Annotated in this window: 53 protein-coding genes (2 of these 53 cut by a window edge); 23 read left to right on the forward strand and 30 right to left on the reverse strand. The window is 61.6% G+C overall.

Annotated features, from left to right (window positions below):
• Window positions 1-880 carry the 5' portion of a Gfo/Idh/MocA family protein gene (locus HX855_RS01065; RefSeq protein WP_177089640.1) on the reverse strand. The gene continues 236 nt to the left of window position 1, outside the view, so only the first 880 of its 1116 coding nucleotides appear in the window; its start codon is at window positions 878-880; its stop codon lies beyond the left edge, outside the window.
• A gap of 428 nt (window positions 881-1308) precedes the next feature.
• Here HX855_RS01065 and HX855_RS01070 point away from each other — a divergent pair, with 428 nt between their 5' ends.
• The 5 genes from HX855_RS01070 to HX855_RS01090 all read left to right on the forward strand — a co-directional run bounded on the left by HX855_RS01070 (window position 1309) and on the right by HX855_RS01090 (window position 6653).
• A complete protein-coding gene (locus HX855_RS01070) occupies window positions 1309-2349 on the forward strand; it encodes a YCF48-related protein (RefSeq protein WP_177089699.1) in 1041 nt (346 codons plus the stop codon).
• Between the two features lie 15 nt (window positions 2350-2364).
• The gene (locus HX855_RS01075; RefSeq protein ID WP_177089639.1) at window positions 2365-4740 is read left to right on the forward strand and encodes an RND family transporter; all 2376 of its coding nucleotides are present in this window, start codon (window positions 2365-2367) and stop codon (window positions 4738-4740) included.
• Between the two features lie 118 nt (window positions 4741-4858).
• Complete coding sequence (locus HX855_RS01080; RefSeq protein ID WP_177089638.1) at window positions 4859-5155, forward strand: DUF5629 family protein; 297 nt, start codon at window positions 4859-4861, stop codon at window positions 5153-5155.
• Window positions 5142-6317, forward strand: coding sequence for a lactonase family protein (locus HX855_RS01085; protein WP_177089637.1), 1176 nt, complete (start codon window positions 5142-5144; stop codon window positions 6315-6317). The genes HX855_RS01080 and HX855_RS01085 overlap by 14 nt, the downstream gene beginning before the upstream one ends.
• Window positions 6318-6473: 156 nt before the next feature.
• Entirely contained in the window at window positions 6474-6653 is a 180-nt protein-coding gene (locus HX855_RS01090) for a hypothetical protein (RefSeq protein ID WP_003211212.1), read from the forward strand.
• A 129-nt stretch (window positions 6654-6782) separates the two neighbouring features.
• Here HX855_RS01090 and HX855_RS01095 read toward each other — a convergent pair whose 3' ends face one another.
• The 4 genes from HX855_RS01095 to HX855_RS01110 form a co-directional block, all read right to left on the reverse strand.
• Window positions 6783-7382: a glutathione S-transferase gene (locus HX855_RS01095; protein WP_177089636.1), complete on the reverse strand. Its 600-nt coding sequence runs from the start codon at window positions 7380-7382 to the stop codon at window positions 6783-6785.
• Window positions 7379-11017, reverse strand: a complete 3639-nt coding sequence (locus tag HX855_RS01100; RefSeq protein WP_177089635.1) for an AAA family ATPase — start codon at window positions 11015-11017, stop codon at window positions 7379-7381. The genes HX855_RS01095 and HX855_RS01100 overlap by 4 nt, the downstream gene beginning before the upstream one ends.
• Complete coding sequence (locus HX855_RS01105) at window positions 11014-12255, reverse strand: exonuclease SbcCD subunit D C-terminal domain-containing protein (protein WP_177089634.1); 1242 nt, start codon at window positions 12253-12255, stop codon at window positions 11014-11016. The genes HX855_RS01100 and HX855_RS01105 overlap by 4 nt, the downstream gene beginning before the upstream one ends.
• A gap of 485 nt (window positions 12256-12740) precedes the next feature.
• Complete coding sequence (locus tag HX855_RS01110; protein WP_177089633.1) at window positions 12741-13673, reverse strand: choline ABC transporter substrate-binding protein; 933 nt, start codon at window positions 13671-13673, stop codon at window positions 12741-12743.
• A gap of 260 nt (window positions 13674-13933) precedes the next feature.
• Between HX855_RS01110 and HX855_RS01115 the strand changes: the two genes are divergently transcribed.
• The gene (locus HX855_RS01115; protein WP_177089632.1) at window positions 13934-14662 is read left to right on the forward strand and encodes a class II aldolase and adducin N-terminal domain-containing protein; all 729 of its coding nucleotides are present in this window, start codon (window positions 13934-13936) and stop codon (window positions 14660-14662) included.
• A 2-nt stretch (window positions 14663-14664) separates the two neighbouring features.
• On the opposite strand, the gene HX855_RS01120 is transcribed toward HX855_RS01115, so the two are convergent.
• From HX855_RS01120 to HX855_RS01130, 3 genes are read right to left on the reverse strand one after another with little or no spacing between them, the layout of a single operon-like run.
• Window positions 14665-15729 (reverse strand): GlxA family transcriptional regulator, encoded by a 1065-nt coding sequence (locus HX855_RS01120; protein ID WP_177089631.1) that lies wholly within the window; start codon window positions 15727-15729, stop codon window positions 14665-14667.
• A gap of 9 nt (window positions 15730-15738) precedes the next feature.
• Window positions 15739-17400: a choline dehydrogenase gene (locus HX855_RS01125; protein ID WP_177089630.1), complete on the reverse strand. Its 1662-nt coding sequence runs from the start codon at window positions 17398-17400 to the stop codon at window positions 15739-15741.
• 28 nt (window positions 17401-17428) lie between these two features.
• The gene (locus HX855_RS01130) at window positions 17429-18598 is read right to left on the reverse strand and encodes an aromatic ring-hydroxylating dioxygenase subunit alpha (RefSeq protein ID WP_177089629.1); all 1170 of its coding nucleotides are present in this window, start codon (window positions 18596-18598) and stop codon (window positions 17429-17431) included.
• A gap of 201 nt (window positions 18599-18799) precedes the next feature.
• Here HX855_RS01130 and HX855_RS01135 point away from each other — a divergent pair, with 201 nt between their 5' ends.
• On the forward strand, window positions 18800-19861 hold the full coding sequence (locus HX855_RS01135) for an AI-2E family transporter (protein ID WP_177089628.1): 1062 nt from the start codon (window positions 18800-18802) through the stop codon (window positions 19859-19861).
• Here HX855_RS01135 and HX855_RS01140 read toward each other — a convergent pair.
• The 3 genes from HX855_RS01140 to HX855_RS01150 all read right to left on the reverse strand — a co-directional run bounded on the left by HX855_RS01140 (window position 19858) and on the right by HX855_RS01150 (window position 20922).
• Window positions 19858-20037 (reverse strand): hypothetical protein, encoded by a 180-nt coding sequence (locus HX855_RS01140; protein WP_177089627.1) that lies wholly within the window; start codon window positions 20035-20037, stop codon window positions 19858-19860. The two genes, HX855_RS01135 and HX855_RS01140, sit on opposite strands and share 4 nt — an antisense overlap.
• 103 nt (window positions 20038-20140) lie before the next feature.
• Window positions 20141-20335, reverse strand: a complete 195-nt coding sequence (locus HX855_RS01145; RefSeq protein ID WP_010172323.1) for a hypothetical protein — start codon at window positions 20333-20335, stop codon at window positions 20141-20143.
• 233 nt (window positions 20336-20568) lie between these two features.
• Window positions 20569-20922, reverse strand: coding sequence for a hypothetical protein (locus HX855_RS01150; protein WP_177089698.1), 354 nt, complete (start codon window positions 20920-20922; stop codon window positions 20569-20571).
• A gap of 241 nt (window positions 20923-21163) precedes the next feature.
• Between HX855_RS01150 and HX855_RS01155 the strand changes: the two genes are divergently transcribed.
• Window positions 21164-21982 carry a shikimate 5-dehydrogenase gene (locus HX855_RS01155; protein WP_177089626.1) on the forward strand — a complete coding sequence of 273 codons (819 nt, stop codon included), beginning with the start codon at window positions 21164-21166 and terminating at the stop codon, window positions 21980-21982.
• A gap of 202 nt (window positions 21983-22184) precedes the next feature.
• Here HX855_RS01155 and HX855_RS01160 read toward each other — a convergent pair whose 3' ends face one another.
• Entirely contained in the window at window positions 22185-22832 is a 648-nt protein-coding gene (locus HX855_RS01160) for a YceH family protein (RefSeq protein ID WP_177089625.1), read from the reverse strand.
• A gap of 126 nt (window positions 22833-22958) precedes the next feature.
• Between HX855_RS01160 and HX855_RS01165 the strand changes: the two genes are divergently transcribed.
• A complete protein-coding gene (locus HX855_RS01165; protein ID WP_003211233.1) occupies window positions 22959-23468 on the forward strand; it encodes a DUF1993 family protein in 510 nt (169 codons plus the stop codon).
• Between the two features lie 68 nt (window positions 23469-23536).
• On the opposite strand, the gene sstT is transcribed toward HX855_RS01165, so the two are convergent.
• The gene (gene sstT, locus HX855_RS01170) at window positions 23537-24757 is read right to left on the reverse strand and encodes a serine/threonine transporter SstT (protein ID WP_177089624.1); all 1221 of its coding nucleotides are present in this window, start codon (window positions 24755-24757) and stop codon (window positions 23537-23539) included.
• A 215-nt stretch (window positions 24758-24972) separates the two neighbouring features.
• Here sstT and HX855_RS01175 point away from each other — a divergent pair, with 215 nt between their 5' ends.
• Window positions 24973-26127: an MFS transporter gene (locus HX855_RS01175; RefSeq protein ID WP_177089623.1), complete on the forward strand. Its 1155-nt coding sequence runs from the start codon at window positions 24973-24975 to the stop codon at window positions 26125-26127.
• Between the two features lie 4 nt (window positions 26128-26131).
• Here HX855_RS01175 and nhaR read toward each other — a convergent pair whose 3' ends face one another.
• Window positions 26132-27034 (reverse strand): transcriptional activator NhaR, encoded by a 903-nt coding sequence (gene nhaR / locus HX855_RS01180; protein WP_017475497.1) that lies wholly within the window; start codon window positions 27032-27034, stop codon window positions 26132-26134.
• A gap of 134 nt (window positions 27035-27168) precedes the next feature.
• Between nhaR and HX855_RS01185 the strand changes: the two genes are divergently transcribed.
• The 4 genes from HX855_RS01185 (at window position 27169) to mnmH (ending at window position 30480) form a co-directional block, all read left to right on the forward strand.
• On the forward strand, window positions 27169-27432 hold the full coding sequence (locus HX855_RS01185; RefSeq protein ID WP_177089622.1) for a hypothetical protein: 264 nt from the start codon (window positions 27169-27171) through the stop codon (window positions 27430-27432).
• Window positions 27433-27460: 28 nt separating this feature from the next.
• The gene (locus HX855_RS01190; protein WP_177089621.1) at window positions 27461-28207 is read left to right on the forward strand and encodes a TerC family protein; all 747 of its coding nucleotides are present in this window, start codon (window positions 27461-27463) and stop codon (window positions 28205-28207) included.
• Between the two features lie 135 nt (window positions 28208-28342).
• The gene (selD, locus tag HX855_RS01195) at window positions 28343-29377 is read left to right on the forward strand and encodes a selenide, water dikinase SelD (protein ID WP_177089620.1); all 1035 of its coding nucleotides are present in this window, start codon (window positions 28343-28345) and stop codon (window positions 29375-29377) included.
• On the forward strand, window positions 29377-30480 hold the full coding sequence (mnmH, locus tag HX855_RS01200) for a tRNA 2-selenouridine(34) synthase MnmH (protein ID WP_177089619.1): 1104 nt from the start codon (window positions 29377-29379) through the stop codon (window positions 30478-30480). The genes selD and mnmH overlap by 1 nt, the downstream gene beginning before the upstream one ends.
• Before the next feature lie 130 nt (window positions 30481-30610).
• Here the strand turns inward: mnmH and HX855_RS01205 are convergent, their stop codons facing one another.
• Window positions 30611-31666, reverse strand: coding sequence for a permease (locus HX855_RS01205; protein WP_177089618.1), 1056 nt, complete (start codon window positions 31664-31666; stop codon window positions 30611-30613).
• 75 nt (window positions 31667-31741) lie between these two features.
• The gene (locus HX855_RS01210) at window positions 31742-32443 is read right to left on the reverse strand and encodes a histidine phosphatase family protein (protein ID WP_177089617.1); all 702 of its coding nucleotides are present in this window, start codon (window positions 32441-32443) and stop codon (window positions 31742-31744) included.
• Between the two features lie 266 nt (window positions 32444-32709).
• Here HX855_RS01210 and HX855_RS01215 point away from each other — a divergent pair, with 266 nt between their 5' ends.
• The 3 genes from HX855_RS01215 to hemB all read left to right on the forward strand — a co-directional run bounded on the left by HX855_RS01215 (window position 32710) and on the right by hemB (window position 35356).
• A complete protein-coding gene (locus HX855_RS01215) occupies window positions 32710-33408 on the forward strand; it encodes a glutathione S-transferase N-terminal domain-containing protein (RefSeq protein WP_177089616.1) in 699 nt (232 codons plus the stop codon).
• Window positions 33409-33416: 8 nt separating this feature from the next.
• Window positions 33417-34259, forward strand: a complete 843-nt coding sequence (locus tag HX855_RS01220; RefSeq protein WP_177089615.1) for a PhzF family phenazine biosynthesis protein — start codon at window positions 33417-33419, stop codon at window positions 34257-34259.
• Window positions 34260-34381: 122 nt separating this feature from the next.
• Window positions 34382-35356: a porphobilinogen synthase gene (gene hemB / locus HX855_RS01225; RefSeq protein ID WP_177089614.1), complete on the forward strand. Its 975-nt coding sequence runs from the start codon at window positions 34382-34384 to the stop codon at window positions 35354-35356.
• A 73-nt stretch (window positions 35357-35429) separates the two neighbouring features.
• Here the strand turns inward: hemB and HX855_RS01230 are convergent, their stop codons facing one another.
• Window positions 35430-36923 carry a hypothetical protein gene (locus HX855_RS01230; RefSeq protein WP_177089613.1) on the reverse strand — a complete coding sequence of 498 codons (1494 nt, stop codon included), beginning with the start codon at window positions 36921-36923 and terminating at the stop codon, window positions 35430-35432.
• Window positions 36924-37252: 329 nt separating this feature from the next.
• On the opposite strand from HX855_RS01230, the gene HX855_RS01235 reads away from it, so the two are divergent.
• Window positions 37253-38338 (forward strand): DUF1615 domain-containing protein, encoded by a 1086-nt coding sequence (locus tag HX855_RS01235; RefSeq protein ID WP_177089612.1) that lies wholly within the window; start codon window positions 37253-37255, stop codon window positions 38336-38338.
• Here the strand turns inward: HX855_RS01235 and HX855_RS01240 are convergent.
• Window positions 38335-39192: a LysR family transcriptional regulator gene (locus tag HX855_RS01240; RefSeq protein WP_177089611.1), complete on the reverse strand. Its 858-nt coding sequence runs from the start codon at window positions 39190-39192 to the stop codon at window positions 38335-38337. The genes HX855_RS01235 and HX855_RS01240 overlap by 4 nt on opposite strands.
• A gap of 130 nt (window positions 39193-39322) precedes the next feature.
• On the opposite strand from HX855_RS01240, the gene HX855_RS01245 reads away from it, so the two are divergent.
• Both HX855_RS01245 and HX855_RS01250 read left to right on the forward strand, forming a co-directional pair.
• Window positions 39323-39931, forward strand: a complete 609-nt coding sequence (locus HX855_RS01245) for a short chain dehydrogenase (RefSeq protein WP_177089610.1) — start codon at window positions 39323-39325, stop codon at window positions 39929-39931.
• 114 nt (window positions 39932-40045) lie between these two features.
• Window positions 40046-40465, forward strand: coding sequence for a PaaI family thioesterase (locus HX855_RS01250; protein WP_177089609.1), 420 nt, complete (start codon window positions 40046-40048; stop codon window positions 40463-40465).
• Between the two features lie 178 nt (window positions 40466-40643).
• Here HX855_RS01250 and HX855_RS01255 read toward each other — a convergent pair whose 3' ends face one another.
• Genes HX855_RS01255 through HX855_RS01265 form a run of 3 tightly spaced genes read right to left on the reverse strand, consistent with a single transcriptional unit; the run spans window position 40644 to window position 43226 of the window.
• The gene (locus HX855_RS01255) at window positions 40644-41825 is read right to left on the reverse strand and encodes an acetyl-CoA C-acetyltransferase (RefSeq protein ID WP_177089608.1); all 1182 of its coding nucleotides are present in this window, start codon (window positions 41823-41825) and stop codon (window positions 40644-40646) included.
• A gap of 11 nt (window positions 41826-41836) precedes the next feature.
• Window positions 41837-42496, reverse strand: coding sequence for a CoA transferase subunit B (locus HX855_RS01260; protein WP_177089607.1), 660 nt, complete (start codon window positions 42494-42496; stop codon window positions 41837-41839).
• A gap of 31 nt (window positions 42497-42527) precedes the next feature.
• Window positions 42528-43226 (reverse strand): CoA transferase subunit A, encoded by a 699-nt coding sequence (locus tag HX855_RS01265; RefSeq protein ID WP_177089606.1) that lies wholly within the window; start codon window positions 43224-43226, stop codon window positions 42528-42530.
• Window positions 43227-43359: 133 nt separating this feature from the next.
• On the opposite strand from HX855_RS01265, the gene HX855_RS01270 reads away from it, so the two are divergent.
• A complete protein-coding gene (locus HX855_RS01270; RefSeq protein WP_177089605.1) occupies window positions 43360-44268 on the forward strand; it encodes a LysR family transcriptional regulator in 909 nt (302 codons plus the stop codon).
• A 63-nt stretch (window positions 44269-44331) separates the two neighbouring features.
• On the opposite strand, the gene HX855_RS01275 is transcribed toward HX855_RS01270, so the two are convergent.
• Window positions 44332-44661, reverse strand: coding sequence for a hypothetical protein (locus tag HX855_RS01275; RefSeq protein WP_177089604.1), 330 nt, complete (start codon window positions 44659-44661; stop codon window positions 44332-44334).
• A gap of 333 nt (window positions 44662-44994) precedes the next feature.
• Between HX855_RS01275 and HX855_RS01280 the strand changes: the two genes are divergently transcribed.
• On the forward strand, window positions 44995-45204 hold the full coding sequence (locus HX855_RS01280) for a hypothetical protein (RefSeq protein ID WP_177089603.1): 210 nt from the start codon (window positions 44995-44997) through the stop codon (window positions 45202-45204).
• Window positions 45205-45402: 198 nt separating this feature from the next.
• Here HX855_RS01280 and HX855_RS01285 read toward each other — a convergent pair whose 3' ends face one another.
• The 5 genes from HX855_RS01285 to HX855_RS01305 form a co-directional block, all read right to left on the reverse strand.
• Entirely contained in the window at window positions 45403-46251 is an 849-nt protein-coding gene (locus tag HX855_RS01285; protein WP_177089602.1) for an NAD-dependent protein deacetylase, read from the reverse strand.
• A 14-nt stretch (window positions 46252-46265) separates the two neighbouring features.
• Window positions 46266-46706 carry a CBS domain-containing protein gene (locus HX855_RS01290; RefSeq protein WP_177042548.1) on the reverse strand — a complete coding sequence of 147 codons (441 nt, stop codon included), beginning with the start codon at window positions 46704-46706 and terminating at the stop codon, window positions 46266-46268.
• Between the two features lie 134 nt (window positions 46707-46840).
• Window positions 46841-48790, reverse strand: a complete 1950-nt coding sequence (locus HX855_RS01295) for a DNA topoisomerase III (RefSeq protein ID WP_177089601.1) — start codon at window positions 48788-48790, stop codon at window positions 46841-46843.
• A gap of 187 nt (window positions 48791-48977) precedes the next feature.
• On the reverse strand, window positions 48978-50600 hold the full coding sequence (locus HX855_RS01300) for an MFS transporter (protein WP_177089600.1): 1623 nt from the start codon (window positions 50598-50600) through the stop codon (window positions 48978-48980).
• 173 nt (window positions 50601-50773) lie between these two features.
• Complete coding sequence (locus tag HX855_RS01305; RefSeq protein WP_177089599.1) at window positions 50774-52417, reverse strand: GMC family oxidoreductase; 1644 nt, start codon at window positions 52415-52417, stop codon at window positions 50774-50776.
• Between the two features lie 130 nt (window positions 52418-52547).
• Here HX855_RS01305 and HX855_RS01310 point away from each other — a divergent pair, with 130 nt between their 5' ends.
• The gene (locus tag HX855_RS01310) at window positions 52548-53438 is read left to right on the forward strand and encodes a LysR family transcriptional regulator (protein ID WP_177089598.1); all 891 of its coding nucleotides are present in this window, start codon (window positions 52548-52550) and stop codon (window positions 53436-53438) included.
• A 378-nt stretch (window positions 53439-53816) separates the two neighbouring features.
• Here HX855_RS01310 and HX855_RS01315 read toward each other — a convergent pair whose 3' ends face one another.
• The 3 genes in view from HX855_RS01315 to HX855_RS01325 are tightly spaced (at most 50 nt apart) and all read right to left on the reverse strand, a layout consistent with a single transcriptional unit that may run on beyond the window.
• Window positions 53817-54914, reverse strand: coding sequence for a DNA alkylation repair protein (locus HX855_RS01315; RefSeq protein WP_177089597.1), 1098 nt, complete (start codon window positions 54912-54914; stop codon window positions 53817-53819).
• Window positions 54915-54964: 50 nt separating this feature from the next.
• Window positions 54965-56311 (reverse strand): glutamine synthetase family protein, encoded by a 1347-nt coding sequence (locus HX855_RS01320; RefSeq protein WP_177089596.1) that lies wholly within the window; start codon window positions 56309-56311, stop codon window positions 54965-54967.
• A gap of 11 nt (window positions 56312-56322) precedes the next feature.
• On the reverse strand, window positions 56323-56445 hold the 3' end of the coding sequence (locus HX855_RS01325) for a helix-turn-helix domain-containing protein (RefSeq protein ID WP_177089595.1). Its footprint extends 435 nt past the window's final position; 123 of the gene's 558 nt are visible here — the last part of the coding sequence; its start codon lies off the right edge, out of view — the gene reads right to left on this strand; the stop codon is at window positions 56323-56325.

The following is a 56445-nucleotide window of genomic DNA, read 5'->3' on the forward strand; positions in this document are numbered from 1 at the left end:
GAAACCCCTCCTGCCCAACCCGAAACAGCTGCAACTCATTCAACCGCTCCTGATCAAACAACAGCGTGCCCCGGGTGCCACTGATCTCAAAGCTCAGGTGGTTCTTGTACCCATGCTTCAGCCAGCTACTGCTCACCGTGCCCCGCGCGCCATTGGCAAACCGCAGCAGCGCATGCACCTGATCATCCACTTCAATCTCCCGCAGCGTCTCACTCCCGGCCGTGGCCGGCCGCTGCCCATGCACCGTCTGCGTGTCGGCACACACACTCAGCACATCCCCCACCAAATAGCGCGCCATGGACAGCAAGTGACTGCCCAAGTCCGCCAAGGCACCGCCGGCATGCCCCACCTCGCAGCGCCATGACCAGGGCGACGCCGCATCTGCCATGAAATCCTCGCTGAACTCCCCCTGAAAACTGACGATCTCTCCCAACTCGCCGCTGGCGATCAACTGCCGGGCCAGGCCAATCATCGGGTTGTGCTGGTAGTTGTAACCCACCCGCGTCACCACCCCGGCCTTGCTTGCCGCCTCGCGCATGGCCGCCGCCTGCTCCAGGCTCACCGCCAGCGGCTTCTCGCAATACACCGCCTTGCCCGCCGCCAACGCGGCCATGGCCATGGGGTAGTGCAAATGGTTGGGTGTGGTGATGGCAACGACGTCGACCTTGGGGTCGTCAATCAGCTGCTGCCAGTCGCCATGGGCCTGGGCAAACCCCCAGGCGCTGGCGCAGCGGGTGGCGCGCTCGGTATCGGCGTCGGCCAGGGCGGCCAGTGTGAGCTTCACCGGCAGCTCAAACACCGCCCGTGCGTTATTGAACGCCAGAGCGTGGGCACGCCCCATAAAGCCTGTGCCAATCAGGCCGATTCCGAGTTCGCGCATAGCCGGGTTCCTTCGAATTATTGTTGTGAGGAGGCTATTAATGGAATAAATATTCCCAATATTCAATAGATAGAATAAAAATTCATTCCCGATGATCGCAATGTACCCCGTGGCGAGGGAGCTTGCTCCCGCTGGAGTGCGAAGCACTCCCAAGATATTGGGGCCGCTGCGCAGCCCAGCGGGAGCAAGCTCCCTCGCCACAACAGCCCCCCTCCACGATCACCGCGGATGATGGCGTAACATTCAGCACCGGCTCAAACCCCCTCCAGTTAACAAAACATAACGTAGCGCCGATTGTCAGACGATTCCAAAGCCCGCTAGGATGGCCCAGCTTCCCCAAGGCGCTCTAGATTGCAGGTTTCAGGGCTCCAAACGGCAAGACGACCTAACAATAATAAATGGGAGAAAGGTCTATGAGTGAGCCTGTCATGGGTGTGGTGTTTTTCCGCCCGAAGGCCACGCGCAGGGTCGCATTGCTGGCCACAGCGCTCTCGTTGCTGGGGGCTGTCGCGTTGTCGACAGCGGCCCACGCCGCTACCGAAACCACCGCCGCCGCGGTGTTTGCCATTGATTCCCCCAAGGCTGCCAAAAGCCTGATGATCGACGTCGTGCACGCAGGCAAACGCCTGGTGGCGGTCGGTGATCGCGGGCACATCCTCTATTCCGACGACCAGGGCGCCACCTGGACCCAAGCCAAAGTGCCCACCCGGCAACTGCTGACGGCGGTGTTTTTCGCCGACGACCAACACGGCTGGGCGGTGGGCCATGACGCACAGATCCTCGCCACCACCGATGGCGGCCTGACCTGGACCCAGCAATTCCAGGACCTCAAACGCGAAGCGCCGCTGCTGGACGTCTGGTTCAAGGACGCCAGCAACGGCTTTGCCGTGGGCGCCTACGGTGCGCTGATCGAAACCACCGACGGCGGCCAGACCTGGGACGACGTCAGCGACCGCCTCGACAACGAAGACCAGTTCCACCTCAACGCCATCGCCCAGGTGAAGGATGCCGGGCTGTTTATCGTCGGCGAGCAGGGCAGCATGTTCCGCTCCCATGACGCGGGGCAAACCTGGGAAAAACTCGAAGGCCCCTACGAGGGTTCGCTGTTCGGCGTGATCGGCACGGCCCAGGCGCAAACCCTGTTGGCCTACGGCCTGCGCGGCAACCTGTTTCGCTCCACGGACTTTGGCAGCACCTGGGAGCCGGTGGAGCTGAACGCCTCCCGGGGAGCCCTGGAGTTCGGCCTGTCGGGAGCGACCCTGCTGGACGACGGCTCCATCGTGGTGGTGGGCAATGGCGGCAGTGTGGTGGTCAGCCATGACGACGGCCTGACCTTCAGCGTATTCAATCGCCCGGACCGCATTTCGCTGTCGGCGGTCACGGCGGCGGGCAACGGCAACTTGATTCTGGTGGGGCAGGGTGGCGTTCGCGTCGCCACGCCCACCGGTGCCGAGCCGACAAAACAATAAGAAGGCGGGGACACAATGAGCAGTCATCACAACGACAAGGCCACGTTTCTCGAGCGCCTGATTTTCAATAACCGCCCGGCAGTGATCACGATCTGCCTGCTGGTGAGCATTTTCCTGTTCTGGCAGGCGACGTTGATTCGCCCGTCCACCAGTTTCGAAAAGATGATCCCCCTCAAGCACCCCTTCATCGAGAAGATGATGGAGCACCGCAACGACCTGGCGAACCTGGGCAACACGGTGCGCATCTCGGTGGAAGCCAAGGACGGTGACATCTTCACGAAGGAGTACATGGAGACCCTGCGCCAGATCAACGACGAGGTGTTCTACATCTCCGGCGTCGACCGCTCCGGGCTCAAGTCCCTGTGGAGCCCCAGCGTGCGCTGGACCGAAGTCACCGAGGAAGGTTTTGCCGGCGGCGAAGTGATCCCGCAGAGCTACAACGGCTCGCCGGAAAGCCTCGACCAGTTGCGCAACAACGTGCTCAAGTCCGGCCAGGTCGGGCGCCTGGTGTCCAATGACTTCAAGTCGAGCATCGTCGATATCCCGCTGCTGGAGTCCTACCCGGACCCGCAAGACCAGGGCAAGTTGCTGGCCCTGGATTACCGCAAGTTCTCCCATGAACTCGAAGACAAGATCCGCGACAAGTTCGAAGCGCAGAACCCCAACGTCAAGATTCATATCGTCGGTTTTGCCAAGAAGGTCGGCGACCTGATCGACGGCCTGGTGATGGTGGTGATGTTCTTCGGCATCGCCTTCGTCATCACCCTGGTGCTGCTGCTGTGGTTTACCAACTGTCTGCGCAGCACCATCGCCGTGTTGAGCACCACGCTGGTGGCCGTGATCTGGCAGCTTGGGCTGATGCATGCCCTGGGTTTCGGGCTGGACCCCTACTCGATGCTGGTGCCGTTCCTGATCTTCGCCATCGGTATTTCCCACGGCGTGCAGAAGATCAACGGCATCGCCCTGCAATCCAGCGATGCCGACAACGCCCTGACCGCCGCCCGGCGTACCTTCCGCCAGCTGTTCCTGCCGGGCATGATCGCGATCCTCGCCGATGCGGTCGGCTTTATCACCCTGCTGATCATCGACATCGGCGTGATCCGCGAACTGGCCATCGGCGCCTCGGTGGGGGTGGCGGTGATCGTGTTCACTAACCTGATCCTGCTGCCGGTGGCGATCTCCTATGTGGGCATCAGCAAGCGCGCCATCGCCAAGAGCAAAAAGGATGCGCACCGCGAACACCCGTTCTGGCGCCTGCTGTCGAAGTTCGCCAGCCCCAAGGTCGCCCCGGTGTCGATTGCCCTGGCGCTGGTCGCCTTCGGTGGCGGCCTGTGGTACAGCCAGAACCTGAAGATCGGCGACCTCGACCAGGGCGCGCCGGAGCTGCGTCCAGACTCGCGCTACAACAAAGACAACAACTTCATCATCAACAACTACTCCACCAGCTCCGACGTGCTGGTGGTGATGGTCAAGACCAAGGCCGAAGGCTGCTCGCGCTATGAAGCCATGGACCCCATCGACCAGTTGATGTGGAAAATGCAGAACACCGAGGGTGTGCAGTCGGCCATTTCGTTGGTGACCGTGTCCAAGCAGATGATCAAGGGCATGAACGAGGGCAACCTGAAATGGGAAACCCTGTCGCGCAACCCCGACGTGCTGAACAACTCCATCGCCCGTGCCGATGGCCTGTACAACAACAATTGCTCCCTGGCGCCGGTGCTGGTGTTCCTCAACGACCACAAGGCCGAAACCCTCGACCGTGCGGTGCATGCGGTGCAGGACTTCGCCAAGGAGAACAACAAGGACGGCCTGGAATTCATCCTCGCCGCCGGTAACGCCGGGATCGAGGCCGCCACCAACGAGGTGATCAAGGAGTCCGAGCTGACGATCCTGATCCTGGTCTACCTGTGCGTGGCCACCATGTGCATGATCACCTTCCGTTCCTGGGCGGCGACCCTGTGCATCGTGCTGCCGCTGGTGCTGACCTCGGTGCTGGGCAATGCGCTGATGGCGTTCATGGGCATCGGCGTCAAGGTCGCGACCTTGCCGGTGGTGGCGCTGGGCGTGGGGATTGGCGTGGACTACGGCATCTACATCTACAGCCGCCTGGAGAGCTTTCTGCGGGCCGGGCTGCCGCTGCAGGAAGCCTATTACCAGACCCTCAAATCCACCGGTAAAGCCGTGCTGTTCACCGGCCTGTGCCTGGCCATCGGCGTGTGCACCTGGATCTTCTCGGCCATCAAGTTCCAGGCCGACATGGGCCTGATGCTGACCTTCATGCTGCTGTGGAACATGTTCGGCGCGCTGTGGCTGCTGCCGGCGCTGGCGCGGTTCCTGATCAAGCCCGAGAAGCTGGCGGGGCAGAAGGGCAACTCGCTGTTTGCCCACTGATCCAGCGCTGTTTGCCAAAACGCCGTGGCCTGTGCCACGGCGTTTTGCATGGCGCGGGCTTAGGTCGATGCAACAATTTGACCTATCATGAGGTCTTTCCCCTTGATGATTGATGGTTATGACTGCCGACACCACTACCTTGCTCAACGCGTTTGAAGACTGCCAGATGGTCGAAATCGATGGCCTGCACACCTTCGATTTCAGCCTGGATGACCAGAAATTGCTGATTATCTGCATGGACGGTCGTGCCGAGAAGCGCTGGAGTTTCAGCCTGGAGCAGGTCAAGGCGGCGACCTTTGATCAAACCTTGCAAAGCTGGACCCTTACCGGTGACTCGGGCGAACACCGCCTGGTCTGCATGAGCGGCGTCACCGGCAACAATAATGACGAGGATGAAGCGGATGATGATGCGTAAATTCTGGCCCCTGCTGATGGCCGGCAGCGTAGGCGCGATGTCGGTCCAGGCCGCACCGATGGACACCTTTGAATTGCTGGTGGGCAGCTACACCGCCGGCACCAGCGAAGGCATCTACCGCCTGCAGTTCGACAGCCGTACCGGGCAGTTCAGCGGCAAGCCGGTGCTCGCCGCCAAGGCGGCCAACCCGTCGTGGCTGACCCTGTCCAAAGACCAGAAGCACCTGTTTGTGGTGAATGAAAACGGCCCGGGGCAAAAAGACCCGGTAGGGCGCGTGAGCAGCTACAGCATCGACCCGAACAACCATCAACTGACCTTGATCAACCAGGTGCAGAGCCTCGGTAACGAGCCGACCTATTCCAGCCTGGCCGGCGACGGTCGCTACCTGTTTGTGGCCAACTATTCGGTACTGGAAGACCCGGGCGGCAGCCTCGCGGTGTTGCCGGTAGACGCCGAAGGCAAGCTGGCGCCGCCGGTGCAACTGAGCGCGCACCCGGCCAGCCGGGTCAACCCTGAGCGCCAGGCGTCCAACCATGTGCATTCGGTGGTGTCTTCGCCGGACGGCAAATACGTGTTTGTGCAGGACCTGGGGGCGGACAAGATTTTTGCCTACCACTACGACCCCAAGGCCAACCATGAACTGCCGCTGACCCCGGCCGACCCTGCGTTTGTGCAGTTGCCACCGGGCAGCGGCCCGCGGCACTTGCTGTTCACCGCCGACGGCAAGCACGCCTGGCTGACCACCGAGATGAGCGCGCAAGTGGCGGTGTTCGGCTACAACGACGGGAAGCTGACCCAACAGCAGTTGGTCAACTTTGCGGACGGCCAGCCGGTATCCGACAAGGCCGGCGCCGCGTTGCACGCCTCAAGCGACGGCAAGTTCCTCTACGTGAGCAACCGTGGCACCGCCAACCAGATGCTGGTGTTTGCCATCGACCCGGCCACCGCGCAGTTGAAGGAGATCCAGCGACGTTCGGTGGAAGGTGATCATCCCCGGGAGTTCGCCCTGGACCCCAGCGGCAAGTTCCTGCTGATTGCCAACCAGAAGAGCAACGAGATTGTGGTCGTCGAGCGCGATCCCAAGACCGGCCTGTTGGGCAAAACCACGCAGAAACTGGCGATTGATGCCCCCAGCGACCTCAAGTTCCTGGTGCGACACTAAGCCACAGGCCCCGCTGTGCGGGGCCTGACCGGTTGTATTAATCGTATTAATAGCGGCTAGTGGTTCAATGAATTTCTAAGGCTAACCCCTCGGGCGTAAGTTTGGTTCCAAGGCCAACACAGGCCACTCAGCCAACCGAACACAAGGGTTACCGACATGAACTTCAATCTCTTCTCGATCATCGCCGCTTCTGCTGTTTCCGCCACTGTTGCGTTGCCTGCCAGCGCCAGCGTCGAGATCAGCAGCAAAAAAACCAGCACCAGCGCCTACACCCAGAAATACCTGCAACAAAGCGCCAACTTCTACGCAGCACTGGACCACAAAATCCAGAACTGAGCGTTAGTTTCATCAAACGCTGAAGATCAAATGTGGGAGCTGGCTTGCCTGCGATAGCGGTTTATCAGTAACAGATTGGTCGACTGATGCACCGCTATCGCAGGCAAGCCAGCTCCCACATTAATCGTGTTAAGCCTGGGGTTTTGCCATTACCGCGACAAACAACGACGACTCCAGAAACCGCTGCAACCAGTCCCGCAACCGCGGATACGGCGCCTGGGCAAACCACTCCCGATCCACATGGGCAAACTGCCGCACAAACGGCGCCAGTGCTACATCCGCCAGGCTCAACTGCCCGGCCAGCAAATACTCTCGCCCGGCCAGCAACCCCTCCAGCTTCAACAAAAACACCTCACCCTCGGCCCGATAAACCTCCATCGGCTGCTCCGGATAACGCTCGGCATACTTGTATCGATTCAAGTGATGTTTGAAGCCCTGATCGTTCTCGTCAATCAGCGCCTGCGTCTGCCCATCATCCTCAAGCAACCAGCCCTGCGGATCATGCTGCGCCAATGCCCAGCGCATAATCGCCAGGCTTTCATCAATCACCCGGCCCTCCACACTCAGCACCGGCACCGTGCCCTTGGGCGACAGTGCGAGCATTTCGGCGGGCTTGGCTTTCAGGCTGACTTCAATAATCTGCACCGCCACCCCTGAATACCGCAGGGCCATCCGTGCCCGCATGGCATACGGGCAGCGGCGGAACGAATACAGCACCGCCTCGTTCACTTGACCTCCAGGGTGCTCAAGCCATTGCCCTGGCGCTTGACCTGAATCTGCACCGGAATCCGTTCGTGCATTTCCTGCACATGGGAAATCACCGCCACCTTGCGACCCTGGGCCTGCAAGCCGTCGAGGGCGTCCATCGCCAGTTGCAGGGATTCGGGGTCGAGGCTGCCAAAGCCTTCGTCGATAAACAGCGACTCGATCTTCAACGTGCTGGACGCCATCGACGCCAGGCCCAAGGCCAACGCCAGCGACACCAGGAACGTTTCACCCCCCGACAACGAGTGCACCGAGCGCAGTTCGTCGCCCATCTCGGTGTCGAGTACCAGCAGGCCGAGCATGCTGCCGCCGCGTTTCAGGCGGTAGCGGCGCACCAATTGGCGCAGCTGCACGTTGGCGTGGTGCACCAGCAGGTCGAGGTTGTAGGCCTGGGCGAATTTGCGGAATTTATCGCCCGCCGCAGAACCGATGAGTGAGTCAATCCGTGCCCAACGTTGCCATTCGTCATAGGCCTTGGCGATCTGTTCTGCCAGCGACTGATTGGCATTCTGGCGACGCTGGTCTTCGGCTTGCCGGGCGCGTAGTTCAGCACAGCTTTTTTCGCTCTCGATCAATGTGCTGTTGAGTTCGGCCAGGGCATTGTCCAGTTGCTCGGCCTCAAGGTTGCCGTTGTGCAGCGCCTGGTGATCCTTGAGCCGCTGTTCGCGCTCTTGCAGCAACACCTTGGCCTGTTCGATGGCCTTTTCGCTGTGTTGCAGTTGCTGGCGCAGCTCGGCCAGTTGCGGTTCATCGAAGGCCACCAGGCGCGCCAAGCCTTGGTCATCGAGCTCCGGGTGCAAGGCGCGCCAGTCGCTCAGGCGTGTGGTAAGGGCCAGATGTTCGGTGTCCAGCGCCTGTTGGCGCTCTTGCAGCGACTTGAGGTCGGCGGCCAACTGAATCAGCTGGTTGCGGGTGTCCTGCAACTGCTGGCTGGCCTCGGTCTCATGCTGTCGAGCCTGCTCGACGGCCTGGTCCAGCTGTTGCTGCCAGTGTTCGGCGCTGGGGTTTTCCCCTAGCAGGCCGGCGAGTTTTTCCTCGGCAGCCTGTTGCAGCGCGCTTTGTTCGGCGAGCTGTTGTTGCAAGGTCTCCCACTGCTGCTGGCGATGTTGCTGGCGGTCCTGTTCTTTCTCGATGGCTTGCTGGCGCTGTAGCTGTTCGGCCAGTTCTTCCTTTTGATTATCCAGCTGCTCCAGGCGCTGGCTGACCTGTTGGTCGAGCAACATGAATGTCGCCGCCGGTTCGCTGCGCAGGCCGTCCAGGGTTTCGCTTGGCAACAGGCTGGCGAAGGCGTTGAGTTCTTCGTCCAGGCGTTCGCGGTCGTTGGACAGCTCCCGCTGCTGGTCGATCAGCAGTTGGCGGGCCTGCTGGCTGGCGTCCTGGGCGGCTTGCAGCTGTTGCTGCAGGCGCCCGGCGTTTTGTTGCAGGTTGAGCAGGGCGCCCTGGCGTTGCTCATCCTGGGTGAGGCTTTGGCTGAGCTGGCTCAGTTGCTGGGTCAGCCAGGCATCACGCTTGGCCGCGTCCTGGTTGAACAGCGAGGCGGCCAGCGGGTGGGCTTCAAGGGCTGGCACCAGGGCCTGCAACTGGCTGGCGAGTTGCTCCTGCTGTTGCAGGAACTCCTTTTGCTGGGCAATCAGGCCGCCCACTTCGCCCCGCAGCTCGGTGAGTTTTTCCTTAAGCACATCGACGGCTTGCCGGGCGTTGGCTTCTTCGCTTTCGTCGTGCCGGGTCAGGCTTTGCAGCATCGCTTCAGGCTGGTGATACGGGTGCTCGACGCTGCCGCACACCGGGCACGGTTGATCGTCCTGGAGCTGGCCACGCAATTCCTCGACGCTGGCGCTGCGGGCCAGACGTTGGCGCTCCAGCAGTTGCTTGGTGACGGTCAGGGTCTGTTCGGCCACGGTCAGCTCGGCCTTGGCCTGCAAGCCGCTCTGGTTCAGATGTTCGCGCTGTTGCTGGACGAGGGTCTGCTTTTGCGTCAGGGCCTGGCTTTGGGTGTCCAGTTGCTGATGGCTGCCCCACAGCCGCGCCAGGTCTTCAAACGCCCGATGTTGCTTGCGATTGTCCTGAAGCAGGCTGCCCAGCAACTGGATCTGCTCGGCCACCGCGTGAGGTTCGGCGCCGGCCTCGTGGTACAGCAGGTCCAGGGCTTCACGTTGTTCGGTCCATTTTTCACCGAGGCGGGTAGCGCGTTCTTCCAGCTGCGGCAGTTCAGCCTGGCCTTTATTGAGGCGATTGCCGATCAGCATCAGCTGTTGCAAGCGGTCGCGGTAGGCGCTCCAGGCGTCACTCAAGGGGGCCAGGGCGGCGCTGCGTTCAAGCTCTGCGGCCAGCCGGTGCAGGCGCTCGGCGACAACTTTTTGCTTGTCGAGCAGGCCGGTCAACGTTGCTTGGCCTTCTACGCAGGCGGCTTCGCCCAGCTGTTTTTCTTCACTGCGTTTGGCCAGCTCACGGGTCAGGTGGGCGAGGGTGGTTTGCTCCTCGAAGGCCTGGCGCAGCAGGGGTACGGCGTCGGCTTGGTGTTTCAGGGCCTGGGCGAGGGCGGCGTGCACGTCAGTCTGTTGCTGTTGCAGTTGGGTCTGGCGGTTTTGCAGCGCGGCTTGCTGTTCAAGGTGCTGCTGGATCTGCGCGGCCAACGGCTGCAATTGGGTGGTCAGTTCAGCCTGGCGGGCGAAGTGATGACGTTGCGGCGCCAGTTGCTCCAGGCGGCTGAGGTCCAGGCGTTGCGGGCCCTGGCTCTCCCAGTGTTGCTGGGCCTGTTGCAGTTGCTCGACGGCGCCTTGCTGGCGCTCTTGCCATTCCCGCAGTTCCTTGAGCCAGGTGTGCTGCAGCTCCAGTTGCTTGAGTTGTACCTGTTGGGTCTTGAGTTGCTGCTGCGCGCCGGCCAGTTGTTCGTCCAGTTCGGCGCGGGCTTCGGGGGCCAGTGGGGTCACGCCGGTGGCCTGGTCTTGCAGGTGTTTGTGGGCGTCCCGGGCGTCCTTGGCCTTGTCGAAGGCGCGGCGCCCGAGCTGGGTGTAGAGCGCGGTGTCGGTGAGCTTTTCCAGCAGTTCGCTGCGCTCGTTGTCGTTGGCCTTGAGGAACGCGCTGAACTCACTTTGGGCCAGCAACACCGCGCGGGTGAACTGCTCGAAGTTCAGGCCCAGGGCCAGTTCCAGCTGGGTCTTGTATTCGGTTTTCTGGCTGGCCAGCAGTTGCTCGCCGTCGAGGTCGATCAGGCTTTGCCGGCTGGCTTGCAGCTTGCCGCTGGCCTTGTCCCGGGCGCGGTTGGCTTCCCAGCGGGCGCGGTAGCGACGGCCGCTGACACCGACAAAATCCACCTCCGCATAACCACCACCGGTGCCCCGACGAATCAGGGTGCGCGGGTCGCCGATGGAAATATCGGTGTCGGCATCCGGCATTTTTGCCTGGCCGGTATCCCCCAGGCGCGGCACGGCGCCAAACAGCGCCAGGCACAACGCATCGAGCAGGGTACTTTTGCCGGCGCCGGTGGGCCCGGTAATCGCGAACAACCCGGCGCTGGCCAGGGGCTCGGCGGTAAAGTCGATTTCAAACGGGCCGGCCAGGGAGGCCAGGTTTTTCAAGCGAATGGCGAGGATCTTCATGGCTGTTCGCCCTCCTGTTGCACTTCCTGGAGCAGCACGGCGAAGTCCTTGAGGGTCTGTTCGTCCACTTCATTGCCGTAGCTTTCCTGCCAGGCGCGGCTGAACAACTCCTGGGGCGTGAGCTGGTCGAGTTCGATCAGGCGGTCTTCCTGGCTGTCTTCGTGGCTGCCGCTGCCGGCGTATTCCGCCGCGATGCGCACCAGGCGCACGGCTTTGCCTTGCAGGGCGTTTTCCACTTGGTGGCGCAGGTCGGGTTGGGGCTCGTCGAGGCGTACACGCACTTCCAGCCAGGGTTGGCGCTGGGTTTCGGCCAGCAGGTCGATGTCGGGCAGGTCGGCCAGTTGCTTGAGGATATCGGCCAGGGGCGCGGCTTCCAGGCGTTGCAGGTTGACCGAACGGGGGATCAGCCGGGATTCGACGCTGACCAGGGTTTCGCCGTCCAACTGCACGTCGAGGATTTGATGTTGGTAGCCGATTTCTGAAAACGACAGCGGGATCGGCGAGCCGCAGTAGCGAATCCGCTCCTCCCCATTCACGCGCTGGGGTTTGTGCAAATGGCCGAGGGCCACGTAGCTGACGCTGGCGTCGAACAGGCTGGCGGGCAGCGCCTCGGCGTTGCCGATGATCAGGCTGCGCTCGGAGTCTTCCGACACCGAACCGCCGGCCATGTGCGCATGGCTGATGGCAACCAGCGCCTGGCCCGGCTGGCGCTTGGCGTTGGCGGCGGCGATCAGCCATTCATGGACCTGGCCGATGCCCCGCAGGTAATCGTCCCCCAGTTGCGCGCCGGTCACTTCGGCCGGGCGCAGGAAGGGCAGGGCCAGGCACCAGCCGGCGATTTCACCGTTGGCGTCGGGCAATGGAATCAGCAGCCGCTCCACGTCCAGCTGCCCGTCATCCAGCCACAGCACCCGGCCCAGGGCGTGGGTCCGCAGGCGGCGCATCAACGGCGCCGGCAGCTCAATGCGCGAGCCGGAGTCGTGATTGCCGGCGATCATCACAATGGTCAGCGCGGGGTTTTGCTCGTGGGCGCTGATGATGAAGTCATACAGCCGCTCCTGGGCCTTGAGGGGCGGGTTGACCGTGTCGAAGATATCGCCGGCGATCAGCAGCACATCAGGGCGGTGCAGGCCCAGTTGGCCCAGCAACCAGTCGAGGAAGCAGGCGTGTTCGAAGTCGCGTTCCTGGCCGTGCAGGTTTTGCCCAAGGTGCCAGTCGGAGGTGTGAAACAGACGCAAGGCGATCTCCGTAAAAAAGAGGGTGACCGCTCAAGACAAGGTGGCGGTACGCAGAACCGCCAATTCTACTTTGCAAATGAACCTAGTGCGCGCATGCCCTGCTTTTTGTGGCGAGGGGGCTTGCCCCCCGTTGGGCTGCGAAGCAGCCCCAGCCCGCGCATGCCCTGCTTTTTGTGGCGAGGGGGCTTGTCCCCCGTTGGGCTGCGAAGCAGCCCCAGTCCAGCCACCGGAGTTTTTCCTGAAACACTGCGGCGCTCTTATTGGGGCCGCTTCGCAGCCCAACGGGGGACAAGCCCCCTCGCCACAACAAGCCCTATTGCCACAACAGGCCCTTTGCCACAATAAGCCCTATTGCCACAACAGGCCCTTTGCCACAATAAGCCCTATTGCCACAACAGGCCCTTTGCCACAATAAGCCTTATTGCCAAAACAAGCCCCCTCCTCACAACAAACGCTCTCTCCACAAGAGGTCGGGTGTGCTGGGTTTACCGGGTCAAACTGGACCTGGCCGTTTTATAGCCATCCTGCCCATCCCGGCTGCTGACGCCCGCCAGCCAGGTTTCCAGCACGGCCGGGTTGGCCTTGAGCCAGGCCTTGGCGGCGGCACGGGGTTTCTGGTTCTGGTTCAGCACCGCGTCCATCAACTGGTTTTCCATGGCCAGGCTGAACTCCAGGTTCTGCAACAGCTTGCCCACGTTGCTGCACTCGGTGAGGTAGTCCTTGCGCACGTTGGTGTACACCGTGGCCTGGCCAAAATTGGGCCCGAAGTACTCGTCGCCGCCGCTGAGGTACTTCATCTTGTTGCGGGTGTTCATCGGGTGCGGTTCCCAGCCGAGGAACACCATCCACTCGTTTTTGCGGGTGGCGCGTTTGAGTTGCGAGAGCATCGCCGCTTCGCTGGACTCGACAATTTTGAAGTCCTTGAGGCCGAAGGCGTCCTTGTCGATCATGCTCTGGATCAGGCGATTGCCGTCGTTGCCCGGCTCGATGCCGTAGATCTGCCCGTTGAGTTTGTCCTTGAATTTGGCGATGTCGGCAAAGTCGTGCAGCCCGGCGTTGTACACGTAATCCGGCACGGCCAGGGTGTACTTGGCACCGTGCAGGTTGGCGCGCACGGTTTCCACGGTGCCGGCGTCACGGAATGGCTTGATGTCGTTTTCGGTGGTGGGCATCCAGTTGCCGAGGAACACGTCCAGGTCCTTGCCCGACGCCAGGGCACGGTAGGTCACCGGGATCGACAGCAGGGTGGTCTTGGTGGTGTAGCCGAGGGATTCGAGGACTTCGCTGGTAATGGCGGTGGTGACGCTGATGTCGGTCCAGCCGACATCGGAAAAACGCACCGTGGCACAGGACTCGGGTTCAGCGGCCTGGGCCATCAGTGGCAGGGTCAGCGACGCAAGCAAGAGCAAGGCTTTCATGGGATCAACTCCTCAAGGAAAAACGTCGGCAGCGGTTGGGGTGTCGCGTTCTTGTTGTCATGGGCGAGGTGAAAACATCGCCTCCACAGGATGGCGGGGTTGGCGGTGGGGCTCTTGATCAAACGCGGCATAACCATGCCGCTTTTTCACCGGGGGCAGGCCGCCGTGAAAACGTCAGCCCGTGTCGTTTCCCGTCAAGTGTCGGCGTGGCGTCGCTCTACACTGCGCAAAACGCCCAACCATCCCTTCGAGGGCACGTCATGAATCAACCTGTCGAACAACTGAGCGTCCGCCTGGCCTGTGCCTTTCGCTGGGCGGCGCGGCTGAACCTGCACGAGTCCATCGCCAATCACTTCAGCGTGGCGGTGTCGGGGGACGGTCGGGAGTTTCTGATCAACCCGTACGGCAAGCACTTCTCCCAGATCAAGGCCAGCGACTTGCTGCTGGTGAACGCCGATAAGCCCGCCAGCCTCGACCGCCCGGACGCGCCGGACATCACCGCAATGGCCTTGCACAGTGCCCTGCACCGCAACCAGCCGCAGGCCCGCTGCATCCTGCATACCCACTCCAAATACGCCACGGCGCTGGCGTGCCTGGCGGATTCACGATTGCCACCCCTCGAGCAAAACGCGATGCGGTTTTTCGAGCGCGTGGTGATTGACCACGGGTTTGACGGCATGGGGCTGGGGGAAGAGGCCGAACGGGTCAGCCACCTGCTGGGGGATAAACCCATCCTGCTGATGGGCAACCACGGCGTGCTGGTGGCGGCGCCGACCATCGCCCAGGCGTTCGACGATTTGTACTATTTCGAGCGGGCCTGCGAGACCTACATCACCGCGCTTTCCACCGGCCGCGAATTACGCATTGTCAGTGACGAAATCGCCCGCAAGACCTGCCGCCAGTGGCTGGATTACCCCGGTTTTGCCGACAAGCATTTCAATGCCCTGATGGCGATTCTGGATGAGGAAGAGCCCGGCTACCGGCTGTGAACTCAGTCGGCGCTGGCGGTGCGGTGTGCCTTGCTCAAGGGCTGGCGCATCACCGGCGCGGTGAGGACCTGGCTGCGGTCTTCGCTGGGCGGGCAGCCGAAGCGCGCGCGGTAGGTGCGGGAGAAATGCTCCAGGGAGCCAAAGCCTGAGCACGCCGCCACCTGGGCGACGCTCAGGCGTGTCTGTTGCAGCAGACTGTGGGCCTTGGCCAGGCGCAGGGTGATGTAGTACTTGAGTGGCGAGAGCCCGGTCTGGTGCTTGAACTGGCGCTCCAGTTGCCGCCGTGAAAGCCCGACCTGGCTGGCAATTGCCTCACAGTCGAGAGGTTCCTCCAGGGCCTTTTCCATCAGTTGCACCGCGCGACGGATCTTGCTGCCGTACATCCCGCTGTTGCTGGGGCCGCCGTCGAGCTGGTTGTCGGCGGGCGCGCGCACCTGGCCCATCAACAGGTGCATGGCGATTTCCCGCGAGAGGTCGCTGTCGACGCTCTGGTCCATCCACGCCAGCAGCATATCGAGGGTGGTGGTGGCGCCAGCGCAGGTCATGCGCTGCCGCTCCAGGGTGTACAGCTGCGGTTTGGCGTGCACCCGCGGGTAGCTTTCCTGGAATCCTTGCAGGTTGTCCCAGTGCACCGCGGCTTCATAGCCGTCCAGTACGCCGGCGGCGGCCAGCAGTTCGGTGCCGGTTTCCACGCCCATCAGCACTGCGCCGAACAGCGCCTGCTTGCGCAGCCAACTCTTGAGCGCCAGGTTGCGGCTGTGTTTGTGCACATCGAAACTGGCGATCACCAGGCACACATCAAAGCCTTGATCGGCGCGCAGGCCGTCGTTGGCCACACTGACCAGGCCGTTGCTGGCCTGCACCGGTTCGCCGTCCAGGGACAACAGCGACCATTCGAACAGTTGCCGTTGGGTCAGCCAATTGGCGATTGCCAACGGTTCCAGCACCGCCGCCAGGCCGAAGTTGGAAAACGACGGCAACAGCAGCACCGCCACCCGCAGCGGCGCGATATCACCGCGGCGCCAGGTGAAGCGGGGTTGCGGGGGAACGGATGAGGGTGACGTCATGGGGGCTCTCTATCGTTGCCGTGTCTGCCAGTGGGGGTGAATCCATACCGGTGCATCCAGGCCCGGCAAGGCCGGCAGGCCACGGATCAGGTCGCTGGCTTTTTCCGCGATCATCACCGTGGGCGCATTGGTGTTGCCGCTGACGATGATGGGCATGATCGAGGCGTCCACCACCCGCAGGCTATCGATACCGTGCACGCGCAAGTGCGGGTCCACCACGGCTTCCGGGTCGCTGGCCGGGCCCATTTTGCAGGTGCCGCAGGCATGGTAGCCGGTTTCCGTGACCTGGCGGGCCCAGGCGTCCAGCGCGGCGTCGCTCTGGGCATGGGGGCCGGGCACCAGTTCTTCGCCCTGGAACGCCGCCATGGCCGGTTGCCCGATAATCTCGCGCACCAGGCGGGCGCCGGCGCGCATGTCGGCCCGGTCCTGCTCGGTTTTCAGGTAATTGAACAGGATGCGCGGCGGCTGTCGAGGGTTGGCGCTCTTCAAGGTCACGCTGCCCAGGCTGGAGGGGCGCATCAGGTCGATGTGAATCTGGAACGCGTGGTGGGGCACCAGGTCGACACTGCCCGGTTGCACCGCCAGCGGCATGAAGGTCAGTTGCAAGTCTGGGTGTTCAACGCCGGCCCGAGAACGAATGAACGCCCCGGCCTCGAAGTGGTTACTGGCCGCCAGCCCGTCATGGGTGACGAACCAGCGGGCGCCGATCCACCATTTGCCCGGCGCGGTGGTCCAGGGGTAGAGCGACACCGGCTGCTTGCAACGGTATTGCACCACGGTGTCCGGGTGATCGTTGAGACGCCGGCCGACGCCGGGCAGGTCGTGCTTGACCTCGATGCCCAGGTCGCGCAATTCGGCGGCCGGGCCGATGCCCGACAGCAACAGCAGTTGCGGCGAATTGATCGCCCCGGCCGTCAGCAGCACTTCACGGCGGGCATGGGCTTGATGCACTGCGCCGCTCTGTTCGTATTCGATGCCGACGGCGCGCTGGCCGTCAAACAGGATGCGCAACGCCAAGGCGTCGGTGACCACGCGCACATTGCCCCGTGCCAGCGCCTCGCTCAAGTAGCCCCGCGCGGTGCTCCAGCGCCGGCCGGCGCGGGTGGTACGGTCCACCGGGCCGAACGCTTCCTGGCGGTAGCCGTTCAAGTCGTTGCTTACGCCATAACCGGCCTCAGCGCCGGCAGCTACGAACGCCGCACATAACGGGGTTTTCGTGTCGCCGGGGGTGACGTGCAGGTGCCCGGCGGCGCCTCGGTAGGCATCGGCGCCATCGGCATGGGTTTGCGCCCGGATGAAGTACGGCAGCACCTCCTGATAACGCCAACCGGTGCAGCCTTGTTCGGCCCAGGCGTCGTAGTCCCGGGCATGGCCACGGATGTAGACCATGCCGTTGATCGACGATGAGCCGCCCAGGGTCCGGCCACGGGGTGTGCCGATCCGGCGCCCGTCCAGGTACGGTTCGGGTTCGGAGGTGTAGCACCAGTTGTAGCGCGTGCCGCCCACCACGATGCCCACGGCGGAGGGCATGTCGATGGTCCAGCTGTGGTCTGCGGGCCCGGCTTCCAGCAGCAGAATCCGCACGTTGGGGTCTTCGCCAAGGCGGTTGGCCAACACGCAGCCCGCGGACCCCGCGCCCACAATCAGGTAATCAAACGCATGCTCGGTCATGGTCCGCTGTGCTCCTGCCAGTAAGGGTTCAGACCGAAGACGGCCCGTGGATACCGTTGAACACCAGCTTGTGGAAGTGATGCACCAGGTGCTCGCTTTCGTTGCTGCGCTGGGCGTCGATCATGTAGCGGCCCTGGTCGTAACCGAGGGAGTGCAGGCCTTTTTGCACGGAGATGTTCAGGGCGATGTCTTCCGGGCCCAGGTCTTCGTTCATCCACTTCATGCACGAGGCACTGACGGCCGCCGTTTCAGGGTTGTTGGAGTAGTAGCCGAAGCGCAGCAGGGAGCGTTCGGCGTCCAGCGGGATCATGATGAACGAGCCCAGGAACTCCGAAAACGGGAAGGTGTAGAAGGTGTTGTTGGGCCACAGGCCGATGTTGAAAAAGCGCTCGTCGGGGTTTACGTCGGGGCGCAGGGGCACACCGTAGGCTTCGGTCACCGACAGGTTGGCGGGGGCGATGTAGGTCCACCAGTTGTCGCGTTTGGTCAACTGGTAACCCTTGAAATCGATCAGCTTGGCCAGGTCCACATGGCACGGCCCGGACAGCTTGAAGTGATAGCCCTCGATGGAGTTGTCCATGATCACCTTCCAGTTGGCTGGCACGATCACGTCCTGCTCCTCGATCAGCCGCATGTTTTCCAGGTCGGGAAATACCCGGCGCATTTCCTCGTCGGCGCCGGGAAACAAGTCACGCAGGGAGGGCGCGGCCGGGTCGAGGTTGAAGTAAATGAAACCGCCCAGTTCTTCGGTGCGCACCTGGGGAATATTGAACTGCTGCAACTCGAAGTTTTTCATTTTTTCGCAACGGGGCGCGCCGCGCAGGCTGCCGTCCATTTCGTAGCACCACGAGTGATAGGCGCAGCGCACCACGCCGCCGGTGGTGCCGCGACGGTCCTCCAGCAGGCGATTGCCGCGATGCTGGCACACGTTGTGGAAGCCGTGGATCTGGCCCTGGCGATTTCGGGCGACCACCACGCTCTGGTCAAACAGGTCGGTGACCACGTACTGGCCCGGTTCGGCAAACTCGCTGACGTGCCCGGCCACGTGCCAGGCGTGCATGAAAATATTGTCGCGCTCGGCCTTGAACAGGCTCTCGTCAAAGAAGTAGCGCGAGGGCAGGGTGAAGGCGTGTTCCGGGTCCTGGTGGTCCCAACCCTCGACGGGGCTGTGGTGTTTGCGGGTCTGGAAATCTTGCATGGGGGCTATCTCCACGGTCAATGGCCGCACGGCACGGCTGCTTGTTCTGGGAGTTAATCTAGGGGCAGGGCCGGGTCGGGTATTGATCGTTTGCGACCAGTTGCGCGGGCAAATGATCAAAGCAGGGCACTCGTGGGATTTGCGGCGGACTAACCATCAGGGTGCACATGAGTGTCCTGCGTTTTTTGAGATGGATCGGCCATGAATCAAACCAACCTGCAATTCAAAACCCTGCTGTTACTGCTTGCCCTGGTGACCATCGCGTTTATCTGGATTTTGCTGCCGTTTTACGGCGCGGTGTTCTGGGCGGTGATCCTGGGGATCATTTTTGCCCCGATGCAACGGCGGGTTCAGCAACGTTTTGGCTGGAACCGCAACCTGACCTCACTGGCGACCCTGATGGTGTGCCTGGTGATCGCGATTTTGCCGGTGATCATCACCAGTGCCTTGCTGGTGCAAGAGGGCGCCACGCTTTACAAGAATGTCGAGAGCGGCAAGCTCGACGTTGCCGGGTATATCGAGCAGTTCAAGAACTTCCTGCCGCCGTACTTCCAGCACCTGCTGGACCGCTTCGGCATGGGCAACCTGGAAGGCCTGCGAGAGAAAATCGTCAAGAGCGCGATGCAGGGCAGCCAGTTTTTCGCGACCCAGGCGTTCAGCTTCGGCCAGGGCACATTTGATTTCCTGGTGAGCTTTTTCATCATGCTGTATTTGCTGTTCTTCCTGCTGCGGGACGGCCCCGAACTGGTGCGCAAGGTCCGCACTGCCGTGCCGCTGGCCGAACCGCAAAAGCGTCGCCTGCAACTCAAGTTCAACCGGGTGGTGCGTGCCACGGTGAAAGGCAACGTGCTGGTGGCGGTCACGCAAGGGGCGCTGGGCGGTTTGATCTTCTGGGTCCTGGACATTCCCAGCGCGTTGCTCTGGGCGGTGTTGATGGCGTTTCTGTCGTTGTTGCCGGCGGTGGGCGCGGGGATTGTGTGGGGGCCGGTGGCCGCGTATTTCCTGCTGAGCGGGGCCATCTGGCAAGGGGTGGTGCTGGGGCTGTTCGGGGTGTTTGTGATCGGGCTGGTGGACAATGTGCTAAGGCCCATCCTGGTGGGCAAGGACACCCGGATGCCGGATTACCTGATCCTGATCTCAACCCTGGGTGGGCTGTCGATCTTTGGTTTGAACGGTTTTGTCATCGGGCCGCTGATTGCTGCGTTGTTCATGTCCAGTTGGGCGCTGTTTGTCGAAACCAAACCGCGGGTGCAGCTGCCTTAGGCATGAAAGCAATGAGCCATCTTCAGCGACAGGGCCTGGGCCGCCGGCAACGAAGTGAGTGGGCCGCTGATGGCTTCGCCATCCCGTACCAGGTACCAGCAGGCGAGCAAACCCAATTCTCTGAGTGAGGCGGGAACGGCACTGCCGATGACGGACATGATTTGAATAGTGGGCATGACGACCTCCGATACGCTATGGAGGTGACAGTATGGTGTGGAGGCTTTAAGGGGAAATTAACCCGCTCGATAGTCGACATCACTGTTATCGAGCAACGAGGGGTCAGTCGACCACTTGATCAAGCATATGCACCACTTCCTGCTCACTGAGCAAGCCCTTGCGCACCAGGTTCTCCGCCAGCAGGGACAGGAACTTGGCATTGCGGTGGCCTTCCAGGGCCTTGAGCTCGGTCAGTACGCTATAGACCTTGCTCGAGGTGCAAAGGCCGGCGGTACGATGAGGGTTTTGCGTGGGCATGGTCAATCGTCCTTGTTCTTATTGGCTGGACAGTGCTGAGAGTGGAAACCTGTTGAGACACAAACATGACAGCGCAGGCCCCGGTCGGGCAAGTGCCTATTGAGATCAATAATGTGGGATTTGGCCACAGCCATTGTCCTTATAACGACCTTGGCGAGATTTATTCAGACCTGCAGGCCAAAAAAAGGCCCCGCTTTTTAGGGCGGAGCCTGTTCGTGTGTGTCAGTTGACGCTTACCAGCCGCGACCGTAATAGCCGTGTGGAGGGCCGTAGTAGCCGCGCGGTGGGCCGTAATAGACCGGCGCCGGGCGGTAATAAACCCGTTGCTGCACGTACACCGGCGGTGGCGGTGCGTAATAGACCGGTGGCGGAGCGGCATACACTGGCTGCGGCTGGACATACACCGGCTGTTGCACGTAGACCGGCTGCTGCTGGCTGGCAACGATCGAGCCGCCTACCACTGCACCGACAACGGCACCCAGTGCGAGCGGAGCACCCCAACCACCACCGTGGGCGGAGGCCTGTCCTGCTATAGCGAGTGCGCCGATAAGCAAGGCGATCTTGGGGATTTTACGAATCATGGTTATTCCTCGGTTAGCCCCTGCGCTTGTGGTCTGCAATCAATAGACTCAAGGATTGTCGCGGGGATACTTTTAAGACAGCGTATTTCTGAAAAACAGCACAGCCGATAAGTAAAGGTTGTGTAAGGTCTGTATCGGTTGGCTTACACAAGCGGCCGGGCACAGTGCGTATGATCCATGACAACCCGCTGGCGCGGGTATTCCGTCCATCCGAAACAGCCTCTGGAAGGGCTTCAAGGAGTTACCGATGCAGATGAACCCCAACAAGGACACCCAACTGTGCATGTCGCTGTCGGCGCGCCCCGGGAATTTTGGCCTGCGGTTTCATAACCACCTGTACGAGCAGTTGGGCCTGAATTTCTACTACAAGGCCTTCAGCAGCCAGGACTTGCCGGGCGCCGTGGGTGGCATCCGCGCGTTGAATATTCGTGGGTGTGGCGTATCGATGCCGTTCAAGGAGGCGTGCATTGCCCTGGTGGACGAACTGGATGATTCGGCGCGGGCCATTGCCTCGATCAACACCATCGTCAATACCGACGGGCATTTGAAGGCCTACAACACCGACTACATTGCCATCGAGCAACTGCTGAAGACCCACGCAGTGCCCAAGGATTCGACGTTTGCCCTGCGCGGCAGCGGCGGCATGGCCAAGGCCGTGGCCAGTGCCTTGCGCGACGGCGGCTACGCCAATGGCGTGATCGTGGCGCGTAATGAAGAAGCGGGCCGGGCGCTGGCCCGGAGCCTGGGGTATGAATGGCAGGCGGAGCTGGGTGCGTTACGTCCGCAGATGTTGGTCAACGTGACGCCGATTGGCATGACCGGAGGGTCGGAGGCTGATCAGTTGGCGTTTGAGGCTGATGCGATTGATAGGGCCGAGACGGTGTTCGATGTGGTGGCCATTCCCTCGGAAACCCCACTGATCCTGCGTGGCCGCGCCCAGGGCAAACGGGTGATTACCGGCCTGGAAGTGATTGCCATCCAGGCGTTGGAGCAGTTTGTGCTGTACACCGGCGTGCGGCCGACCGATGCGCAGTTTCAGGCCGCGGTGGCGTTTGCGCGAAGCTGAGGTTGAGGTTGAGGGCGCCTTCTTTAATGGCGCACATTTTTGTGGTGAGGGGGCTTTTGTGGCGAGGGGGCTTGTCCCCCGTTGGGCTGCGAAGCAGCCCCTAAACCCGCGACCGGGTTCTAACGGACAGAATGCGATGAGCTTATCGGGGCTGCTTCGCAGCCCAACGGGGGACAAGCCCCCTCGCCACAGAGGTTGCTGATTACTCGAGCCGGGACAGCCGCTCTTCCAGCGCCGCAATCCGCGCCTCCAGCTCTTCGATACGCTCCAGCGACACGCCACTTCCCGCGCCACGCTCCACCGGGTTCCCCCGTGCCGCCAGGATCGCCTCAATATCCGCCGGGTCCCCCAGGGCGTGCATATACCGGTCTTCCCGCTGCCCCGACTGACGCGGCACCAACAACGCCAGCCCACGGGCAATCAGGCGTTCCAGTTGATGCACCACTTGCTCGGCGTCTTCAAAATCGTGCATGCGCCCACTGCGGGTCAGCAGTTCGTTGACCGTCTGCGGGCCCCGCAGAAACAGCAGCCCGCTGAGAATCACCTGGGCCGGCACCAGTTCCAGCGCCTTGTCCACCCGATGCTCCCAGCGATCGGCCCGGCTGCCCATCACCAGTCGGGTAAAGCCACGACTTTCCAGCGCCCGCAGGCTCTGGCCGACCTGGCCCTGGCTCAGGTTCATCACCGGTTCGCGGCTGGTTTTCTGGTTGCAGGCGGTCACCAGTGCGTTGAGGGTCAACGGGTAGGTTTCGGGGCTGGTGGCCTGTTTTTCGATCAGGCAACCCAGGATGCGGATTTCCGTGCTGTTCAGGCGCGGTTCTTCAGAAGTCGTGTCGTGCTCGGTGGTCATCGCGCTTTCCCTAATGCAGTGAGCCCACTAGCCTAATCCTGAAAAAATAAAAGACAAGCGGCGCCGGCTGCCGGCATGTCTATAATCGCGTCTGTTTCAAACCCTGCCACAACTGTCGAGACTGTCATGACTATTTCCCTGTACGCCGCTTCCCTCCCGGTCTTCAAGCAAATGCTCAACGCCCTGAGCGATGTGCTGAACAAGGCTGAAGCCCACGCCACCGCCAAGAACATCGACCCGAACGCCTTCCTGCAAGCGCGCCTGTACCCGGACATGTTCCCGCTGGTACGCCAGGTGCAGATCGCCGTCGACTTCGCCAAAGGCGTTTCTGCCCGCCTGGCTGAAATCGAAGTACCGAAATACGACGATACAGAAGTCACCTTCGCCGACCTGCAAGCGCTGATCGCCAAGGTCCTGGCGTTTATCGACACCATCACCCCGGCCCAGGTCGACGGCAAAGAAGGCATCGAAATCATCACCCGCCCTGGCACGCCGAAAGAGAAGCGCTTCAGCGGCCAGTCGTACCTGTTGAGCTACGGCCTGCCGCAGTTCTTCTTCCACGTCACCACCGCTTACGCCTTGCTGCGCCACAACGGTGTGGAAGTGGGCAAGCGCGACTACATGGGCGCGTTCTAAGCCGGTCATAAAAAAGCCCGGGGCGGTTCATTCACGAACCGCCCCGGGCTTTTTTGTGCGCGCAAGGTTTACGCGGCTTGTTCTTCTTTGCCCAGGCACGCGGCGGCGGTGAACAACACGTCGGTGGACGAGTTCAGCGCGGTTTCCGCCGAGTCCTGCAACACCCCGATAATGAAGCCTACGGCCACCACCTGCATGGCGATTTCGCTGGGAATGCCGAACAGGCTGCACGCCAGCGGGATCAACAGCAGCGAACCACCGGCAACCCCCGAGGCCCCGCAGGCACACACCGCCGCGACGACGCTGAGCAACACAGCGGTGGGGATGTCCACCGCAATGCCCAAGGTGTGCACGGCGGCCAGGGTCAAGACGGTAATGGTGGTGGCAGCACCGGCCATATTGATGGTGGCGCCCAGGGGGATCGACACCGAGTAGGTGTCTTCATGCAGGCCCAGGCGCTTGCTCAGTGCCAGGTTGACCGGGATGTTGGCTGCCGAACTGCGGGTGAAGAACGCGGTGATGCCGCTTTCCCGCAGGCACATCAGCACCAGCGGGTAAGGGTTGCGGCGCAGTTTCCAGTACACGATGGCCGGGTTGATCACCAGCGCCACAAACAGCATGCAGCCCAGCAACACCACCAGCAGGTGCGCGTAGCCCAGCAGGGCGCCGAAGCCGGAGGTGGCGAGGGTGGAGGCCACCAGGCCGAAGATCCCCAACGGCGCGAAGCGGATCACCATGCGCACGATCAACGTGACGCCGTTGGACAGGTCCCCCAGCACGGTGCGGGTGGTGTCGCTGGCATGGCGAATCGCTATGCCCATGCCGATGGCCCAGGCGAGGATACCGATGAAGTTGGCGTTCATCAGCGCGCTGACCGGGTTGTCCACCACACTGAGCGCCAGGCTTTGCAACACTTCACCAATGCCGCCGGGGGCACTGACGGCGATATCGTGGGTGGCCAGTACCAGCGAGGAGGGGAACAGTGTGCTGGCGATCACCGCCACCACCGCGGCAGCAAAGGTACCCAGCAGGTACAGGAACAGGATCGGGCGGATATGGGTTTCCTGGCCATGCTTATGGTTGGCGATCGAGGCCATCACCAGCACAAACACCAGGATCGGCGCGACCGCCTTGAGTGCCGAAACAAACACCTTGCCGATAAACCCGGTGGCCTGTGCGACATCGGGCAACAACAGGGCCAGCAGAATACCGGCGATCAGGCCGATGACGATTTGAGTGACCAGGCTGATAGACATCAGCCGTTGAAAGAGAGAAGGGGCAGCAGTCATAAAGGGGTTGTCTCTGATTTTTTTAATAGATGCAGCCAAGGCAGCGTGAATCTGGCAGGCGCGCAGTCTAGCATCTGTAGGAAATGGCTTATCCGGGTGCGGCGTTCCGTCGCCACGTCACGACACATTCTGTTAACATTGCCCATCCTCTTCTTTCCTATTGATCAGCGGGCCTTCCGGGCTTTCGTTGATGTTGTCGTTTTCTGGAGTTTTTAATGTTGTTTCCGATCCTGCTGTTGTCAGCCGCCGGTTTTACCGTGCTGACCACAGAGTTCATCATCGTCGGCCTGTTGCCTGCCATCGCCCGGGACCTCGACGTGAGCGTGTCCCAGGCCGGGTTGCTGGTGACGTTGTTCGCGTTCACCGTGGCAGCGTTTGGCCCGTTTCTTACCGCGTATTTCGCGCGGTTCGAGCGCAAGCGGCTGTTTATCACGATCCTGATCCTGTTCGGCCTGGCCAACACACTGGCCGCCATGGCGTCGAATATCTGGGTCATGTCCCTGGCCCGCCTGATCCCGGCGTTGGGGTTGCCGGTGTTCTGGGCCTTGGCCAGTGAGACGGCGGTGGACATCGTCGGGCCGGATTTTGCTGGGCGTGCAATTGAAAAAATCGGCTTCGGCATCGTCTGCGCCACGGTCTTCGGCATCCCGGTGGGCACGCTGATTTCCGATATGTTCGGCTGGCGCACGGCCTTTGGCATTCTTGCCGTGGTGGCGTTTGCCAAGGCCTTGCTGCTGTTTATCTACTTGCCGAAGACCCGGGCGAAGAACGATCAGGTGAGCTTGCGCTCCCAGTTCAAAATCTTGCGCAGCCCGTTGATGCAGGGGCATATCCTGCTGTCGATCCTGGTGTTCAGTGGCATGTTCACCGCTTACACCTACCTGGCTGACATTCTCGAGCGCCTGGCAGGTTTCGACGGAACGCTGGTGGGTTGGTGCCTGATGGGCTTCGGCGCTGTCGGCCTGATCGGCAACTCACTGGGCGGGCGCATGGTGGACCGTCACCCGCTGATCGCCTCGATGGTGTTCTGCGGCTTCATGATCGCCGGCATGGTGGCGCTGGTGCCCGCCATTCACTCCACCGTCGGGCTGGCGGCGGCGATGGCGGTATGGGGCGTGACCCAGGCGGCGTTGTTCCTGGTGAGCCATGTGCGATTGATGAAGGCCGCGCCCCATGCGCCGGCGTTTGCCGCGTCGCTGAACATCGCCGGGGCCAACCTGGGGATTGGCCTCGGGGCGTTGGTGGGCGGGCATGTGATCGACACCCTCGGCTTGGGCAGCCTCGGGTTTGCTGCCGCCGGTTTTATCCTGCTGTCGATCCTGTTGGCACTGTGCCTGATGACCGCCAAGACCCGCGCCGTCTGCGCTTGATTCATCAGGGCAGGGCGGTGAACAGCTCCCGCCTTGCCCCTTCGGTAATCGCCACGATGCCGGGGTGCTTGACCTTGCGCTCTACCGAAATGGCATAGAACGATTCGGTCACGGCATCCGTCTGGCCGATCAGCGCCACGCCATACTGGCGCTCCACCTCGTCGGCAATCACGCTGGGGGCGATAAAAATCCCGCTGCCGGATTGGCCGAAGGCCTGCATCAGGGCGCTGTCGTCGAACTCCCCGACAATCCGTGGCTGGATCTGCTGCTCGGCAAACCAGCGCAGCAAGCGGCTGCGCACTACGGTCTCCGCTCCCGGAATCAAGAGCGGCGCACCCTGCAGGCACTGTGGGAAATCGCCGCGATGCTGGTCAGCCAACGCCTGGGTTGCGAAAAAGCTGATCCCGCATTCCCCCAGTTTCTGGCTGTAGCCCTTGATGTCCAGGTGCGGTGGCATCGGGCTGTCGGAGATCACCAGGTCCAGGCGCTGGATCGCCAGGTCTGCCAGCAACCGCTCAAGCTTGTCTTCACGGCAGGTGATGCGGATCGGCTCGCTCAATTCCATGGTCGGCGCAATCAGCCGGTAGACGATGGATTTAGGCACCACGTCCGCCACGCCGACCCGGAACAGGATCTGCTGCTCATTGGGCTGGGTGCGCAGCATCGCCTCCAGCTCATTGCCCAGCTGAAACATCTGCTCGGCATAGGGCAGCGCCTGGCGCCCGGCCTCGGTCAGCTCCAGTTGGCGCCCGACCTTTTGAAACAACGCCACGCCAAACGTCTGCTCCAGCAGGCTGATCTGCCCGCTGATGGTCTGCGGCGTGAGGTTCAGTTGCTCGCAGGCACGCACGATGCTGCCCGTCTTGGCGACGACCCAGAAGTAGTGCAGTTGTCGATAATTGAGCATGGCGGCCAACACTTCGTGAAAACCGAAGTATAAACGAAAAAAATACGAATTTTACTGAAGTGTTTGCCTGCATAGAATGCGTCGCTATCGAGGGGCCACTACTTGGACCCAACGGTTCTAACGAGGAACGCATCATGAAACTCAATTCCCCGGGCGCAACGGCGTTGCTTGCGCTTTCATTAGTCATGCTCAGTGGTTGTGACCAGGCCGAGAAAAGCGCACAACAACTGTTGGGTAAAGCCACCGAATCGGCCAAGCAAGTGATCGACGACACCCACCAGGCTGCCGAACAGGCGTTGAGTGACGCGACCAAGGGCTTGATCGCACCACCCCAAGGCAAGCAGGACAAGGAGGAGCCGGAAGACAACACGCCCGAATCCACCTCCCAAGAAACCTAATACCGGCACACCACACCAGGACTGACCTATGGATTACCTTTTACAACTGGCCGCCAGCCCGACCGCATGGATCGCACTGGCCACCCTGATCGTCATGGAGATCGTGCTGGGGATCGACAACCTGATCTTTATCTCGATTCTCACCAACAAGTTGCCGGTGCAACACCGGGCCAAGGCCCGCCGCATCGGTATCAGCATGGCATTGATCCTGCGTCTGGGCCTGTTGAGCACCATCGCCTTTATCGTGCAGTTGACCGAGCCGGTCATTGATATCCTGGGGCAGTCGTTCTCCTGGAAAGACATGATCCTGATCGCCGGTGGCCTGTTCCTGGTGTGGAAGGCGACCACCGAGATCCATCACAGCATGGACCCCGAGAAGGAGCACGTGGACACCGGTGCACCGAGCGTCACCCTGGGCTTTGCCTCGGCGATCGGCCAGATCCTGCTGCTGGACATGGTGTTCTCCATCGACAGCATCATCACCGCCGTGGGCATGACCGAGCACTTGCCGATCATGATCATTGCCGTGGTGGTCTCGGTGATCGTGATGCTGGTGGCGGCCGAGCCGTTGGCCAAGTTCATCAACGATAACCCGACCATTGTGATGTTGGCCTTGGGCTTCCTCATCATGATCGGTATGACGCTGATCGCCGAAGGTTTCGGCGCCCATGTGCCAAAAGGCTATGTGTATGCGGCCATGGCGTTCTCGGCGGCGATCGAGTGCCTGAACATGATGCGACGCAACCGGCATAAACGCCTGGCTGCAAACCCGTAAAGGCTCACACCCAAAGGCCGGCTGCGCTCATCAGAGCCCAGCCGGCCTTTTTGCTGCCTGGTTTTTGCCGAATCGCCCATGTCTGTAGGAGTCGTCTGTTAAGATTCTTCGCCTTGACGTATTCGAGGTGCCTTCATGAACGAGCCAATTCGCCTGACCCAATACAGCCATGGGGCTGGTTGCGGTTGCAAGATCTCACCTCAGGTGCTGGAAGTGATCCTCGCCGGCAGCGGTGCGCAAAACCTGGACCCCAAGCTCTGGGTCGGCAATGCCTCCCGCGATGACGCGGCGGTGTATGCCATCGACGACGAGCGTGGCGTGGTCTCAACCACCGACTTTTTCATGCCGATTGTCGATGACCCTTTCGACTTCGGCCGCATTGCCGCCACCAATGCCATCAGCGATATCTACGCCATGGGCGGCGATCCGTTGATGGCCATCGCCATTCTGGGCTGGCCGGTCAACGTACTGGCCCCGGAGATTGCCCGGGAAGTGATTCGCGGCGGTCGCTCCGTGTGTGACGCTGCCGGGATTCCCCTGGCCGGTGGCCACTCCATCGACGCCCCCGAGCCGATCTTCGGCCTGGCCGTCACCGGGCTGGTGAATAAACGCGATATGAAGCGCAACGACACAGCCACCGCCGGTTGCCAGCTGTACCTGACCAAACCCTTGGGTATCGGCATCCTCACCACCGCCGAAAAGAAGGGCAAGCTGCGCGAAGCCGATATTGGCCTGGCCCGTGACTGGATGTGCACCCTCAACAAGCCCGGCAGCCGCTTTGGCAAGCTGGCCGGTGTCACGGCCATGACCGATGTCACCGGTTTCGGCCTGTTGGGCCACCTGGTGGAAATGGCCGACGGCAGCCATCTGACGGCGCGCATCGAATATGAAAAAGTCCCACGCCTGCCCGGGGTTGAGTACTACCTGGAGCAGGGTTGTGTGCCCGGCGGTACCTTGCGCAACTTCGACAGCTACGCCAGCAAGCTGGGGCGCTTGAACGAACTGCACAAGCGCGTGCTGTGCGACCCGCAAACCAGCGGCGGCCTGCTGGTGGCGGTCACCCCCGAAGGCGCTGCCGAATTCCTCTCCGTGGCGGCGGAACTCGGCCTGGACCTTGAGCCGATCGGCGAACTGGTTGAGCGACAGACCCACGCGGTAGAGGTGTTTTGATGCCGGTTGACATCACCGACTACCGCGACATCTTTCTCAACGACCGGCCGATGATGGATACCCGGGCGCCGATCGAATTCATCAAGGGCGCGTTTCCGGGAGTGATCAACCTGCCGTTGATGACCGACGATGAGCGCGAACGGGTGGGCACCTGTTACAAGCAGCAAGGCCAGCAGGCGGCCATCGTCCTCGGCCACGCGTTGGTGTCCGGCGCGATCAAGGCCGAACGTATCGAGCAGTGGGCGCGCTTTGCCCGGGCCAATCCTGACGGTGTGCTCTATTGCTTTCGTGGCGGGATGCGCTCGCAGATTGCCCAGCAATGGCTGAAGACCGAGGCGGGTATCGACTACCCGCGAGTGGGCGGTGGCTACAAGGCCATGCGAACCTTCCTGCTGGACACGGTCGAGCAGGCCACCGCTCAATGCGACTTCGTGTTGTTGGGCGGCATGACCGGCACCGGCAAGACCGACGTGCTCGGCCAATTGAACAATGCCCTGGACCTGGAAGGCCACGCCAACCATCGCGGCTCGAGCTTCGGCAAACGTGCGACACCACAACCCTCCAACATCGACTTCGAAAACCGCCTGGCCGTGGACCTGCTGAAAAAGCGTGCCGCCGGTATCGAACAGTTCGTGGTCGAGGATGAGAGCCGCATGATCGGCAGTTGTGCGCTGCCGTTGCCCTTGCACAAGGGCATGCAGGGTTTCCCGATGGTCTGGCTGGAAGACAGCGTTGAAGGCCGTGTGGAGCGCATCCTGCAGGATTACGTGGTGGACCTCTGCGCCGAATTCGTCGCGCAGTTTGGCGACACCGGCCAAGACCTGTTTGCCGAGCGCCTGACCCAGAGCCTGGGCAATATCCACAAGCGCCTGGGTGGCGAGCGGTTTGCGCGGTTGCACGGGATCCTGCAGGACGCCCTGGCAGAGCAGGCCCGCAGCGGTGCGGTGGAGTTGCACCGGGGCTGGATTGAAGGGCTGTTGCGTGAGTATTACGACCCGATGTACGCGTTCCAGCGGGAAAGCAAGGGCGCACGCATCGAGTTTGCGGGGGAGCAGGGTGCGGTACTGGAGTACCTGCGTGAGCGGGCGGCTCGGCGGGAGTAATGGGTTGAGTTTACCGGCCTCTTCGCGAGCAAGCCCGCTCCCACATTCGACCGCGTTTATCCTGAAGGAATGCGGTCAAAAATGTGGGAGCGGGCTTGCTCGCGAAGAGGCCCTCAACCCCACCCAATAACTAAAGAATAAACGCCCCGATCAGCCCGCACACCACGCCCATCAGCATGGTCAGCCCTGCCACGGTCACCAGCACCCGCGCATCGAAATCCTTGCGCAGCATCAGCAGCGACGGCAGGCTCACGCTCGGCAGGGTCATCAGCAAGGCCACGGCCGGGCCGGTGCCCATGCCGAGGGTCATCATGGTTTGCACGATGGGAATTTCGGCGGCCGTCGGGATCACAAACAGCGTGCCGACAATCGCCAGCGGCACCAGCCACACCAGGCTGTTGGCCATCGCGCCGTCAACATGGGGAAACAGCCACACCCGCGCCGCGCCGAGGATCAACACCGCCAGGATGTACACCGGGATCGTGCTCCAGAACAGCTGCCACAAGGTGCGCAGCCAGCGGTTCAGGAACGGTTCGGTCTCGGTATGGCTGGCCTGGGCCACGGCGTCCAGTGCGGCTTCCGGCACCTGCTCCGGGCGCGCGATACGTTGCGCCACCAGCGACACACCCACCACCAGCACAATCCCGGCCACCAACCGCAACGCGGTAAAGCCCCAGCCCAGCACGAAGCCCATAAACACCAGCGTGGCCGGGTTCAGCACCGGGTTGGCGATCCAGAAGGCCAGCGCCGCACCCACCGACACCTGCTGCCGACGCATGCCGGCCGCCACCGGGGCGGCGCAGCAACTGCACATCATCCCTGGCAGGGCGAACAGCCCGCCGCGCAAGGTGGAACCCAGCCCGGCGCGGCCAAACAGGCGCAACAGCCAGTCCCGCGGGATCAGCACTTGCAGCAGCGAGCCGAGGATGACCGCCAGCACGGCGGCTTTCCAGATCGCCAGGAAATACACCTGGGCATAGGCCAGGGCGGCGGCCAATGGCGAACTTTGCTGGTCGTTGAGAATCGAGGCGCCGATGCTGTGGTTGTCCGCCGCAACAAACGCCTTGGCGTAGTAGGGCGACCACTTCACGTAGTAGAGGCCGATGCAGGCCACCAGCAGGAACAGCGCTGGTTTCCACCAGAAGGACCAGCCCCGGGCAGGCTGGGTGGAGGAGAGGTTGGACATGTTGATGATCCGCAGGTGAGTCAATAGCGCAGCATCATACGCTGAAGACGAGCGGCCCCGAAGACCCTGTGGCGGTCAGATATCGGCACTCACCTGAGTCGCCTCCGGGCAGGTCTGCTGGCCGTTATCCAGACCTTGCTTGTAATTGCGGCTGAGCAGCGTGGCCTTGCCGTTGTGCCAGGTCAATGTCAGCACATACAAGGTGTCGAAATCGCTGCCGGACCAATCGTCGGTAATCACGTGCTTTTCGCCCACCGCTTCACTCGCCACCTTGTTGATCAGCTCCGGCAGGTAGCCGTGGGACCAGGCGGTGTAGATGACCGCGTTGTGGTACTTGTCTTCCACCAGTTCGTCGGCGAGGGCGCTGGTGTCATTGGCCGAGAACTTGATGTTTACCGGCAAGCCGAGCTTGATGGCGCTGGGGCTGATGGTCATCAGTGGGCGGATGTAGCTGTAGGAGTTGTCTTTCTCACCCTCTTCGACATTGCGGGTCGGGTTGGCGGCGAAGACAAAGTTGGCCTTGCCGAACTTTTCCGGCAGCACGGTGGCCAGGTTCATCGCGCGGTTCAGGCCCTGGCAGTTGAGCTGGCCGAGGCCGCCGGCAGGTTTTTCCCCGTGGCGCAGGAACACCAGGGTTTGCACGCCGTCGACCTGTTGGGCGCGGCTGATCCGGGATTCCAGGGTAAGGCCGATGGCGGCGCCGACCAGTAATACCGGCAGCAGGACGTAGGAGTAGCGTTTAAGGCGTTTCGCAAGGCACAGAGGCTTGATAGTCATTGAGGCTCGAGTCTTCGTGCAGCGGGTTAAGGCGGACAAGCCCGGCACAGCGACCTGAGTGGCGTCGCGTGGTGTTCCGTGTCGTGAGCGTGGCTTCCTTGGGGGCGCACTTAAGAGTGCGCCAGGGCACTTTGGTTCGTTTTACGGGGGAATGGGGCGGCATCCTTGCCGTTTGCAGGAGATTAACCGGCGGATGTTGCGGATTTAAGACGGATGCAGGACAGGCATCGAGGCACTACTATCAGGGTTTTGTCAGGAGTCATGCGATGAACTCACTTTCAGACTTCCCCATTACTGCCAAATGGCCGGCACGGCACCCCGAGCGCCTGCAGCTGTATTCGTTGCCGACGCCCAACGGGGTCAAGGTGTCGATCATGCTCGAGGAGCTGGGGCTGCCTTACGAGGCGCACAAGGTCAGCTTCGACACCCAGGACCAGCTCTCGGCTGAGTTCCTGTCGCTGAACCCCAACAACAAGATCCCGGCGATCATCGACCCTAACGGCCCGGGCGGCCAGGCGCTGGGGCTGTTCGAGTCGGGCGCGATCCTGATTTACCTCGCCGAGAAGAGTGGCGAACTGCTGCCCGAAGACCCGGCCATGCGCTACGAGACGATCCAGTGGCTGATGTTCCAGATGGCCGGTATCGGGCCGATGTTCGGCCAGGTGGGCTTCTTCAACAAATTCGCCGGTGCCGCCTACGAGGATAAACGCCCCCGCGACCGCTATGTCGCCGAGTCGCGGCGCCTGCTGGAGGTGCTGGAAAAACGCCTGCTGGGCCGCACCTGGATCATGGGCGACGAATACAGCATTGCCGACATCGCGACCTTTCCGTGGGTGCGCAACCTGATTGGCTTCTATGAGTCCGGCGACCTGGTGGGCATTACCGACTTTCCGAACGTGCTACGGGCACTGGACGGGTTCGTCGCCCGGCCGGCCGTCATCCGTGGCTTGAATATCCCTAAATGAGGAGCAGCATGCCTTCCTTCGACTTCAAACAGCTCGACGTCTTCAGCCACGTGGCCCTCAAGGGCAACCCGCTGGCCGTGGTGTTGGGCGCCGACAGCCTGAGCGACCAGCAAATGGCGGACTTCGCCAAGTGGACCAACCTCAGCGAAACCACCTTCTTGCTCAAACCGCGTGATCCACGGGCGGACTATCGCGTAAGGATCTTCACCACCCTGCAGGAGTTGCCGTTTGCCGGCCATCCGACCCTGGGCAGTTGCCATGCCTGGTTGCAGGCCGGTGGCCAGCCCGCTGGCGAGGAGATTATCCAGGAATGTGAAATCGGCCTGGTGCGCATCCGCCGCCAGGGCGAGGAACTGGCGTTTATTGCGCCACCGCTGTTGCGGTCCGGCCCGCTGGAGCCCGAGTTGATCGAGCGCGTACGGCAGGCGTTGGCCCTGGCGCCGGGGGCGATTGTGCGCAGCCAGTGGGTGGACAACGGAGCGGGTTGGCTGGCGGTGATGCTGGCGGATCGGGAACAGGTGCTGGCGCTGCGTCCGGATTATTCGCAGTTGCAGGGTTTGGCCGTGGGCGTGATCGCGCCGTGGAACCCGGAGCGGGACGGTGATGAAGCGCACTTTGAAGTGCGTGCCTTTATCGCGGGGGACGGTGCGCCGGAGGACCCGGCCACCGGCAGCCTGAACGCCGGCGTTGCCCAGTGGTTGCTGGGTGAAGGCCTGGCGCCGAGCCGCTATGTGGTGAGCCAGGGCACCGCCATGGGCCGTGCCGGGCGAATTCGTGTCGAGCAGAGCGGCGAGGAAATCTGGATCGGCGGCGCGGTGGCCGTTTGCATTGAGGGCCGGCTGCAGCTCTAGATCAATGCCATTGTTACCGGGCCTGCAATAAACTGTTCCGCACTTGGCGTTTGTGCTCTGCGGTGCACGAGGCATAAGCTTTCGCCCCAACGATTTTTGGCCTGCCTTTTTCAGGAGCATCAATGTCCAGCCAGTTCCCCGAAGCCCGTCCACGCCGCCTGCGCCGCTCCCCGGAGTTGCGTGGCCTGTTCCAGGAAACCGAATTCACCCTCAATGACCTGGTGCTGCCGATCTTTGTTGAAGAAGACATCGACGACTTCGTGCCGATCACCAGCATGCCCGGGGTGCAGCGCATTCCCGAGTCGAAGCTGGCCGGCGAGATCGAGCGTTACGCCCGTGCCGGGATCAAGTCGGTGATGACCTTCGGCGTGTCCCACCACCTGGACGCCTCGGGCAGTGACACCTGGCAAGAACGTGGCCTGGTGTCGCGCATGTCCTCGATCATCAAGGGCGCGGTGCCGGAAATGATCGTGATGTCGGACACCTGTTTTTGCGAATACACCGACCACGGCCATTGCGGCGTGATGCACGGCGCCGAGGTCGACAACGACCGCACCCTGGTCAACCTCGGCAAGCAAGCCGTGGCCGCCGCCCGCGCCGGTGCCGATGTGATCGCGCCGTCCGCTGCGATGGACGGGCAGGTCCAGGCCATTCGCCGGGCGCTGGATGAAGCGGGCTTCAGCCATATTCCGATCATGGCCTATTCCACCAAATTCGCTTCGGCCCTCTACGGCCCGTTCCGCGAAGCCGGTGGCAGCGCGCTGAAGGGCGACCGCAAGAGCTACCAGATGAACCCGATGAACCGCCGCGAAGCCGTGCGTGAATCGTTGCTGGATGAACAGGAAGGCGCGGATGCGCTGATGGTCAAGCCGGCGGGCGCGTACCTGGACATCATCCGCGACATCCGCGAAGCCTCGCGCTTGCCGGTGGCGGCGTACCAGGTGAGCGGCGAGTACGCGATGATCAAGTTCGGTGCCCAGGCGGGCGCCATCGATGAAGCCCGCGTGGTGCGGGAAACCCTGGGTTCGATCAAGCGCGCCGGTGCGGATTTGATCTTTACCTACTTTGCGATGGACCTGGCGCTGGCCGGGATCTGAATAACGTCAGGCCCAAGGGTGGCGGTCGATGTCGAGACCGTCACCGACGTCTACAAGCCCTTGGTTATAGCGTTCAGAAGTTAATACTACGCGCGATATCCTTGAGGTTTATAAAGCGGCGACAGGTAATCCCCTCGTCAAAGCGCTTGAGGTCGCGCCAGAACGTTTGATTGATGTCATCCAACTCGGGTACGCCAAAGTCGTACCACGTGTCATATAAGTACTCATTGCCTTGAGGGGGGCCAAAGTACATCTTAAAACACAGGCGGTTACGTAGCGTGTCGCCGAATGTCACCAGCTTCCTTCTGTTTACCGGTGGCAGGGTTTTACTGGCCGGGGCAGGGGCGCGAAGTCGCAAGGGAAAGATATTCTGCTGGTAATGCCCCATGGCTCCGTGATCTGCCGAATGTGCAACGGTCACATCCCAAATGAAATAGCTGATTGCCCTGGCGAATGTATCGCCCTCCCGTATGCGCTCGTGTGCCGGAAATCCAGTCACCCACGCGGCAATGGCATTACTCCAGTAAATGACAACAGGGTCATCCAGGTCGACGTGGCGAACGACGGCACTGACAAAATCAAATATGACGTCGTAATAACCCCTGACGAAGGTGTCAAAGTCTGACCATATTTTTTCTGGGACTAACGGAAATGAATAGGCCGGATAACTGCGGTTACCTTCGATTCCGGAAAAGGCATCGGTCATAAGCCCTGTCCATCCGCGACCCTCTTCGATGATCGGGACATTTCCCCATCCAGGGTAGGGTGTATAGGGCAGGAATTGATTGTTATGAGCCACCGAGTAAGTCTGTAAGGATACCGCCTGATTAATTGCCAGTTGGATTCTTGTATGAGGGGCCAATAGTTTAAACAGCACATGCTGGCGGGGCAGTGCCGTTAAGCTGATGGCGCTGATGGCGTCCATCGGGAAATGCAGCCGTGGGTGAGTCACCAGGGTGATCAGGCAGAGTGCGCCTTGCAGTACAAAATACTTGGCAAGCTCCCAAGCGTTTTTGTCCTCTGGCGTTAATACCAGCCCATTGATTTTTATCGCCAGGGCGGTGCCTGAATCGCTGCCATCACGCCTGAATAATGTCAGGCTGGGTGCAGAATAAATGCCGTGTAGAGGGTCCAGGCGTTGCATGCTCAATGTGTCGATTTTTAAATACGTGGGTTCGCCTTCGCTATCAAACAACGCTTCGGGATTCAGCAGGTCGGGGAACTCGGCAACGTCTTCTGCACTGACCGGCGTCAACAGTTTGCTGAGCGTGCCGTAAAACAGTTGTCCCGAAAACAATACGTCGGATACCGGTCGCAGCCTGTAATCACCGGCAAGCATCTTCAAGATGATTTTGACGCGTCCGGACTTCAGGGTTTTCAGGTAGTGGGCCACCACATTGACACGGAAGTCCTCGGTATGTGCCTTGGGGACTCTTTTGGTCATGGCGGGTAACTCACGGACCAAGGTGTTAACTTTAGGCCACGGCCCGTCAGCGCCATATAAGTGATCGGCGGCGGTGTATCCCTGAAGCGGTCCCGCCCACTCGTCATAGCATTCGACTGACATGAACAATCCCTCTTTCACGCGCGTGAAGATCGGTCAGCGGTCGCCAGGCCTGAACATACGTTCTGCAACCTCTATGGACTTTTCGGTCACCTGAAGTCGACGCGTTTTTTTGCGCGCAGGTGTGAAGCTGAGCAAGGGGCAAACATCGCCCGGGGATCAGTTAAACTTGAAACAAAACCGCGCACAACTGTAAGAGTTGACAGGTTTTATTTCTTTGCAGGTGTGCTAGGTGATGCTCGATGGCGTCCTGCAGGCAGGTCGGCGAACCCCGGTTAGACTTACCGGTCGATATCTGCCATGACTGGCCCATCGACACCCAAGGACGCCCCATGCATTCACATCGCCTGATTCTGTGCCTCGCCACCTTGCTGGTGCTGGCCGGCTGCTCCAGCCAGCGCACCCAGCCACTGCCTGAGCGCAGTGAAGCCGAGGTGAAGGCGCAGATCGTGCGCCTGATGCCGGCCAGCGTGCCGGACCGCAACGGCTGGGCCCAGGACATCTACACCGCCTTCAACACGCAAAAAATCTACCCCGGCACCGAAAACATCTGCGCCGTGCTGGCCGTGACCGAGCAGGAGTCCACCTATCAGGTCGACCCGCCAGTGCCGAACATGGGCAAGATCGCCCAGGATGAAATCCTGCGGCGCGCCGGCAAAGTCCATGTGCCGGCGGTGCTGGTGCGTACGGCGCTGCAACTGCGCTCGCCCACGGGCAAGTCCTACGCCGAGCGTTTGAGTGCGGCGCGTACCGAGAAGGATCTGAGCGGGATCTTTGACGACTTCATCAGCGTCGTGCCCTTGGGCAATACCTTGTTTGGCGGCTTCAACCCGGTGCACACCGCAGGCCCCATGCAGGTCAGCATTGAGTTTGCGCAGCAGCAAGCCCGGGATTATCCCTACACGGTGGATGGCAGCATCCGCCGGGAAGTCTTCACCCGTCGTGGCGGCATGTACTTTGGCATCACCCATCTGCTGGGCTACCCGGTGCATTACGACCAGATGCTGTACCGCTTCGCCGATTTCAATGCCGGCTGGTACGCCAGCCGCAATGCGGCGTTCCAGGCCGCCGTTAGCCGAGTCTCGGGGACCACGCTGGCGCTGGACGGTGACCTGATCAACTACGGCTCGTTCCTGCCCGGCACCACCGAGCTGGCGGTGCGCTCCCTGGGCAAGGCGCTGGACATGCGCAACCCGACGATCCGCAGCCAACTGGAGCAGGGCGAGCGTCTGGATTTTGAAGACACCACCCTCTACCAGCGGGTATTCGCCCTGGCCGACAAGACGGCCGGCCAACCGTTGCCGCGGGCGATCCTGCCGGGCATCGTGCTGAAAAGCCCGAAGATCACCCGCAACCTGACCACGGCCTGGTTCGCCAAGCGCGTGGACGAACGTTATCAGCGCTGCATGAAGCGTTAGGTGCGCAGATTCACCAGGGTTTCAATCATCCACTTGTGAAACTGATTGTGGGATGAGCGCCCGTGCCAGGCGGCAATGATGTCAAAGCTCTGGGGCTTCTCATCAAAGTCCAGCAGCGTGAGGTTGGCGCCCGCCGCGAGGGCGGAGGGCAAGAAGGCAATCACATCATTGGCCTCAAGGAAGCTTTGCAACGAGGTATAGCAAGGCAGGATCGCGATGATGTTTCTCGAAATGGCGTGTTGTTTCAGGAAGGTCTCCACGGTGTCGTTGAGTTGGTCTTTCCTGTTGCTGACCGCCACGTGAGGGAACTTCTTCAAGTCGTCCAGGCAGTGGATTTGCTGGATAAGCGTGGAGCGATTGTTGACGGCGCACGCGTAGTGATCCTGCTTCAGGTGAACGTTGTTCAGCCCCTGGTCAATAAACTCCTTAAAGCCGATAACCAGGTCGGCCTCACCGGATAACAACATGTCCTTGTAGTGTTCCGGGGCGAAATCCAGGATCTTGAAACTGACACGAGGTGCGGCCGCGAGCACGTTGGAGACTAACGCTGGAATGAGGGCTTGCTGGGCATGCTCGTTGGCAATGATCGTGTATTCCCGTTCGAGGGTCTGCAAATCATAAGCGCTGCCGTCGTTCAGGCTGTCCACTTCACCCAGGATGCGTTCGAACTTCAAGGCCAGTTCGAAGGCGAAGTCGGTAGGGGTCAGCCCGTTGCTGTTCCTCACAAACAGCACATCGTTGAATTCGTCCCGCAGTTTCTTCAGGTACTCACTGACCGCCTGTTGCGACAAGCCCACCTGCGCGCCGACCTTGGAGGCGTTTTTTTCACGCATCAGGTGCATGAAGATCCGCATGTGCTTGATTTCTATTCGGTCTACCATAATTGCTTGTATCGCTTACAAAGAGATATTGTTTTTTATTGTATGCGCCCTTTTTTAGAATGCCAACGGTCGCAACGACCTTTCAATTTTATCAAGGTGCATTATGAAAACGATCATTGTTATTGGCGCGCAAGGCAAGATGGGCAAGGCTGCGCTGACGGGTTTGGGTAAACATCGGGTGATTACCGCCAGTCGCTCCGGAGAGGGGTGTGACCACAAAGTGGATATCACGGACCCGCACTCCATTACCCAATTGTTTAAAACCGTGGGTGCATTCGATGCCGTCGTCAACACGGTGGGTTTCTGTGAATACGCGCCCTTTATGGAGATGACGGCAGAGCAGTGGGCGACCACTATTTCCAGCAAATTGGTGGGGCAGATCAACCTCGTCAAGATCGGTGCTGAGTTCATTGCCGACGGCGGCTCATTTACCCTGATTTCCGGCATTCTCAATGTCAAGCCGATTCCTTACGCGATCGCGGATGCCACCACCAGCGGGGCGATCGATACGTTTGTGAAGTGCGTGGCCAATGAATTGCCTCGTGGCATCCGGATCAACGTGGTCAACCCGACCGTGCTTGAAGAGGCATGGGACGTCTACGGCGAAATGATGCCGGGTTTCCAGCCGGTGCCAGGCAGCCTGGTGGGCAAGGCATTTGAACGGTCGGTCGACGGTTTCATCACCGGCCAGGTGCTGTTTGTAGATGCCTGATTAAGGTGAGTGGACGCGCGATGACTTATTACTCGGGATTTGCCTGGCTGATATTGATGGTCGCCGGGAAGTGGCTGGGCTACACCACACCTTTATCACAAGGAAGGTCCGGTCATGAGCAGCCACCCAGTCCCCGAAGGTTTTATCGCGCTGCCTCGCAGCAGCCCACTCCTGGATTTGCTGGGGCCGGTTTACTGCCGGGGCGAGGGGCTGCAACTGGAGATCGGCCTGCGCGCCGACAACCGCCACGCCAACGGGCGTGGCACCGTGCATGGTGGCGTGTTGGCCACCCTGGCGGATGTGGGCATGGGTTACGCCATGGCATTTTCCAGCGAGCCACCGTTGCCATTGATTACCGCGAGCATGACCCTGGATTACCTGGGTGCCGTGCAGGTGGGCGAATGGATCGAGGTGCGTCTGGAACATCACAAGCGCGGTCGGCAGATGGCGTTTGCCACGGTCAGCCTGCAGGTGGGAGAGAAGGTGGTGGTGCGGGCGAATGCGGTGTTCGCGGTGCCCCAGGTGCGGGACTGACCGATCGCAGTCCTGTGGCGAGGGGGCTTGTACGCCGTTGGGCCGCGCAGCGGCCCCTAAACCCCGCGATGAAGTGCTACCTGAACCACCGAGGTCAATGTAGTGGGGCTGCTACGCAGCTCAACGGGGGGCAAGCCCCCTCGCCACAGCCGGGCCTGATCCATGTTGCTCTTGAACATCAGCTGCGCTCAAGCGCCAGCGCTACACCCTGACCGCCACCGATGCACAGGGTGGCCAGGCCTTTTTTGGCATCACGCTTGATCATTTCATGCAGCAGGGTCACCAGCACGCGGCAGCCTGATGCGCCAATCGGGTGGCCGATGGCAATCGCGCCGCCGTTGACGTTGACCTTCGCGGCATCCCATTCCAGCTCTTTGCCCACGGCCAGTGACTGCGCGGCGAAGGCTTCGTTGGCTTCGATCAGGTCCAGGTCGCCCAGGCTCCAGCCGGCTTTGTCCAGGCAGCGGCGGGTGGCCGATACCGGGCCGATGCCCATGATCGCCGGGTCCACGCCGGCGTTGGCGTAGCTGGCTATGCGCGCCAGTACCGGGAGGCCGAGGGCCTTGGCTTTATCCGCACTCATCAGCAGCACGGCCGCTGCACCGTCGTTGAGGCTGGACGCATTGCCAGCGGTGACGCTGCCGTCTTTTTTGAAGGCGGGTTTCAGCTTGGCCAGTGACTCGGCAGTGGTGCCGGCGCGGGGTTGTTCGTCCACCGCGAAGGCGATCGGGTCACCTTTGCGCTGGGGAATCAGGATCGGCGTGATCTCGTCGGCAAAACGCCCGGCTTCAATGGCCGCCGAGGCTTTTTGCTGGGAGGCGGCGGCGAAGGCGTCCTGGGCTTCGCGGCTGATGCCGTACTTGTCCACCAGGTTCTCCGCGGTGATGCCCATGTGGTAGTCGTTGAACGCATCCCACAGGCCGTCGGTGATCATGCTGTCGAGCATCTTGGCGTGGCCCATGCGCAGGCCGGTGCGAGCGGCCGGCAACACGTACGGCGCCAGGCTCATGTTCTCCATGCCGCCGGCGATGATCACCTCGGCGTCACCGCAACGGATCGCTTGCGCGCCGAGGTGCAGGGCCTTGAGGCCCGAGCCGCAGACCTTGTTCAGGGTCAGGGCCGGTACGGCGTGGGGCAGGCCGGCGAGGATCGACGCCTGGCGGGCCGGGTTCTGGCCGCTGCCTGCGGTGAGCACCTGGCCCAGGATCACTTCGTCCACCAGCGCGGGGTCGATGCCGGTTTGCTCCAGCAGGCGACGGATTACCGCAGCCCCCAACTCCGGGGCCGGGATGCTCGCCAGCGAACCTTGGAAGCTGCCCACGGCGGTGCGGGTGGCAGCAACAATCACGACGTCTTGCATGGAATCTGTCCTCACTGGAAGTGCATTTCTGGAACGTGGTCCGGGACGATCAGTTTACCGGCGGTCTTGCTGACGATCTCTTCAACACTGACGCCAGGTGCGCGTTCCTTGAGGACAAAAGCGCCATTTTCGATTTCCAGGTAGGCCAGGTCCGTCAGCACCCGCTTGATGCAGTTCGCGCCGGTCAGCGGCAGGCTGCAGTGGCTCAGCAGTTTGGATTCACCGTCCTTGGAGGCATGGGTCATGATCACGATGATGTTCTCGGCACCGGCCACCAGGTCCATGGCGCCGCCCATGCCCTTGACCAGTTTGCCGGGGATCATCCACGAGGCGATGTTGCCCTGCACGTCGACTTCGAAGGCGCCGAGCACGGTCAGGTCGACGTGGCCGCCGCGAATCATCGCGAAGGACTCGGCCGAGGAGAAGATCGATGCGCCAATGCGCGCGGTGACGGTCTGTTTGCCGGCGTTGATCATGTCGGCGTCGATGGTTTCTTCGGTCGGGAAGGGGCCCATGCCCAGCAAGCCGTTTTCCGATTGCAGCATCACTTCCATGCCTTCGGGGATGTAGTTGGCCACCAGGGTCGGGATGCCGATGCCGAGGTTGACGTAGAAACCGTCCTGCATTTCGCGGGCGACGCGTTGAGCCATTTGTTCGCGGGTAAGAGCCATTGGTTGTCTCCTTATTATTTGGGCTGGTGGGTTATTTGCGGAGGGTGCGCTGTTCGATGCGCTTCTCGAAGGTGCCGCAAATGATCCGGTCGACGTAGATCCCTGGGGTATGGATATGCGCCGGGTCCAGCTCGCCCGGTTCAACGATTTCTTCGACTTCGACCACGGTGATCCTGCCGGCGGTGGCGGCCAGCGGGTTGAAGTTCTGGGCGGTGTGGCGGTAGATCACGTTGCCGAAGTGGTCGGCTTTCCAGCCTTTGACGATGGCGAAGTCGCCGGTGATGGATTCTTCCATCAGGTACGGGCGGCCGTTGAATTCGCGGGTTTCCTTGCCTTCGGCCACTGGGGTGCCGACGCCGGTGGCGGTGAAGAAGGCCGGAATGCCGGCACCGCCTGCCCGCAGTTTTTCGGCGAGGGTGCCTTGGGGTGTCAGGACCACTTCGATTTCGCCGCTGAGCAGTTGCTTCTCGAACAGCGCGTTTTCACCGACGTAGGACGCGAAGACTTTACTGATCTGCTTGCCTTCCAGCAGCAGGCCCAGGCCGAAGCCATCGACGCCGCAGTTGTTGGAGACTACGGTCAGGTTGCGGGTGCCTTTGCGCTTGATTTCGGCGATGAGGTTTTCCGGGATGCCGCACAAGCCAAAACCACCGGCCAGAACCGTCATGCCATCTTCCAGGCCTGCCAGCGCATCTTCGTAGGACGCTACGCGTTTATCAAAACCTGCCATATGCACCTCTTTTATTGTTTGTGGGTCAGCCCTATGAACCGAGTGTTGCGCCGACGGATTGATTTGTTAAGTTGTTTTTTAAGGTTGATTGATTTAAAAAACAGCACAGTCGCCAGCCGTTGGGAGAAGCTTCATGACAGTTAAACAGATGCGCGCCTTTCTTGCCGTGGCCCAGACCCTCAGTTTTGCGGCGGCGTGTGAGCGCCTGCATCTTTCCCAATCGGCGCTGAGCCTGACCATCAAAGGCCTGGAGGAAGGCCTGGGCGGGCGCTTGTTCAGCCGCAATACGCGCAATGTTGCGTTGACCCCCGAAGGCGAATCCCTGCTGCCCCTGGCCCGGCGCCTGATTGCCGATTGGGATAACGCCGAGGATGAATTGCGCCAGCGTTTCACCTTGCAGCGCGGGCGGGTCACGGTGGCGGCCATGCCGTCGTTCGCCGGCAATTTGCTGCCGCCGATCCTGAAGATTTTCCGGGCGCGCTATCCCCAGGTGAATGTCACGGTGAATGACGTGATCAATGAGCAGGTGCTGGAGATGGTCCGGGATCGGCAGGTGGAGTTGGGGGTGGCGTTTGAGCCGTCGGAAAGCTCATCGCTGGTGTTCACGCCGCTGTATGTGGACCGCTTTGTGGCGGTGGTGCCGGGTGACTCGCCGTTGGCGCGACGGTCTGATATCGACTGGCACACCCTGCTGGAACAGCCTTTCATCACCTTGCAACGCCCGTCGACAGTACGGGTGATGCTGGAAGAACACCTGAAGGCGCTGGACATGAAACTGCCCGTGGCGCTGGAGAGTCATCAACTGGCAACGGTGGGCAAGATGGTCGCCAGTGGCCTGGGCGTAAGCGCGGTGCCGGCGTTGTGCGCGCGGCAAATGCAGGAAGCGGGCGCCCACTGCATCACCTTGAGGGATCCGTTGATTGAACGGCCGATTGGCGTGTTGACCAAGCCGGGGCACGAACTTTCGGCAGCGGCCCAGGCCATGTTTGATATCTTTTGTGATGAAGCGGGGAAGGGGCGTTTTCCGGCCTTGTTGCAATAACCATCGGCAATAAAAAAGCCTGCTCGTTTAAGCGAGCAGGCTTAAGTGATAAGTGCGTCGTTATCAGCAGTATCTGTCGATTACTTTAATCTGCGAATGGCCTTTGAGGTTCTGCCACTCGGTATTCAGCGTATGAAAGACCTGCTCGATAAAGTTGCGATCGGCGGCGGCTTTCTTGCCGACATAACCCTGGCCGCGGCGGTACATCTTCAGGCGCGCTGCCAGTTCACGGTTATTCCTGTCGAACTCTTCTTCCAGGGTGTGGGGCGCCAGGCAGTCAATATGGACCTGGCCCGATTTACCAATCCAGAGGATATGGTCGTCGAGCGTGTCTTTCTGCGCTGCGAACATCTCAGCCAATTCATCGATCGTTGGTTGGTTGTTCAGATTCATGTGTAAGCCCCTTGACCAGTTGGCGATCTTTAGTTGATCCGTTAAAACTACTTAGTTGTCTCCGGCTCAGAAAACCGGGCGTCAGCGACTGTCTGCCGAATACGGGCAGGGTCTTGAACCTGATGCATGTAGTCTTGCTGATGACCTGCTACGCAATGGTTTCATAACGAAGACAAGCAGCGTTTGAGCTCCTTGTACCGATCCTTTCGGGCCGGTCAGCTTCATCAATCTGCCTTGTGGGCAGTGCACATCCGGAAAAAACAGCTCGGCGGTCAGACGAGCTTGTTCAAAACGCGTGTTACCAACGCTCCCGATCCGGGAGACGCTTGAATCATGCAATTACAAAATGGTTACGTCAACGGTTATGTAGTGATTTTTTTTGAGCACTACATAAATCCTTGCGGGGCAGGGCTGAAGCCGGAAACCGTGACTTGGGCGTCATTTTTTGTGCGGGTGGGTCGAAGGGTTTGGCGGTTTTTTGGTGGTGAGGGAGCTGCTGTTGTGAGTGGGCTTGTCTGTGATGAGTGGGCTTGTCTGTGGTGAGAGGGGCTTGTCTGTGGCGAGGGGGCTTGTCCCCCGTTGGGCTGCGCAGCGGCCCCAAGAAAAGCGGGAGCGCTGCGCACTCCAACGGGGGACAAGCCCCCTCGCCACAGACAAGCCCCCCCGCCACAGACAAGCCCCCCCCCGCCACAGACAAGCCTCCTCACCACAGGCAAGTCCTCTCACCAGAGGGTTGGCGTGTTAGCCCAGGCGTTCTACCAGAAGAGGCAACAAGCGCTCGCAGGACGCTTCAATCTTGAGCTGCAGCAACTCATCGCCCCGGGTCTTGCCCAGGTTGATGGCAATCACTGGCTTACCCTGCTCAACCATCGCCTTGCACAGGCGAAACGCCGAGTACGCCATCAGCGACGATCCCACCACCAACAATCCTTGCGCGTCATCCACGGCGGTCATTGCCCTGGCGGCGGTGCCCTGGGCGACGTTCTCGCCAAAAAACACCACATCCGGCTTCAACCGTTGCCCGCCGCAATGGGGGCAGCGGGGCACCTGGAAACGTTCTTCAAAGGCCGGGTCGAGCAAGGTGTCACCGTCCGGTGCCTGAACCGCGTCGACACCCGCGAGGTAGGGATTCTCAGCTTCCATGTGGCGCTGGATCAGGTCGCGCTCGCTGGTCTGCTGGCAATCCAGGCACAGCACCCGGTGCAGGCTGCCGTGGAGCTCGATCACTCCGTGGCTGCCCGCCTGGTCGTGCAGGGTGTCGACGTTCTGTGTGATCAGCCCGGTAATGCGCTGGCGCTGCTGCAAGGTGGCCAGGGCGAGATGCGCCGGGTTCGGCTGCGCGACACGCACCCTCGGCCAGCCGAGCATCGCCCGGGCCCAGTAGCGGCGGCGCGCCTCCGGGGTCGCGAGGAACTCCTGGTACATCATCGGCGCCTTGCCCCGGCGCACGCCTTCGCTGTCGCGGTAATCGGGAATGCCCGAGGAGGTGCTGATACCCGCACCGGTCAGCACCAGAAAGCGCCGTTCGGCCATGGCCCGGTGCAGGCTGTCGAGGTGGTCATCGACCTGATGTGGCTGGGTATCGAGCATGGGTTCCCCAATGATTATTCGCCGCGAATGTACTGCTCCAGCTGTTTGATCAGGTCGGCCTGTTCGGCAATCGCTTCCTTGACCAGGTCACCGATGGACAGCAGGCCCAGAAGCTCGCCGTTCTCTACCACCGGCAGGTGCCGCAGATGCCGGTCGGTCATGATATTCATGCAGGTCTCGACGGTTTGGTGAGTGTCGACGGTGATCACCGGTGAGTTCATGATCTCGTGGGCTTTGGTCGCCACCGAAGACAATCCATGGAGGATAACCTTACGGGCGTAATCTCGTTCACTGATGATGCCCACCACCTTCCCGTCCTGGAGCACGGGCAAGGCCCCGACGTTTTTCGACGCCATCACGATAAGTGCCTCGAACACCGTATGGTCGTGGGGGATGGTGTGGACTTGCTGGTTTTGCTGGTCTTTGGACTTTAACACTTGGGCAACGGTTTTCATGGAGGCCACTCCGGTGTTGTTATTGTTGGGAGGTTAGCAGTCCCTACAGAATCCTAGACGGCTCACGGCAGGGCAAGGTCCAAAGCGGCGTATATCGGGTCGAAAAACGTCATTGTCGCGACTTTTAGTGCCTCTCACCCCTTGTTTGCCGGTTTTGCCGCCCGTTTCGGGCTGGCGGCGGTCTTGCGCTTGGCCGGTTTGCGTTTGTTTTTCCAGGGCGTGGCACCCCGTCCCGGAGGGCTCGCCGGGCCGCTGATGGTCAGGCGCATGCCGGTGCAACGGGTCACCTGCTTGCTCATCCACGCCGCCTGTTTGGCAACGAACTCTTCCAGGCTCATCTCGCCGCTTTGCACCATGTCCAGCGCTTGTTCCCAGATAGCCGTGGTGCCGGGATCGGCGATTGCCCGTGGCACCGCATCGATCAAGCTGAAAGCAGCAGGGGTGGCCGACAGCGCCTTGCCGTTTTTCACCAGGTAACCGCGATCCAGCAGGCCCTGGATAATCCCGGCGCGGGTGGCTTCGGTGCCGATCCCGGTGGTGTCCTTGAGTTTTTGCTTGAGCAGCGGGTCTTCCACCAGCTTGGCGACGTTCTTCATCGCCTTGATCAGGTCGCCTTCCGTGAAGGGTTTGGGCGGCTGGGTCCACAGGTCCTTGAGGTTGACCTTGGCCACGGCGTAATCCTGGCCTTGAACCAATGTCGGCAAGGATTGCGGCGCAGGCGCTTCACGGCCCTTGGCCGGCGCCAGGGCTTCCGGCAGCGCGCGTTTCCAGCCGGGTTCGACGATGACCTTGCCGACCGCCCGCAAGGCCTCGCCGGCGCAGTCGAAGTCGGCCTGGGTACGGTCGTACTCGTGGTTGGGCAGGAACTGCGCGAGGTAGCGCGCACGAATCAGGGTGTACACGGCGCGGTGCTTGCCGGTCAGTTGCCCCACTTCCTTGCCGGCGCCGGTAGGGATGATGCCGTGGTGCGCGCTGACCTTGGCGTCGTTCCAGGCCCGGGAGCGGCGCTTCGGATCGATGTGCGGCATCAGTTCATTCACCGCCGGGTCGGCCCGGCCCAGCGCCGCGAGAATGTTCGGCGCATCGCTGTGCTGGCTGAGGGGCAGGTAGCCGCAGTCGCTGCGCGGGTAAGTGATGACCTTGTGGGTTTCGTACAGTGACTGGGCAACATCCAGGGTTTCCTGGGCGCCGAGGCCGAGTTTTTTCGAGCAGATTTCCTGCAGCGTGCCGAGGTCGAAGGGCAGGGGCGCCACGTCGCGCATGCGTTCGGTACGCAGCTTGACCAGCCGCGCGCTGGCGGCGTTGCCCATGGCATCGGCTGCATCCCGGGCCAGTTGCGGGTTGAGGCAACGGCCCTGATCGTCACAGGCATCGTCGGTCGCGCGCCACTGCGCGGTAAAGGTGATGTGGTCGTGGAGCAACTCCACATCAATGGCCCAGTAGGCGACGGGCACGAAGTCGGCAATGCTGCGGTCCCGGTCCACCACCAGGCGCAGGGTCGGGGTTTGCACCCGGCCCACCGGCAACACGCCCTGATAACCGGATTGCCGGCCCAGCAGGGTAAACAGGCGGCTCATGTTCATCCCGATCAGCCAGTCGGCGCGGGAACGGCCGAGGGCCGAGTGGTAGAGGCTGAAGGTTTCTGCGCCGGGCTTCAGCGAGGCCAGGGCCTTGCGGATCGATGCGTCGTCGAGTGCCGAGAGCCACAGCCGCTGGATAGGGCCGCGGTAACGGCAATGCTCCACCAGCTCCCGGGCGATCATCTCGCCCTCACGGTCGGCATCGGTGGCGATCACCAGTTCCTGGGCTTCCCCCAGCAGGCGCTTGACGGCCTTGAACTGGCTGGCGGTCTTGGGCTTGACCAGCATCTTCCACTTCTCGGGGATGATCGGCAGGTCAGCCAGCACCCAGCGCTTGTACTTGGCGTCGTAGCTGTCGGGCGGTGCGGTTTCCAACAGGTGGCCGATGCACCACGTCACGGTGACGCCTGAACCCAGCCAACAACCCTCGCCACGCCGGGTCGCGCCGAGCACGGCGGCGATATCCTTGGCCTGGGACGGTTTTTCACAGAGGAACAGCCGCATGGTCACCACATTCGCTACGCAATTGAATGGGGAGCAGGATGGGCAATAAATGAGAATTGGGCAACTTTTATCTGGATGGATATACAGCAATATGTGTGGCTGGCACTGAACCCCATATGGGAGCGAGCAAGCCCGCTCCCACACAAGCCCTGCCTACACTGACCTCCAGCGTGGGCAGGGTCGACGTTTAGTTCTTGTCGATATCCACGTTCTTGGTCTCTTTCAGGCAAATCAGCCCCACAATCAGGCTCACCCCGGTAATCACCACCGGGTACCACAGGCCGTAGAAGATATCCCCGGTGTACACCACCAGCGCAAACGACACCGTTGGCAGGAACCCGCCGAACCAGCCGTTACCGATGTGGTAAGGCAGCGACAGCGAGGTGTAGCGGATGCGCGTCGGGAACAGTTCCACCATCAGCGCCGCCAGCGGGCCGTAGCACATGGCGGCGATCAGGATCAGTGCGACGATCAGTACCACCACCATGGTTTTGTTGACCTGCGCCACGTCAGCCGACTGCGGATAGCCCGCCAGGGTCACCGCGCCTTTCAGGGCGGCTTCGTCGTAACCATCGATACGCACATCACCCACGCTCACCTGTACCGCACTGCCGGCCGGGGCCGCCGCACTTGCGTACGGCAGGCCCTGTTTCACCAGGAAGGTCTTGACCTTGTCGCACGGGCTGTCAAAACGCGCCTTGCCCACCGGGTCGAACTGGAAGGTGCAGGTGGCCGGGTCGGCCAGTACGGTGATTGGCGCCTGGCGGCTGGCGTTGTCCATCGCCGGGTTGGTGTAGTGCGCCAGGCCCTTGAAGATCGGGAAGTACAACGCGGTGGCCAGCAGCAGGCCGACCATCAACACCGGCTTGCGCCCCAGCTTGTCCGAGAGCCAGCCGAAGAAGATAAAGAACGGCGCGCCAATCACCACGCTGATGATCAGCAGCATGTTGGCCAATGCCGGGTCCATCTTCAAAAACTGCGTGAGGAAGAACAGCACATAAAACTGCGCGGCATAGAACGTCACCGCTTGCCCGGCATTGATGCTGAACAGCGCAATCAGCACGATCTTGAGGTTTTCCCATTTGCCGAAGGACTCGCGGATGGGCGACTTGCTGGCCTTGCCTTCCTCTTTCATTTTCAGGAACGCCGGCGACTCGTGCAGGCTCATGCGGATCCAGGTGGAAATCCCCAGCAGCACGATCGACAGCAGGAACGGCAGGCGCCAGCCCCACACTTCGAACTGGTCACCGGTGAAGTAACGGCAGGCCAGCACCACCAGCAACGACAGCAGCAGGCCGAGGGTCGCGGTGGATTGAATCCAGCTGGTATGGAAGCCGCGTTTGCCCGCCGGGGCGTGCTCGGCCACGTAAGTGGCTGCGCCGCCATACTCGCCGCCCAGCGCCAGGCCCTGGAGCATGCGCAACGCCACGAGGATGATCGGTGCGGCGATGCCGATGCTTGAATAGGTCGGCAGCAGGCCGACGCAGAAGGTCGCCAGGCCCATCAGGATGATGGTGGCGAGGAAGGTGTACTTGCGCCCGATCATGTCACCCAGCCGACCGAACACCAGTGCACCGAACGGACGCACCACAAAGCCGGCGGCGAAGGCCATCAGGGCGAAGATAAACGCCGTGGTGTCGTTGACCCCGGCAAAGAACTGCTTGCTGATCACCGCCGCGAGGGCGCCGTAGAGGAAGAAGTCATACCATTCGAACACCGTCCCGAGGGAGGAGGCGAAGATGACCTTCTGGGTGTCGTTGCTCGAGCGTGCGCCGAGCGCCGGGTCCAGGGGTTGAGCGTGTTCTGACATTTGGGTAGCCCTCACAGTGATTATTTATTGTTGTTCCACTGTCGGCGCCAGGTTCAGCGCCGCTATTCCACTGTAGGAGCGAGCGTGCTCGCGAAAACGTCAACGATGACGCGGCGGTATCAGGTAGTCCGCGGTGCCTGTGCGTTCTTCGCGAGCAAGCTCGCTCCTACAGGTCAAGCCGGTAGAGTCAGTTCTTTCTCCGGGGCAAGGCTCCTTGTGTTCGGCGAAAGGATAAGCTGCGCGGCTTTTTCCGCGATCATCAGCGTGGGGGAGCAGGTGTTGCCTGAAGTAATACGTGGCATGACCGACGCGTCAGCGATGCGCAGGCCGTGAACGCCGTGTACCCGCAGTTGGGCGTCGACCACCGCGTCCTTGTCGCTGCCCATGCGGCAGGTGCCCACCGGATGGAAGATGGTGGTGCCGATGCGGGCGGCGGCTTCCTGCAGCTGTTCGTCGGTTTGCAGGTCTGCGCCGGGCAGGTATTCCACCGGGTTGAACTGTTTCAGGGCCGGGGCCGAGACGATGCGCCGGGTCAGGCGAATGGCGTCGGCAGCGACGCGCAGGTCTTCCGGGTGGCTGAGGTAATTGGGGCGGATCAGCGGCGCGTCTGCCGGGTTGGCCGAACGGATGTCGATGCGGCCGCGGCTTTGCGGGCGCAGGTCACACACCGAGGCGGTGAACGCCGGGAATGCATGCAGGGGCTCGCCGAAGCGCTCCAGGGACAGCGGCTGCACGTGGTATTCAAGGTTGGCCGAGGTCTGTTCGGGCCCGGAACGGGCGAACGCGCCCAGTTGGCTGGGGGCCATGGACAGCGGGCCGCTGCGGTCGTACAGATAACGCAGGCCCATGCCCATCTTGCCCCACACGGTGCCGGCGATCTGGTTCAGGGTGCGGGCGTTTTCCAGTTTGTAGATCAGGCGCAGTTGCAGGTGATCCTGCAGGTTGCCGCCGACGCCGGGCAATTCGTGCAATACCTCGATGCCCAAGGGCTTGAGCACGCTGGAAGGGCCGATGCCGGAGCGTTGCAGAATGCCGGGGGAACCCACGGAACCGGCGCACAGGATGATTTCCTTGCGTGCCCGCCACGTGACGGCTTGGCCATGCTGGCGAGCAACCACCGACGTTGCGCGACCGTTCTCCAGCAACACGCGGTCAACTTCAACCTCGGTCATCACCGTCAGGTTGGGTCGCTGACGGACCGGCTTGAGAAACGCCTTGGCCGCATTCCAGCGCACCCCGGATTTCTGATTGACCTGGAAATAGCCGCAGCCTTCGTTATCGCCCTGGTTGAAGTCGCTGATGCTGTCGATACCGCTCTGCTGCGCCGCGTCGCGAAACGCATCGAGGATCGGCCAGTGCAGGCGCTGTTGCTCAACCCGCCATTCACCGCCGTCACTGTGAAAGGCCGAGGCGCCGGCAAAGTGGTTTTCGCTCTGCTTGAACAGGGGCAGCACGTCTTTCCAGGCCCAGCCGGGATTGTCTTCGGCCCAGCCGTCGTAATCCCGGGCCTGGCCGCGCATGTAGATCATGCCGTTGATTGACGAGCAACCGCCCAGCACCTTGCCTCGCGGGTAGCTCAGGGCACGGCCTTGCAGGCCTTCCTGGGCTTCGGTCTTGAAGCACCAGTCGGTGCGCGGGTTGCCGATGCAGAACAGGTAGCCGACGGGAATATGGATCCAGGGATAGTTATCGCGACCGCCGGCTTCAAGCAGCAGCACGCGATGGGCAGGGTTGGCGGACAGTCGATTGGCCAGCAAGCAGCCTGCGGGGCCGGCGCCTACTACCACGTAATCGTATTCAGCAGCTGCAATGGGCATCTGAGGCCTCGCTTGTTTTTCTTATTGGTTCCATCCTAGTTGTTAGTTTTCGTCTTAAAAATGTTAGTTTTTACCCAGCTGCTGTGCGTTTTTAGACAGCGATGCTTTTACGGTGGAAAGCGGAGGCGGCATGTTCGACTGGAATGACCTGCGGTTCTTTCTTGAGTTACAGCGTAGCGGACGCTTGCTCACGGCGGCGCAACGCCTGAAAACCACCCACGCCACCGTGGCCCGGCACATCGAGGCCATCGAGAAAAGCCTCGGCACCGCGCTGTTCGTGCAGCACGCCCAGGGTTACGAACTCACGCCGTCCGGCGAAGCCCTGCTCAAACACGCCGAAGCCATGGAGAACGTGGCACTGCTGGCGGAAGAAGAACTGACCCATTCCGCCGCGCCCCTGGGCAAGATCCGGCTGGGTGTGGCGGAGGGCCTGGGTGTGATGTTCCTCGCCAGTCGCATGGGCGGCTTGTTCGAACGCTACCCGGGCCTGGAAGTGGAACTGCTGGCGGTGCCACGGTTTGTCAGCATCCTCAACCGCGAAGCGGAAATCAGCATCCACCTGGAACGCCCCAGCGTCGACCAACTGGTGACCCGCAAACTCACCGACTACCGCCTGGCGCTCTACGCCAGCCGCAGCTACCTGGACCGCACGCCGCCGATTGAAAAACGCGAGGACTTGGCGGTCCACGCCTGGATCGATTACGTCGACGACTTGCTGTTCAGCCAGGAACTGAAATTCCTCAGCAGCTTTTGCCGCAACCCCAAGGTGGTGTTCCACAGCACCAGCGTGATCGCGCAGCACCAGGCGGCGCGCTCGGGATTGGGGATTGCCGTGTTGCCGTGCTTCATGGCCGCCAGCGACCCGGACCTGGTGCCGCTGCTGCCGGGGGAGAGCATCCAGCGCAGCTACTGGATCAGCTCCCGGCGCGAGCTGCACAAGTCGGTGCGGTTGCGGGTGTTGTGGGATTACGTGGTGGAGCTGTGCGCGCGGGAGCAAGGGGTTTTGTTGGGTGAGGCTTAACTGAATAAACGCAGCTCAAAATGTGGGAACGGGCTTGCTCGCGAAAGCGGTGTGTCAGTCAATGCATGTATAGCTGATCCACCGCCTTCGCGAGCAAGCCCGCTCCCACATTGGTTTTTGCGGTGTGGCTCAGATCAGCGCCCGCTCGCGGGGTCGGGTGGCCCGTCGGTGGAAAAGGTGAGACTCGACCTCGCCGAGCATCACGAGCGGGCCTGATAACCCGCTGAATAAACGCAGCTCAAAATGTGGGAGCGGGCTTGCTCGCGAAGGCGGTGTGTCAGTCAATGCATGTATAGCTGATCCACCGCTTTCGCGAGCAAGCCCGCTCCCACATAAGCCCGCTCGAACATGTGATCTGTGTGGTTGCGGTGAACGTCGTCAGCCCCGCAACTCAAATTCAGCACTGCCCAACCGCTCCCCATTCACCAACACATGCACCGTATGCTTGCCGGGGTAGTGCTTGCGGGTGGTCATGTCGCGGATATGCTGGCCACGGCTCACCGCGTGATGCTCTCCGGCGCCCAGGGTAAACGCCTTGAGCTTGAACACCTTGGGCGCGCTGTGACCGGCGCTTTTCACGTAGTCGATGGCGTAGTCCACCACCAGCTTTTGCGCCGTGTCGGTTATGGACTCCAAGCTGAAGGACAGGTTGATCCGCTCCCCCAGGTTAATCACCGCCGGCTCGACTTTCAGCTGATGCAGCTTCACCTCGGCCCTGGCCCCCGCACCCATGATCGTCAGTGCCCGGGTGTCGCCTTGCTTGATCAAACTGCGCAGCGCGTGACGGGCGATCCACGCCGTGTGGGGATTATCCAGGGACCAGCCTTCGATCAAACCCAGCACCCAATCGGGGTGGTCCTTGGTGATGTCGTTGAGGTGGTTGGCCACCGACTTGCGCACGTAGAGGCTGCTGTCGGCCTTGAGGTTGTCGAGGATTGAGGCGCACAGGTTCGGGTCGGCCTGCACTTCGGCCAGGCGAAACGACCAGGGCAGCCGTGGTCGCGAACCTTCGCTGGCGAGGCGGCGCACGTGTTCGTTGTCATCCAGCGACCACGTTTGCATCACCGCCAGGGTGCGCTTGAAATCACTCAGCAGAAAATGCCGCACGGCAAACTCGGCGGAGCCGAACGTGGTGAAGTACTTGAGCGCGGCCATGGAGCGCTTGAAGTCTTCGCCGCCGTAGCTGGCAACGTAGTGGGGCAGGAACAGGCTGACAAAGGCGCTGTTCAGGCGGGGCGCCAGGGCATACAGCAACTTGAGGGTCTGTGGGTAATCCAGCGGGATCACGGCGTGCAGGCTTTCGCTGACCCGGGCCATGCGCTGCATCACCGACAGGTCCGCCAGCCCGGCCTTGGCATGCTTGAGAAAACCCTTGGCGTCGAACGCCGGGTACACCGCGCTCATTTCGGTGGCGATGTGTTGCAGGCGTTCGGCGTTGAAGATTTCTTTCAGGGCCGGGGCACTTTGGTCGGTCATGGGCACGTTCGCGGGGAGCCAGAGATGCCCAAGAGGCTAACCATCGGCGCCTACAGATACCAGCGATATTCCCGCGCATGAATCTCCTGCTGGAATGCCAGATGGTCCTGACGTTTGTTTTCGCAATACACGTCGACAAACTCTGCACCCAGGCCTTCACGCAGTGCCGGCTGAGGCTGCATGGCGCGCACGGCTTCAAGCATTTCCAGGGGGAAGTCCGTGCCGCTGTTGCGGTCTTCGTTCAGCGGGGCGAAGGGCTCTTTGGCAGCGTCAAGGCCATGCTCAAGCCCCACCAGAATCGCCGCCAGCACCAGGTACGGGTTGGCATCGGCACTGGCCAGGCGATGTTCGATGCGCAGGTTGCGCGGGTCCGATTCGGGGATGCGTACACACGCGTCGCGGTCCTCAAACCCCCAGCACGCGCGGGTCGCCGCGTTCACCGTGCCACCCAGGCGGCGGAAGGCGTTGTGGTTGGGCGAGAAGATCGGCATGCAGTGGGGCAACAGCGCCAGGCAGCCGGCCACGGCGTGGCGCAACGGCTTCTGCTGGTGCGCCGCCAGCAGGTTATTGCCCGCCGCGTCGTACAGGCTGACGTGCACGTGCATGCCGCTGCCGGGGTGTTGCAGGTAAGGCTTGGCCATGAAGCTGGCGCGATAACCGTGCTTGAGGGCCACGCCCCGGGTGCTGCGGCAGAACAGGGCGGCCCAGTCGGCGGCGCGCAGGCCGTCTTCCAGGTGGCCGAAATTGATCTCGAACTGGCCGGGGCCCAACTCGGCGGTGATCACCGTGATGTCGATGCCTTGGGCCTTGGCGGTCTCGACCATGTCATCCAGCACCGGCGCGAAGCGCGACAGCCGTTCGATATGCAGGTTGGGCTGGTCGTCGGCGTCGTCACTCAGCGGGTCGCGGGCAAATTGCGGCAGGCCGTCGCTGAGCTTTTTGTCGAACAGGTAGAACTCCAGCTCAAACGCCACCACCGGGTGAATGCCTTTGCGGTGCAGGCGCTCCAGCACCTTGGCCAGCACTTCCCGGGGTTCGAATTCAATCGGCGCTTCGGTGCCGTCGGAGGTGATCAGCATCTGCCCCAGGGGCTGCGCTTCCCAGCTCACCGGCTTGAGGGTGCCGGGCACCAGGCGGCGGTTGGCGTCGGGGTCGCCGTCGTGAAAGCAGTAGTCGCCGATCTTGAACAGGCCGCCCTGGGCACCCAGCAATACCGCGTTCTGCGGCAGCTTCAGCGGGCTGCCGGCGGCGACCTTTTCCAGCATCTCCACCGGGTAGCGCTTGCCGTAGAAATGCCCGGGAATGTCCAGGGCAATCAGGTCGACGTAGCGCACATCGGGATGGTTCTGGCGAAAGGTCCGGACTTCGGCCAAAAGCGTGGAAGCATGGCTTTTCACGGGTGTTGCTCCTAGTTGTAGACCCACAGCACACGGGCTGGCAGGTCGGTCAGGTTGCCATAGCGGCAGTGGGCGAAACTGGCCAGGTGGAAGCTGTCGCCGGGGCGCAGGGTGACCGAGTCGGCCTCGCCTTC

Origin of the sequence: Pseudomonas sp. IPO3778, from assembly GCF_013386825.1 — a bacterium.
In the GTDB taxonomy this organism is placed as follows: Bacteria; Pseudomonadota; Gammaproteobacteria; order Pseudomonadales; family Pseudomonadaceae; genus Aquipseudomonas.

Coding starts and splice junctions, on each gene's coding strand:
- HX855_RS01070 (WP_177089699.1), top strand. CDS start 1,309: ATGGGTGTGGTGTTTTTCCGCCCGAAGGCCACGCGCAGGGTCGCATTG.
- HX855_RS01075 (WP_177089639.1), top strand. CDS start 2,365: ATGAGCAGTCATCACAACGACAAGGCCACGTTTCTCGAGCGCCTGATT.
- HX855_RS01080 (WP_177089638.1), top strand. CDS start 4,859: ATGACTGCCGACACCACTACCTTGCTCAACGCGTTTGAAGACTGCCAG.
- HX855_RS01085 (WP_177089637.1), top strand. CDS start 5,142: ATGATGATGCGTAAATTCTGGCCCCTGCTGATGGCCGGCAGCGTAGGC.
- HX855_RS01090 (WP_003211212.1), top strand. CDS start 6,474: ATGAACTTCAATCTCTTCTCGATCATCGCCGCTTCTGCTGTTTCCGCC.
- HX855_RS01100 (WP_177089635.1), bottom strand. CDS start 11,017: ATGAAGATCCTCGCCATTCGCTTGAAAAACCTGGCCTCCCTGGCCGGC.
- HX855_RS01110 (WP_177089633.1), bottom strand. CDS start 13,673: ATGAAAGCCTTGCTCTTGCTTGCGTCGCTGACCCTGCCACTGATGGCC.
- HX855_RS01115 (WP_177089632.1), top strand. CDS start 13,934: ATGAATCAACCTGTCGAACAACTGAGCGTCCGCCTGGCCTGTGCCTTT.
- HX855_RS01120 (WP_177089631.1), bottom strand. CDS start 15,729: ATGACGTCACCCTCATCCGTTCCCCCGCAACCCCGCTTCACCTGGCGC.
- HX855_RS01125 (WP_177089630.1), bottom strand. CDS start 17,400: ATGACCGAGCATGCGTTTGATTACCTGATTGTGGGCGCGGGGTCCGCG.
- HX855_RS01130 (WP_177089629.1), bottom strand. CDS start 18,598: ATGCAAGATTTCCAGACCCGCAAACACCACAGCCCCGTCGAGGGTTGG.
- HX855_RS01135 (WP_177089628.1), top strand. CDS start 18,800: ATGAATCAAACCAACCTGCAATTCAAAACCCTGCTGTTACTGCTTGCC.
- HX855_RS01140 (WP_177089627.1), bottom strand. CDS start 20,037: ATGCCCACTATTCAAATCATGTCCGTCATCGGCAGTGCCGTTCCCGCC.
- HX855_RS01145 (WP_010172323.1), bottom strand. CDS start 20,335: ATGCCCACGCAAAACCCTCATCGTACCGCCGGCCTTTGCACCTCGAGC.
- HX855_RS01155 (WP_177089626.1), top strand. CDS start 21,164: ATGCAGATGAACCCCAACAAGGACACCCAACTGTGCATGTCGCTGTCG.
- HX855_RS01160 (WP_177089625.1), bottom strand. CDS start 22,832: ATGACCACCGAGCACGACACGACTTCTGAAGAACCGCGCCTGAACAGC.
- HX855_RS01165 (WP_003211233.1), top strand. CDS start 22,959: ATGACTATTTCCCTGTACGCCGCTTCCCTCCCGGTCTTCAAGCAAATG.
- sstT (WP_177089624.1), bottom strand. CDS start 24,757: ATGACTGCTGCCCCTTCTCTCTTTCAACGGCTGATGTCTATCAGCCTG.
- HX855_RS01175 (WP_177089623.1), top strand. CDS start 24,973: ATGTTGTTTCCGATCCTGCTGTTGTCAGCCGCCGGTTTTACCGTGCTG.
- nhaR (WP_017475497.1), bottom strand. CDS start 27,034: ATGCTCAATTATCGACAACTGCACTACTTCTGGGTCGTCGCCAAGACG.
- HX855_RS01185 (WP_177089622.1), top strand. CDS start 27,169: ATGAAACTCAATTCCCCGGGCGCAACGGCGTTGCTTGCGCTTTCATTA.
- HX855_RS01190 (WP_177089621.1), top strand. CDS start 27,461: ATGGATTACCTTTTACAACTGGCCGCCAGCCCGACCGCATGGATCGCA.
- selD (WP_177089620.1), top strand. CDS start 28,343: ATGAACGAGCCAATTCGCCTGACCCAATACAGCCATGGGGCTGGTTGC.
- mnmH (WP_177089619.1), top strand. CDS start 29,377: ATGCCGGTTGACATCACCGACTACCGCGACATCTTTCTCAACGACCGG.
- HX855_RS01205 (WP_177089618.1), bottom strand. CDS start 31,666: ATGTCCAACCTCTCCTCCACCCAGCCTGCCCGGGGCTGGTCCTTCTGG.
- HX855_RS01210 (WP_177089617.1), bottom strand. CDS start 32,443: ATGACTATCAAGCCTCTGTGCCTTGCGAAACGCCTTAAACGCTACTCC.
- HX855_RS01215 (WP_177089616.1), top strand. CDS start 32,710: ATGAACTCACTTTCAGACTTCCCCATTACTGCCAAATGGCCGGCACGG.
- HX855_RS01220 (WP_177089615.1), top strand. CDS start 33,417: ATGCCTTCCTTCGACTTCAAACAGCTCGACGTCTTCAGCCACGTGGCC.
- hemB (WP_177089614.1), top strand. CDS start 34,382: ATGTCCAGCCAGTTCCCCGAAGCCCGTCCACGCCGCCTGCGCCGCTCC.
- HX855_RS01230 (WP_177089613.1), bottom strand. CDS start 36,923: ATGTCAGTCGAATGCTATGACGAGTGGGCGGGACCGCTTCAGGGATAC.
- HX855_RS01235 (WP_177089612.1), top strand. CDS start 37,253: ATGCATTCACATCGCCTGATTCTGTGCCTCGCCACCTTGCTGGTGCTG.
- HX855_RS01240 (WP_177089611.1), bottom strand. CDS start 39,192: ATGCGGATCTTCATGCACCTGATGCGTGAAAAAAACGCCTCCAAGGTC.
- HX855_RS01245 (WP_177089610.1), top strand. CDS start 39,323: ATGAAAACGATCATTGTTATTGGCGCGCAAGGCAAGATGGGCAAGGCT.
- HX855_RS01250 (WP_177089609.1), top strand. CDS start 40,046: ATGAGCAGCCACCCAGTCCCCGAAGGTTTTATCGCGCTGCCTCGCAGC.
- HX855_RS01255 (WP_177089608.1), bottom strand. CDS start 41,825: ATGCAAGACGTCGTGATTGTTGCTGCCACCCGCACCGCCGTGGGCAGC.
- HX855_RS01260 (WP_177089607.1), bottom strand. CDS start 42,496: ATGGCTCTTACCCGCGAACAAATGGCTCAACGCGTCGCCCGCGAAATG.
- HX855_RS01265 (WP_177089606.1), bottom strand. CDS start 43,226: ATGGCAGGTTTTGATAAACGCGTAGCGTCCTACGAAGATGCGCTGGCA.
- HX855_RS01270 (WP_177089605.1), top strand. CDS start 43,360: ATGACAGTTAAACAGATGCGCGCCTTTCTTGCCGTGGCCCAGACCCTC.
- HX855_RS01275 (WP_177089604.1), bottom strand. CDS start 44,661: ATGAATCTGAACAACCAACCAACGATCGATGAATTGGCTGAGATGTTC.
- HX855_RS01280 (WP_177089603.1), top strand. CDS start 44,995: ATGCAATTACAAAATGGTTACGTCAACGGTTATGTAGTGATTTTTTTT.
- HX855_RS01285 (WP_177089602.1), bottom strand. CDS start 46,251: ATGCTCGATACCCAGCCACATCAGGTCGATGACCACCTCGACAGCCTG.
- HX855_RS01290 (WP_177042548.1), bottom strand. CDS start 46,706: ATGAAAACCGTTGCCCAAGTGTTAAAGTCCAAAGACCAGCAAAACCAG.
- HX855_RS01295 (WP_177089601.1), bottom strand. CDS start 48,790: ATGCGGCTGTTCCTCTGTGAAAAACCGTCCCAGGCCAAGGATATCGCC.
- HX855_RS01300 (WP_177089600.1), bottom strand. CDS start 50,600: ATGTCAGAACACGCTCAACCCCTGGACCCGGCGCTCGGCGCACGCTCG.
- HX855_RS01305 (WP_177089599.1), bottom strand. CDS start 52,417: ATGCCCATTGCAGCTGCTGAATACGATTACGTGGTAGTAGGCGCCGGC.
- HX855_RS01310 (WP_177089598.1), top strand. CDS start 52,548: ATGTTCGACTGGAATGACCTGCGGTTCTTTCTTGAGTTACAGCGTAGC.
- HX855_RS01315 (WP_177089597.1), bottom strand. CDS start 54,914: ATGACCGACCAAAGTGCCCCGGCCCTGAAAGAAATCTTCAACGCCGAA.